General features: G+C 66.3%; 54 protein-coding genes and 1 tRNA gene (1 of these 55 only partly in view). 27 read left to right on the top strand and 28 right to left on the bottom strand.

Going from position 1 to position 55,944, the window contains the following annotated elements:
* A protein-coding gene (locus SM191_RS00275; protein ID WP_341504428.1) for a LacI family DNA-binding transcriptional regulator crosses the window boundary here: on the bottom strand, window positions 1–58 show its beginning. Its footprint begins 983 nt before the window's first position; only the first 58 of its 1,041 coding nucleotides appear in the window; its start codon is at window positions 56–58; the stop codon falls past the left edge of the window.
* Window positions 59–84: 26 nt separating this feature from the next.
* Here SM191_RS00275 and SM191_RS00270 point away from each other — a divergent pair, with 26 nt between their 5' ends.
* The 5 genes from SM191_RS00270 (at window position 85) to SM191_RS00250 (ending at window position 5,647) form a co-directional block, all read left to right on the top strand.
* A complete protein-coding gene (locus tag SM191_RS00270; RefSeq protein WP_341504426.1) occupies window positions 85–1,413 on the top strand; it encodes an MFS transporter in 1,329 nt (442 codons plus the stop codon).
* Entirely contained in the window at window positions 1,410–2,987 is a 1,578-nt protein-coding gene (locus SM191_RS00265; protein WP_341504425.1) for a glycoside hydrolase family 43 protein, read from the top strand. Before SM191_RS00270 ends, SM191_RS00265 begins: the two co-directional genes overlap by 4 nt.
* 241 nt (window positions 2,988–3,228) lie before the next feature.
* Window positions 3,229–4,968 (top strand): glycoside hydrolase family 2 protein, encoded by a 1,740-nt coding sequence (locus tag SM191_RS00260; RefSeq protein WP_341504424.1) that lies wholly within the window; start codon window positions 3,229–3,231, stop codon window positions 4,966–4,968.
* A 53-nt stretch (window positions 4,969–5,021) separates the two neighbouring features.
* Window positions 5,022–5,513, top strand: coding sequence for a nucleoside deaminase (locus tag SM191_RS00255; RefSeq protein WP_341504423.1), 492 nt, complete (start codon window positions 5,022–5,024; stop codon window positions 5,511–5,513).
* Between the two features lie 57 nt (window positions 5,514–5,570).
* Window positions 5,571–5,647, top strand: a tRNA-Pro gene (locus SM191_RS00250).
* Between the two features lie 191 nt (window positions 5,648–5,838).
* Here SM191_RS00250 and SM191_RS00245 read toward each other — a convergent pair.
* From SM191_RS00245 to SM191_RS00230, 4 genes are all read right to left on the bottom strand, one after another.
* Window positions 5,839–6,285 (bottom strand): hypothetical protein, encoded by a 447-nt coding sequence (locus SM191_RS00245; protein ID WP_341504422.1) that lies wholly within the window; start codon window positions 6,283–6,285, stop codon window positions 5,839–5,841.
* Between the two features lie 4 nt (window positions 6,286–6,289).
* A complete protein-coding gene (locus SM191_RS00240) occupies window positions 6,290–7,945 on the bottom strand; it encodes a S8 family serine peptidase (RefSeq protein ID WP_341504421.1) in 1,656 nt (551 codons plus the stop codon).
* The gene (locus tag SM191_RS00235) at window positions 7,945–8,475 is read right to left on the bottom strand and encodes a hypothetical protein (RefSeq protein ID WP_341504420.1); all 531 of its coding nucleotides are present in this window, start codon (window positions 8,473–8,475) and stop codon (window positions 7,945–7,947) included. Before SM191_RS00235 ends, SM191_RS00240 begins: the two co-directional genes overlap by 1 nt.
* A gap of 143 nt (window positions 8,476–8,618) precedes the next feature.
* Window positions 8,619–10,550: a MobA/MobL family protein gene (locus SM191_RS00230; RefSeq protein ID WP_341504419.1), complete on the bottom strand. Its 1,932-nt coding sequence runs from the start codon at window positions 10,548–10,550 to the stop codon at window positions 8,619–8,621.
* Between the two features lie 368 nt (window positions 10,551–10,918).
* Here SM191_RS00230 and SM191_RS00225 point away from each other — a divergent pair, with 368 nt between their 5' ends.
* The 3 genes from SM191_RS00225 to SM191_RS00215 all read left to right on the top strand — a co-directional run bounded on the left by SM191_RS00225 (window position 10,919) and on the right by SM191_RS00215 (window position 13,135).
* Entirely contained in the window at window positions 10,919–11,851 is a 933-nt protein-coding gene (locus SM191_RS00225) for a hypothetical protein (protein WP_341504418.1), read from the top strand.
* Between the two features lie 157 nt (window positions 11,852–12,008).
* Window positions 12,009–12,146 (top strand): alpha/beta fold hydrolase, encoded by a 138-nt coding sequence (locus tag SM191_RS00220; protein WP_341504417.1) that lies wholly within the window; start codon window positions 12,009–12,011, stop codon window positions 12,144–12,146.
* Complete coding sequence (locus SM191_RS00215; protein ID WP_341504416.1) at window positions 12,143–13,135, top strand: serine hydrolase domain-containing protein; 993 nt, start codon at window positions 12,143–12,145, stop codon at window positions 13,133–13,135. Before SM191_RS00220 ends, SM191_RS00215 begins: the two co-directional genes overlap by 4 nt.
* A 57-nt stretch (window positions 13,136–13,192) precedes the next feature.
* On the opposite strand, the gene SM191_RS00210 is transcribed toward SM191_RS00215, so the two are convergent.
* Both SM191_RS00210 and SM191_RS00205 read right to left on the bottom strand, forming a co-directional pair.
* Window positions 13,193–14,365, bottom strand: coding sequence for a winged helix-turn-helix domain-containing protein (locus SM191_RS00210; RefSeq protein ID WP_341504415.1), 1,173 nt, complete (start codon window positions 14,363–14,365; stop codon window positions 13,193–13,195).
* Window positions 14,366–14,457: 92 nt separating this feature from the next.
* Entirely contained in the window at window positions 14,458–15,846 is a 1,389-nt protein-coding gene (locus SM191_RS00205) for an aminotransferase-like domain-containing protein (protein WP_341504414.1), read from the bottom strand.
* 110 nt (window positions 15,847–15,956) lie between these two features.
* On the opposite strand from SM191_RS00205, the gene SM191_RS00200 reads away from it, so the two are divergent.
* Together SM191_RS00200 and SM191_RS00195 are read left to right on the top strand one after the other, a co-directional pair.
* The gene (locus SM191_RS00200; protein ID WP_341504413.1) at window positions 15,957–16,802 is read left to right on the top strand and encodes a PhzF family phenazine biosynthesis protein; all 846 of its coding nucleotides are present in this window, start codon (window positions 15,957–15,959) and stop codon (window positions 16,800–16,802) included.
* Window positions 16,802–17,398, top strand: a complete 597-nt coding sequence (locus tag SM191_RS00195) for a DJ-1/PfpI family protein (protein ID WP_341504412.1) — start codon at window positions 16,802–16,804, stop codon at window positions 17,396–17,398. Before SM191_RS00200 ends, SM191_RS00195 begins: the two co-directional genes overlap by 1 nt.
* Here SM191_RS00195 and SM191_RS00190 read toward each other — a convergent pair.
* Together SM191_RS00190 and SM191_RS00185 are read right to left on the bottom strand one after the other, a co-directional pair.
* Window positions 17,395–18,243: a DUF3883 domain-containing protein gene (locus SM191_RS00190; RefSeq protein ID WP_341504411.1), complete on the bottom strand. Its 849-nt coding sequence runs from the start codon at window positions 18,241–18,243 to the stop codon at window positions 17,395–17,397. The genes SM191_RS00195 and SM191_RS00190 overlap by 4 nt on opposite strands.
* Before the next feature lie 31 nt (window positions 18,244–18,274).
* Window positions 18,275–18,976 carry a helix-turn-helix transcriptional regulator gene (locus SM191_RS00185; protein ID WP_341504410.1) on the bottom strand — a complete coding sequence of 234 codons (702 nt, stop codon included), beginning with the start codon at window positions 18,974–18,976 and terminating at the stop codon, window positions 18,275–18,277.
* A 91-nt stretch (window positions 18,977–19,067) separates the two neighbouring features.
* Between SM191_RS00185 and SM191_RS00180 the strand changes: the two genes are divergently transcribed.
* Window positions 19,068–19,637 (top strand): glutathione S-transferase family protein, encoded by a 570-nt coding sequence (locus SM191_RS00180; RefSeq protein ID WP_341504409.1) that lies wholly within the window; start codon window positions 19,068–19,070, stop codon window positions 19,635–19,637.
* Window positions 19,638–19,815: 178 nt separating this feature from the next.
* On the opposite strand, the gene SM191_RS00175 is transcribed toward SM191_RS00180, so the two are convergent.
* Window positions 19,816–20,235 carry a hypothetical protein gene (locus SM191_RS00175; RefSeq protein WP_341504408.1) on the bottom strand — a complete coding sequence of 140 codons (420 nt, stop codon included), beginning with the start codon at window positions 20,233–20,235 and terminating at the stop codon, window positions 19,816–19,818.
* 115 nt (window positions 20,236–20,350) lie between these two features.
* On the opposite strand from SM191_RS00175, the gene SM191_RS00170 reads away from it, so the two are divergent.
* Window positions 20,351–20,566, top strand: a complete 216-nt coding sequence (locus SM191_RS00170; protein ID WP_341504407.1) for a hypothetical protein — start codon at window positions 20,351–20,353, stop codon at window positions 20,564–20,566.
* 87 nt (window positions 20,567–20,653) lie between these two features.
* Here SM191_RS00170 and SM191_RS00165 read toward each other — a convergent pair whose 3' ends face one another.
* Entirely contained in the window at window positions 20,654–21,547 is an 894-nt protein-coding gene (locus tag SM191_RS00165) for a LysR family transcriptional regulator (protein ID WP_341504406.1), read from the bottom strand.
* Window positions 21,548–21,640: 93 nt separating this feature from the next.
* Between SM191_RS00165 and SM191_RS00160 the strand changes: the two genes are divergently transcribed.
* Window positions 21,641–22,645 (top strand): quinone oxidoreductase family protein, encoded by a 1,005-nt coding sequence (locus SM191_RS00160; protein WP_341504405.1) that lies wholly within the window; start codon window positions 21,641–21,643, stop codon window positions 22,643–22,645.
* A 217-nt stretch (window positions 22,646–22,862) separates the two neighbouring features.
* On the opposite strand, the gene SM191_RS00155 is transcribed toward SM191_RS00160, so the two are convergent.
* The 3 genes from SM191_RS00155 to SM191_RS00145 all read right to left on the bottom strand — a co-directional run bounded on the left by SM191_RS00155 (window position 22,863) and on the right by SM191_RS00145 (window position 25,685).
* A complete protein-coding gene (locus SM191_RS00155) occupies window positions 22,863–23,879 on the bottom strand; it encodes an aldo/keto reductase (protein ID WP_341504404.1) in 1,017 nt (338 codons plus the stop codon).
* A 565-nt stretch (window positions 23,880–24,444) separates the two neighbouring features.
* A complete protein-coding gene (gene dmeF, locus SM191_RS00150; protein WP_341504403.1) occupies window positions 24,445–25,404 on the bottom strand; it encodes a CDF family Co(II)/Ni(II) efflux transporter DmeF in 960 nt (319 codons plus the stop codon).
* Between the two features lie 5 nt (window positions 25,405–25,409).
* A complete protein-coding gene (locus SM191_RS00145) occupies window positions 25,410–25,685 on the bottom strand; it encodes a metal/formaldehyde-sensitive transcriptional repressor (RefSeq protein WP_307000814.1) in 276 nt (91 codons plus the stop codon).
* A 101-nt stretch (window positions 25,686–25,786) separates the two neighbouring features.
* On the opposite strand from SM191_RS00145, the gene SM191_RS00140 reads away from it, so the two are divergent.
* Window positions 25,787–26,659 (top strand): PEP-CTERM sorting domain-containing protein, encoded by an 873-nt coding sequence (locus SM191_RS00140; RefSeq protein ID WP_341504402.1) that lies wholly within the window; start codon window positions 25,787–25,789, stop codon window positions 26,657–26,659.
* Here SM191_RS00140 and SM191_RS00135 read toward each other — a convergent pair.
* The 4 genes from SM191_RS00135 to hppD form a co-directional block, all read right to left on the bottom strand.
* Window positions 26,649–27,008, bottom strand: a complete 360-nt coding sequence (locus tag SM191_RS00135) for a Rieske (2Fe-2S) protein (RefSeq protein ID WP_341504401.1) — start codon at window positions 27,006–27,008, stop codon at window positions 26,649–26,651. The two genes, SM191_RS00140 and SM191_RS00135, sit on opposite strands and share 11 nt — an antisense overlap.
* On the bottom strand, window positions 27,005–27,637 hold the full coding sequence (gene maiA, locus SM191_RS00130; protein WP_341504400.1) for a maleylacetoacetate isomerase: 633 nt from the start codon (window positions 27,635–27,637) through the stop codon (window positions 27,005–27,007). Before maiA ends, SM191_RS00135 begins: the two co-directional genes overlap by 4 nt.
* Entirely contained in the window at window positions 27,634–28,911 is a 1,278-nt protein-coding gene (gene hmgA / locus SM191_RS00125) for a homogentisate 1,2-dioxygenase (RefSeq protein WP_341504399.1), read from the bottom strand. Before hmgA ends, maiA begins: the two co-directional genes overlap by 4 nt.
* A gap of 156 nt (window positions 28,912–29,067) precedes the next feature.
* The gene (gene hppD, locus SM191_RS00120) at window positions 29,068–30,132 is read right to left on the bottom strand and encodes a 4-hydroxyphenylpyruvate dioxygenase (protein ID WP_341504398.1); all 1,065 of its coding nucleotides are present in this window, start codon (window positions 30,130–30,132) and stop codon (window positions 29,068–29,070) included.
* A 63-nt stretch (window positions 30,133–30,195) separates the two neighbouring features.
* Here hppD and SM191_RS00115 point away from each other — a divergent pair, with 63 nt between their 5' ends.
* Window positions 30,196–30,648: a MarR family winged helix-turn-helix transcriptional regulator gene (locus SM191_RS00115; RefSeq protein WP_307000803.1), complete on the top strand. Its 453-nt coding sequence runs from the start codon at window positions 30,196–30,198 to the stop codon at window positions 30,646–30,648.
* 10 nt (window positions 30,649–30,658) lie between these two features.
* On the opposite strand, the gene SM191_RS00110 is transcribed toward SM191_RS00115, so the two are convergent.
* The 4 genes from SM191_RS00110 to SM191_RS00095 are packed head-to-tail and all read right to left on the bottom strand — an operon-like array spanning window position 30,659 to window position 35,043.
* Window positions 30,659–31,669: a glycosyltransferase family 4 protein gene (locus SM191_RS00110; protein WP_341504397.1), complete on the bottom strand. Its 1,011-nt coding sequence runs from the start codon at window positions 31,667–31,669 to the stop codon at window positions 30,659–30,661.
* A complete protein-coding gene (locus SM191_RS00105; RefSeq protein WP_341504396.1) occupies window positions 31,666–33,261 on the bottom strand; it encodes an alpha-amylase family glycosyl hydrolase in 1,596 nt (531 codons plus the stop codon). Before SM191_RS00105 ends, SM191_RS00110 begins: the two co-directional genes overlap by 4 nt.
* Entirely contained in the window at window positions 33,258–34,373 is a 1,116-nt protein-coding gene (locus SM191_RS00100; protein ID WP_341504395.1) for a glycoside hydrolase family 130 protein, read from the bottom strand. The genes SM191_RS00105 and SM191_RS00100 overlap by 4 nt, the downstream gene beginning before the upstream one ends.
* A gap of 37 nt (window positions 34,374–34,410) precedes the next feature.
* Window positions 34,411–35,043, bottom strand: coding sequence for a TetR/AcrR family transcriptional regulator (locus SM191_RS00095; protein WP_307000795.1), 633 nt, complete (start codon window positions 35,041–35,043; stop codon window positions 34,411–34,413).
* Between the two features lie 128 nt (window positions 35,044–35,171).
* On the opposite strand from SM191_RS00095, the gene SM191_RS00090 reads away from it, so the two are divergent.
* The 4 genes from SM191_RS00090 (at window position 35,172) to mtnP (ending at window position 42,031) form a co-directional block, all read left to right on the top strand.
* A complete protein-coding gene (locus tag SM191_RS00090) occupies window positions 35,172–36,347 on the top strand; it encodes an efflux RND transporter periplasmic adaptor subunit (protein ID WP_341504394.1) in 1,176 nt (391 codons plus the stop codon).
* Between the two features lie 18 nt (window positions 36,348–36,365).
* Complete coding sequence (locus tag SM191_RS00085) at window positions 36,366–39,578, top strand: multidrug efflux RND transporter permease subunit (protein WP_341504393.1); 3,213 nt, start codon at window positions 36,366–36,368, stop codon at window positions 39,576–39,578.
* Entirely contained in the window at window positions 39,571–41,040 is a 1,470-nt protein-coding gene (locus SM191_RS00080; protein ID WP_341504392.1) for an efflux transporter outer membrane subunit, read from the top strand. Before SM191_RS00085 ends, SM191_RS00080 begins: the two co-directional genes overlap by 8 nt.
* Before the next feature lie 112 nt (window positions 41,041–41,152).
* On the top strand, window positions 41,153–42,031 hold the full coding sequence (gene mtnP, locus SM191_RS00075) for an S-methyl-5'-thioadenosine phosphorylase (RefSeq protein WP_341504391.1): 879 nt from the start codon (window positions 41,153–41,155) through the stop codon (window positions 42,029–42,031).
* 3 nt (window positions 42,032–42,034) lie between these two features.
* Here the strand turns inward: mtnP and SM191_RS00070 are convergent, their stop codons facing one another.
* From SM191_RS00070 to SM191_RS00060, 3 genes are all read right to left on the bottom strand, one after another.
* Window positions 42,035–43,327 carry an MFS transporter gene (locus tag SM191_RS00070; protein WP_341504390.1) on the bottom strand — a complete coding sequence of 431 codons (1,293 nt, stop codon included), beginning with the start codon at window positions 43,325–43,327 and terminating at the stop codon, window positions 42,035–42,037.
* Window positions 43,328–43,363: 36 nt separating this feature from the next.
* On the bottom strand, window positions 43,364–44,854 hold the full coding sequence (locus tag SM191_RS00065) for an alginate export family protein (protein WP_307000781.1): 1,491 nt from the start codon (window positions 44,852–44,854) through the stop codon (window positions 43,364–43,366).
* Window positions 44,855–44,957: 103 nt separating this feature from the next.
* The gene (locus SM191_RS00060; RefSeq protein WP_341504389.1) at window positions 44,958–46,280 is read right to left on the bottom strand and encodes a dicarboxylate/amino acid:cation symporter; all 1,323 of its coding nucleotides are present in this window, start codon (window positions 46,278–46,280) and stop codon (window positions 44,958–44,960) included.
* Window positions 46,281–46,486: 206 nt separating this feature from the next.
* Here SM191_RS00060 and SM191_RS00055 point away from each other — a divergent pair, with 206 nt between their 5' ends.
* The 5 genes from SM191_RS00055 (at window position 46,487) to SM191_RS00035 (ending at window position 51,961) form a co-directional block, all read left to right on the top strand.
* Window positions 46,487–48,277 carry a sensor histidine kinase gene (locus SM191_RS00055; protein ID WP_341504388.1) on the top strand — a complete coding sequence of 597 codons (1,791 nt, stop codon included), beginning with the start codon at window positions 46,487–46,489 and terminating at the stop codon, window positions 48,275–48,277.
* A gap of 11 nt (window positions 48,278–48,288) precedes the next feature.
* On the top strand, window positions 48,289–49,620 hold the full coding sequence (locus tag SM191_RS00050; protein ID WP_341504387.1) for a sigma-54-dependent transcriptional regulator: 1,332 nt from the start codon (window positions 48,289–48,291) through the stop codon (window positions 49,618–49,620).
* A gap of 69 nt (window positions 49,621–49,689) precedes the next feature.
* Window positions 49,690–49,995 (top strand): DUF485 domain-containing protein, encoded by a 306-nt coding sequence (locus SM191_RS00045; protein WP_341504386.1) that lies wholly within the window; start codon window positions 49,690–49,692, stop codon window positions 49,993–49,995.
* Entirely contained in the window at window positions 49,992–51,695 is a 1,704-nt protein-coding gene (locus tag SM191_RS00040) for a cation acetate symporter (protein WP_341504385.1), read from the top strand. Before SM191_RS00045 ends, SM191_RS00040 begins: the two co-directional genes overlap by 4 nt.
* A gap of 98 nt (window positions 51,696–51,793) precedes the next feature.
* Window positions 51,794–51,961: a hypothetical protein gene (locus SM191_RS00035; RefSeq protein ID WP_307000769.1), complete on the top strand. Its 168-nt coding sequence runs from the start codon at window positions 51,794–51,796 to the stop codon at window positions 51,959–51,961.
* Here SM191_RS00035 and SM191_RS00030 read toward each other — a convergent pair whose 3' ends face one another.
* Entirely contained in the window at window positions 51,962–53,272 is a 1,311-nt protein-coding gene (locus tag SM191_RS00030; RefSeq protein ID WP_307000767.1) for an MFS transporter, read from the bottom strand.
* 114 nt (window positions 53,273–53,386) lie between these two features.
* On the opposite strand from SM191_RS00030, the gene pgsA reads away from it, so the two are divergent.
* From pgsA to SM191_RS00015, 3 genes are read left to right on the top strand one after another with little or no spacing between them, the layout of a single operon-like run.
* The gene (pgsA, locus tag SM191_RS00025; RefSeq protein ID WP_341504384.1) at window positions 53,387–53,941 is read left to right on the top strand and encodes a CDP-diacylglycerol--glycerol-3-phosphate 3-phosphatidyltransferase; all 555 of its coding nucleotides are present in this window, start codon (window positions 53,387–53,389) and stop codon (window positions 53,939–53,941) included.
* Entirely contained in the window at window positions 53,941–54,192 is a 252-nt protein-coding gene (moaD, locus tag SM191_RS00020; RefSeq protein ID WP_341504383.1) for a molybdopterin converting factor subunit 1, read from the top strand. Before pgsA ends, moaD begins: the two co-directional genes overlap by 1 nt.
* Window positions 54,189–54,629, top strand: a complete 441-nt coding sequence (locus SM191_RS00015) for a molybdenum cofactor biosynthesis protein MoaE (RefSeq protein ID WP_341504382.1) — start codon at window positions 54,189–54,191, stop codon at window positions 54,627–54,629. Before moaD ends, SM191_RS00015 begins: the two co-directional genes overlap by 4 nt.
* Before the next feature lie 74 nt (window positions 54,630–54,703).
* Here the strand turns inward: SM191_RS00015 and SM191_RS00010 are convergent, their stop codons facing one another.
* Together SM191_RS00010 and SM191_RS00005 are read right to left on the bottom strand one after the other, a co-directional pair.
* The gene (locus tag SM191_RS00010; RefSeq protein ID WP_341504381.1) at window positions 54,704–55,321 is read right to left on the bottom strand and encodes a fasciclin domain-containing protein; all 618 of its coding nucleotides are present in this window, start codon (window positions 55,319–55,321) and stop codon (window positions 54,704–54,706) included.
* A gap of 104 nt (window positions 55,322–55,425) precedes the next feature.
* Window positions 55,426–55,944, bottom strand: a 519-nt coding sequence (locus SM191_RS00005; RefSeq protein WP_341504380.1) for a fasciclin domain-containing protein, incomplete at its 5' end; no start/stop codon positions are given.

The following is a 55,944-nucleotide window of genomic DNA, read 5'->3' as shown; positions in this document are numbered from 1 at the left end:
TGGCCACGTCGATGATGGTCACGCCCCGCGGGCGCCGTTGGGTCTTGGTCAAGGTCATCCTGTCCCGTTATCGGGCTTCACGCTATGCCGATGTTCGCCGACAGCCGTGCCCCGGCAGAGGCCGACAGGTCAATGGGAACGACATATGCCGAACAGGCCGAAGGACCGCATGTGAAGCGCTTTCCCTATATTCGCTGGACGATCATCGGCCTGTTCGTCGCGGCGATGGTCATCAACTATCTGACGCGCAGCATTCTGGGCGTCGCCGCGCCCGCGATCATGGCTGAACAGCATATCTCGTCCGCCCAATATAGCTGGATCACCGGCGCCTTTCAGTTCGGCATCATGTTTCAGCCGGTGGCGGGCTATCTGCTCGACCTGTTCGGCCTGAAATTCGGGTTCAGCCTGTTCGTCGCGATCTGGTCGTTGATCACGCTGGGCCATGGTTTCGCCAATGGCTGGCTGGGCTTTGCCGGGCTTCGCGGCGCGCTGGGGCTGGTCGAGGGTTCGGCGCAGCCGGCGGGGATGAAGGTCGTCGCCGAATGGTTTCCGGCGCGCGAGCGCGGTGTGGCGGGCGGCATCTATCAGATCGGGGCGTCGTTCGGCGCGGTCTTTGCGCCGCCGCTGGTCGCCTGGGCGGTGTTCCATCATAGCTGGCGTGCGGCGTTCTTCGTGGCGGGCGGGCTGGGCCTGCTCTGGGTCCTGGCCTGGCTGTTCTGGTATGCGCCGCCCGCGCGCCACCGCTCGCTATCGACGGACGAGCGCAACCTGATCGTCGGTGGGCAGGAGGCGTCGCTCGCCAAGCATCGTCGTCGTCCGCCTTTGGGCGAACTGCTCCGCCGCCGGAACCTGTGGGCGATCGCGGCGGCGCGGTTCTTGGCCGATCCGGTCTGGGGGATGCTGTCGCTGTGGATGCCGCTCTACCTCGTCCAGGCGCGGCACTTCGATCTGACCCAGATCGCGCTGTTCGCCTGGCTGCCCTTTCTGGCCGCCGATCTGGGGTGCCTGTTCGGGCCCGCCGTGGTCGCCTTCCTGCAACGGCGCGGCGTCAACCTGATCGACGCGCGGCGCGGGGCCTTCACGCTCGGCGCGGTGCTGATGACCGGCATGATGTTCGTCGGCAGCGTGAACAGCCCGGTCGCCGCCGTCGCGCTCCTGTGCCTGGGCGGTTTCGCGCATCAGACCCTTTCGGTGACCGTCATCACCCTATGCTCCGACCTGTTCCCGCAGGATCAGGTGGCGACCGCGACCGGCGTGTCGGGGACGGCGGCCAATCTGGGCGTGCTGCTCTTCACCTTGACGCTCGGCTCGCTGGTCGATCAGGTCGGCTATCAGCCCTTCTTCATCTTGCTCGGCCTGCTCGATCTGGCAGGCGCGGCGCTCCTCTGGACCTTGGTGCGAAAACCCGCATGACCCCGATCAATCCGATTTTGCGCGGCTTCAACCCCGACCCCTCGATCGTGCGCGTGGGCGAAGACTATTATATCGCGACCTCCACCTTCGAATGGTATCCGGGCGTCCAGATCCACCATAGCCGCGATCTGGTGAACTGGACGTTGGTCGCGCGCCCGCTGAACCGTGCGAGCCAGCTCGACATGCGGGGCAATCCCGATGGATGCGGTGTCTGGGCGCCCGATCTGAGCTACAAGGACGGGCGTTTCCACCTGATCTTCACCGATGTGAAGCGTTATGGCCGCACCACGGTCGACGGGGCGAAGGGCGCCTCGTTGCGCGACTTCCACAATTACTGGGTCTCGTGCGACCGGATCGACGGCGAGTGGACCGACGCCGTGCATCTGAACAGCAGCGGCTTCGACCCGGCGCTGTTCCATGACGATGACGGGCGAAGCTGGCTGCTCAACATGCTGTGGGACCATCGCCCGGACCGCAAGCGTTTCGCGGGGATCGTCGTCCAGCAGATGGACCTGTCGAGCGGTCGGTTGCTGGGCGAGCGTCGGCTGATCTTCGCGGGCACGGAACTGGGCTTCACCGAGGGGCCGCATCTCTACAAGCGTGACGGCTGGTATCATCTGCTCGTGGCCGAGGGCGGGACCGAGCGGGGGCATGCCGTGGTGATGGCCCGCTCGCGCACCCTGTTCGGGCCCTATGAGGTCCACCCGGACGGCCCGGTCCTGACCGCGCGCCACGATCCCGCCGCACCGCTGCAACGCACGGGCCATGGCGATCTGGTCGAAACGCCGGAGGGCGAGACCTGGATGGCCTATCTGTGCGGTCGTCCGCTACCCGGCAGCGATCGCTGCGTGCTGGGGCGCGAGACGGCGATCCGGCGGATGCGCTGGGACGCGGATGGCTGGTTGCGCTGTGCCTTGCCCGATGCCGAGGTTGGAGCCGTCGCAGCCGTGAACGAATGCGACTGGTTCGACGGGCCGATACTGCCGCCCGCCTTTCAGTGGCTTCGTACGCCCGAACCCGATCGGCTGTTCAGCCTGACCGAGCGGCCCGGTCATTTGCGGCTTTATGGACGCGACACGATCGGCAGCCATTTCGAGCAGGCGCTGGTGGCGCGGCGCCCCACCGCGTTTCGTTATGACGTCACCACGCTGGTCGCGTTCGAGCCCGAGCATTTCCAGCAGGCGGCGGGGCTCGTCTGCTACTATAACAGCACCAAATATCATTATCTCCACATCACCGCCGGGGATGAGGGCGAAAAGCTGATCCAGCTCCTGTCCGTCCTGCCTACGGGCGAGGGGCAGAGCCTGATCACGCCGTCGCTGGTCGCGCCCGCCGGGCCGGTGGAACTTCGCGCCTCGGTCGACCATGAAACGCTCCGCTTCGCCTTCCGGGCGGAGGGCGCGGAGGAATGGCAGTGGCTGCCCGAGACATGCGATGCCAGCCTGTTGTCGGACGAAGCGACGCTGGCGGGCCTGCCCAATTTCACGGGAACGTTCGTCGGTATGGCGTGTCAGGATATGGCCGGGACGGGGCACCCAGCCGACTTCCGCTATTTCCGCTATCGGGAAGAGTGATGGAGGGGATTGTCGCCGGTCGCCTGACGGCATCGCCGCCATGGGTGGCGAACCGGCGATAGTCGCTTTAGGCTGATCGCAAATCCGGCCGAACAGGGGAGAGGGAAGCATGGGCAGGACAGGCTTTACACGCATCATGGCCGGCATGATGCTCACCCTGGCTACCCCATGCTTCGCTCAGGACGCACCTCCCTCGCCAGGTCCGCTACTCGTCGCCGCCGACTTGCGCGAAGGCACCGACTTGTCGGGGCCATGGCATTATTCGATCGACCCGTTCCGCTCGGGCATTTCGGGCTTTCACGGCGGCATGCCCGATACGGGGCAGCAGCGCTGGCGCGACGTCGATGTCCGCGCGGCCATGGCAAAGGACAGCCGGGTCCTTTACGAATTCGACCTCGCCCATTCGCCGCTCGCATCCTTGCCGTCTTCCTGGCTGACCCATGCGCCGGAACTGCGCCATTATGACGGGCTGATGTGGTATCAGCGGACCTTCGCGGCGCCCGAGACGCGAAAGGGCCGCTATTTCCTCCGCTTCGGCGCGGCCAATTACGCGACCATCGTCTATCTGAACGGCAAAGAGATCGGCCGACACGAGGGCGGCTTCACCCCCTTCGCCTTCGAGGTGACGCGAGCCCTGCGCGACGGTCAGAACCAGATCACCGTCGGCGTCGACTCGCAGGCCAACGAGGCCACCGTCCCGCCGCCCGTCACCGATTGGGAGAATTATGGCGGCATGACCCGCCCGGTCCGGCTGATCGCGACGGCCGATACCTATGTCGACGATGCCTGGGTGCGGTTGACCCGCGACGGGCGGATGGCGGTGGACGTGCATCTCGACGGTCCGCAGGCCGCCAATCGTCCGGTGCGTCTGAAGATCGCCGAACTCGGACTGGACCGGGCAGGGACGACCGATGCCCATGGCAACTGGCGCGCGACCATGGCTGCCCCGCGCGCCCTGATCCGCTGGTCGCCCGAGGGGCCCAAGCTCTATGATGTCACCGTCACGTCGGGCGAGGATCGGTGGCACGACCGGATCGGTTTCCGCACGATCGAGCGGCGCGGGGCGGATATCCTGCTCAACGGCAAGCCGATCTTCCTGCGCGGCATTTCGATGCATGAGGAGGAACTGGGCGTCGATCCCACCCGCGCGATCACCTCGGCGGCGTCCCGCGCGCTGCTCAGCGAGATCAAGGACGGGCTGCACGGCAATTTCGTCCGCCTGGCCCATTATCCGCATTCGGACGTCACCGTGCGGATGGCCGACGAACTGGGGCTGATCGTGTGGAGCGAGGTGCCGGTCTATTGGCGCGTCGCCTGGTCCAATCCCGATACGCTGGTCCGCGCGCGGACCATGCTCGCCGAGAACATCCTTCGCGACCGCAACCGTGCCTCGGTGGCGATCTGGAGCGTCGCCAACGAAACCCCGGTCACCGATGCGCGCAACAGCTTCCTGCGCACGCTGGTCGCCGATGTTCGCCGCCTGGACGATACGCGGCTGGTCAGCGCGGCCTTGCTGGTCGAGCGGGGGGAGGGGGCGGACCACCCGGTCATGACCTTAGCCGATCCGCTGGCCGAGGTGCTCGATGTCATGGCCATCAACACGTACAATGGCTGGTATTCGCAGGATCGCCTGTCCGACCTGGAGCGCAGCGAGTGGCATGTGCCCGCGGACAAGCCCCTGATCTTTTCCGAGTTCGGCGCGGATGCACGGGCTGGCTTCCACGATCCCGCCAACAAACAGAAATTCTCCGAGGAGTTCCAGGCCGATTACTACCGCGCGACGCTGGGCATGACCGATCGCGTGCCGACGCTGCGCGGCATGTCGCCCTGGATCCTGAAGGACTTCCGCTCGCCCCGCCGCCAGAACCCCGATTTCCAGCAGGGCTGGAACCGCAAGGGGCTGATCTCCGAGACCGGGCAGCGCAAGGAGGCTTTCGATGTGCTGGGCGACTATTATGCGCGCAAGGCATCCTCTCGATAGACGGTGTTCCAATCCGTTGAACCCATAACCTGGGTCACGGCGTTGAGCCCGCCATGACACAAGAAGACGAAAAATGGATGCGCATGGCGATCGACGTGGCGCGTTCGAAGGGCTCCGATCCCTCGACCTCGCCGCTCGGCTCGGTGATCGTTCTGGACGGCCGCGTCATCGCCGCCGAGCGTAATCAGACGCACGAACTGCCCGACGCCACCGCCCATGCCGAAATGATGGCGATCCGGCGTGGCTGCGAAGGGGAGGGGGCGCTGGAACTGCGCGGCGCGACGCTCTATTCGACGCTTCAGCCCTGCGGCATGTGCACCATGGCGTCGATCTGGTCGAAGGTCGGGCGAGTCGTGTATGGCGCTGGCCGCGATGACGTGCATCCGATGTATTTCGAGGCAAGGCATGTCGACACGCTCGGCTTCATTGCCGACGCCCATCGCGACGACATCGTGATCGAGGGCGGATGCCTGCGGGCGGAATGCGCCGAGCTCTACTACCCGCCCGATGCGGACCTGCCCGTCGAGGAACAGGCGAACCTGTAATCCCCCGAAATACCCCTTGCGCCTGCCGCCCCGCTTCCCCTAAGGGCAACCCCCTGTCGGGGAGTGGCGCAGTCTGGTAGCGCGCCTGCTTTGGGAGCAGGATGTCGCAGGTTCGAATCCTGTCTCCCCGACCAACTCACGCTAAGCTGTTGATTTCACGTCGCCAACCCGGCGATCGGGAACCGTTGTACCCACGGTTGTACCCCTCGCTGTACCCATCGGGGGCAATGACGTGGGATTGCCGAACCTGAAACTGCGTGGCGGCAGCTATCATTGGCGGCGCAAGATCATGGTGGCTGGTCTGCCGCTGCCGCTCTCGATCTCGTTACGGACGGGGAATTATTCCCGTGCCCGCGCTATATCTGCCCGACTGAGTGTCGCAGTCGAGGGTTTGCGCATGGCCTATGGTCAGTTCACCGGCATGAGCCGCGAGCAGATAAAGCAGGTGTTCAGCGACGCCTTGCGCTGGCAGCTCCAGCGCATCGAGCAGGATCAGGTCGGCAGCCCGGCGGACCCGGGCGACCACGCCACCGCGAACTCGCTTCATGCCGAGGCATGGGAGTTCCTCGCCCGCGGCGGTATCGCGGCGCGCTGGACGCTCGACGAGCATCAGCGCCTCGTTGCGAGCGGCTGGAGCCCGGCACAAGCCAAGACCGTGGCGAACATCATCTTCGACCTCCAGAATGGCGGTGCCATCTCCGGCGACCAGGTGTCGAATTATAGCCAAGCCTTTGGCTTCCCCGTCACGGCCGAAAGCGTCGCGCGCGTCCAACGCCTCATCTGCAAGGCAAGGGCGGCGGCATGCCGCGAGGCGACGGCCCGGCTTTCCTGGGGCGAGGACGAAAGCGAGGCGTGGATCGACGAGGCACTCCGCGACGACACCCCCTTTGCCTTTGAAAGGTCTGAACCGGCCGCAGCTTCAGACGCCGGAACGCGGCGACCGGATCGAGCGTACCCCAATTAACCAGTTCTTTCAGCCAGAAGGCGATCCATGGCAGCCCGCTGCGCGGCCAGTCGTCAATGGTGAGCGCATCGACCGGTCCGCCGGCATCGCCGCTGAGCGACGAAAAGCGCGTCAGCACGGCATCCGCCGCGACGAACGACGACGCGGGTGCCTGCGCCTTCATCGCCTTCTCGATGTCGAGCAGACCCACGCCGTAAACCTGATCCACCCCGGGCGCGCCGAGATCGGTCGCGGTGTCGAGCAGGATGCGGCTGATTTCCTTGCCGCCGAGTTTGGGCCAATATTGCTTGAGCAGCGCGGCAGCGCCGGCGACCGCCGGGGCGGCGAAGCTGTTGCCATTCACCGTCACGTCCTCTCCATCCTTGCCGACGGTCGGAATACCGAGCGCAACGGTCGTCAGCGTGCGATCCGCCAGCGCGCCGGGCACGCCATTGTCGGTCGGGGGGCGCAAATTCTGGTCGACGCGGATCGCGAACAGGAACCAGTCCTTGTTGCCCAGATCGGTGCCGACGAGGTTCTCGACGATCTGGCCGGCGTAGCTGTCCTGCCCCTTGTCGTTCGACACCGAGTTGACGAACAGGCGGTTGTTGAGCCGGACCTGGTCCATCGCCCCGCGCTGGTCGGCGGCCATCATGCCGGTCGCGAAGCCGTTCAGGCTGAAGCTGATCGCAAACGCGCCCTTTTCGACTGCATAGCGGATGGCCGGAGCGATCAACGCGGCATTGGCCGACTCCGCTTCGGGAATCACCCCCGAGGTCGGGCTGGCGTTGTCCAGGTTCGGGCCGTTGATCTTGATCGCCAGGATCGTCGCGTCGGGCGCGACGCCGTGCATGCCGTTGCCATCACGCGCACCAGCCGCGATCGCGGCGATCTGCGATCCGTGCCCGACCTTGTCGTCCAGGCTGAAGCGGATCGTCTCGGCGGCGCAGTTGCCGCAGCGGGCGACCTTCTGTTCGAGCGCGGTGCTGTCGGCGGAAAGACGGCCTTTGAACTCGACGCCATCGACATCGATGCCGGTATCCATGATGGCAATGGTCACGCCCTTGCCGGTGATCCCGAGCGCCAGATGCTTCAGCGCATAGGCTCCCACCAGCGAGAGGATATCGCTCGGCTGCCATCCATGATCGAACTTCATGGTCAGCACGACCGCCAACAGCTTCTGGTGTGCCTTGACTCTCGTGTCATAGCCTTCGAACACCGTTTCCAGCGCATCGGGTTCGAGCGCGACGCCGGGGGCCACGACCAGCCTGCTCGTCGCGCAGGTGATCGGCCACAAGCCATCCGGCCCCCACGCCGCATCGCCGGGTTTGCTCGGCTGCAGCTTCGCGCGGGCGAGGTCGGCGGTGCTGTTCTTCCTGGTCTTGGCCTTCGGGCGCATCAGCGAAAAGCCGAAGTCGGGCGATGCCATCGGCTCGTTGTAGAGCATCGCGTCCACCGCCGACGGACTGATCCACGGGAGCGCCTTCATCAGCGGTCTCCCCACAATTGCGCGAGGAAGAGATCGGCCCGGTCGAGCCCGTCGACCGCCTCCTGATCGTCCCGTGCGGGCGGATGCGACGCGACCTGCAACCGACGCTCGGTCAGCTGCATCGAGGTGTACGGGTCTTCGCTGTCGTGCGGGTCCGGGACCAGCCACGCCTTGCCGGACGGCGACAGCCACAGCCGGCGGCCGTGGCACCAGACATTCTCGTTCCGCCGCCACTGGCCGTAAGCGATGTAGAGCGTGCGGCGGCCTTCGCTCGACGCTTTGACGACCAGCGCGTCGCACCTCGCTTCGCGCATGCCCCGGCCGACGGTCCGTAGATCGCCGCGTGACGGTTCGATCGACGGGACCAGCAGCAGGTCGGCGGAGGCAGCGTAGAACCATTCGCTGAATGGCGAGCGCAGCAGCAACCGGGTCGCCGGGTCGGATTGCCAGCCAACCAGCGTGGCGAGCGCCTGCGTCGCGGACAGCGCGCGCATCTGCGCCATCGCCCGCTCTTTGGTCATGATATACATGGAAGTCCTTGGGTCATTCGCGGGACGTGGCGGGCTGCACGCCACCGTCTCGCCTACATTTTCGCCTTCACGGCACAGCCGCAGGCTTTCCCCAATCTTCCTTCCGCCGGCCCCGGCGGCCCTTCCCGGATGCCCGCGACGGGCTAGCGCTCGGGGCCCTTGGTCGGAAGGCTGACCGGTGGCGCAGAGCTTGCCGGCCCCTTCGATTTCGCCGCCACCTGACCGACCTCGGCCGATACGGCGGCACCCAGCTTCCGCATCGTGACTGGCGCCGGGTCCGGACGATGCGCGTCCGTCGCAGCCCGCGACAGCGCCTGCTGAACGTCGGGATGATCGCCCCAATGCCGCAGGAGGGTCTGGATCGACTTCAGATCCGAGGCGCCTCCGAGATCGGGACCATGCGCCTCGATCGCGGCAAGCAGGCGCTTGATCTCCTTCGCCTGAAGGGCAGCGATCGCGTTCAATCGCTTCACGATCAGATACCGGAACCGGATGTTCTCGAGCAACGTCCGATCATCCGCCGACAGCGCGGCTGCATCGGGCTTCCTGGTCGCGGCGAGGATCGGAATTCGCTCCTCGGCAATGCGGCTCAGCAGCGCGTCGATGCGCTCGCGCATGTCGGGCGGCCCCTCGTCGAGCTGCGGGGCAATTGCTGGCGCTGGGTTCGGAGCGGCGCTCCTGCCATCGTCATTGGCTGCTCGCTGGGACGCACCACTTGCATTGGAGGCCATATGGCCGACCGGGGCTGGCGGCGCCTCATCGCGTTTCACCGGTCGCGAGGCACCGGTCCATACCCCCACCGACCTCAGCGATGGGGCCGAAGCGAGTGCGCCGACCGTTCGCAACGCCTGCTGTTCGGAGATCAGTTCGGCAGGCGGCGCAAAATCGAGGCCGGCCACCAGCTTCAGCCGCGCCTTCGCCCGTGCGAGTTCCGCCAGCCGGGCGTCGATCGCGACCTGCCGCAGGTGCAGTTCTCCGATCGCCTTGGCCGCCGCCAGGATATCCGCTTCGCCTTCGGCAATGGCAGCCTCGACCTTTGCGAGATGCGCCTCGGCTTCCCGTCGGCGCTTTTCGATGGCCGCCCGATGCTCAACGCTTCCGCCTTTCTGGGCAAGGGACATTTCGCAGTGATCCAGCGTCGCCTGCGCGCGGGATCGCGCTCGTTTACGGAGCCGGTCGTTCTCCCACGCGAGATCCCGCGTTTCCTCCAGCGCCTGTAGGACAACGCGGCGGTCCCGGATCAGTGCGGCGCCTTCGGGCGAGCCGGTGACGCTCTTCGCCAGCGCATCGTCCTGCCGTTGCAACGGCTTGAAGAAACTCTCGGTCCGCCGCCGTTCGGTCAGCGCGGCATATTGCCAGCTTGCCGCGGCATTGTAGCGCCCGATCACCGTCGGCACGCCCGCCCGCTCCAGCGCGGCAGCGCGGGTGCCAAGGTGCATCTCCGCTTCCTTTTCGATCCCGAGTGCCTCGTGCGACCGCGGGTCGATCCGGCGCTGAATGCCCCTGAGCGCCATCCTCTCGTTACAGATGGCGGCGAAGCGTTCGCGCAGGTGCGGCACGAAGGCCTTGCCGGCGATCGCGGCGTTGTAATGCTTCGGGCGCTTGTCGGGCGCGAGATTGCGAGTGACTTCGGCGATCTTTTCCTGTCGGTGCGGATAGCGAATGCGCGTTTCGCCTTTCCGCAGGAATTCCTCGATGACCTCGAAATCCCATTTATCGTGGTCGGCTATCCAATGGGCCGGGCGATCATGCGCGATGACGTGCAGATGGAAGTTGCGCCGATCGTTACCCGCCCCCGGTGCGTGGACCACCGCGGTATACATCATGCCCGTGGGTCTCCCCGCCGAGTCACGAGCGAAGGACCCGAGGTGATCGCAGAATTCGCGCACGATCGCGGCGCGGTCAGAAGCACCGAGTTCATGCGGCAGCTCGGCAACGTAGCGATACTGCGTGCGGCCGGCGGAGCCGGGGGTGAAGAAGACGGGCGGTTCCTCGTCCAGCCAGCCTGGTATCCGCCGCAGCACGTCGAGGATCGCCGCCTCGATCTTCTGACTGATCGCCCGCTCGCCGACCATCCCACGCCTCCGGCACGCCGTGCGATGGCGTGATGGTATCAGTGTGTAATGGATCGGTGCCGTCCGATAGACCCCCCATCGACACGGCCACCACCGCCTTCCGGATCACCCGCCTGCGGGTGAGGAGGACCGCGCCCGCCAGGCGCCAACCGGACCCGGCAATCGGGTCCGCGCACCAGCGTCGCTCGGGTTTACCCAGCGACGCGGTATTGCGCCTAAAGATTACCCGACCCGTAACGTGTGGCCCGCGCCGTTTCGTAGCACCGTTACAAACGTGATATGCAATTTTGACAGATTGACCGTGGGGGCAGGGCTATCGGCTTACTGATAGCTCAGTAAGCGGTGGTCGTGGATAGGGTAGCACAAAAATGTTGAGACTTATCGGGGCAGTAACGTCGATTGCAACGATCATCGGTGGCCCAGCTGTAAGCGAGGTAGAGGCACAGGTCGTCGACAGCGACGCCGTGCTGATTCGCGCGCTGGACCGGGCGTTCAAACCTGGCTTCCTAAGCACGACCGGCGTCCGTAAAAATGCGGACGGGACATATTCTCGTCTCGTCACGACGGGAGACGCAATCGCGAAACCGACATTTGACAAGCCTGTCGAAACCGCAAGATCCGCGTGCTCGGAAGTTGGTGGCAATCTAACACTTGCCTTAAGCGCTGGCCGATACGACCGTGACACCCCTCGAACCGTCCTCCGGGCGGGGGAACAACGACTAGATGTCGACTATTCATCGCTCTACGAATTGTTCGCCGGCTTCAACAGTGGCTGGTTTGGTGCCGGCTCCTCCGGTTTCAGGCGTATGTTCCGAACAAGCTATTTTGCCGAACGTGCGGCCAAACAAGCTGACGCTGCACCACCGTTTGGCGTGTTCCAATGCACATCATCAAAGGGTATCGGCTTATGGGCAATAGCCATTATGCCCAGTGGCGAGCCCTTCGCCTATGACCTGCCGATTAAGGTGACGCCGATTACGCAAGACTGGATCAGGGAACATCACCTGCAGTCGGCAAAGCGCATCGAAGCGGAGCGGCAGGCGCAGATCGCTGCTGATCGTTTGCGCCAAAAAGAAGAGGATTGGGCGAAGGCAGAGGCGGTTCGCTTGCGTCCGTTTCGTAAGGGCCTGAAGGTTGGCAGCCGCACCAATTGTGGAATAGTCATTGCCGTGCGCGACCCGCTCGTTCAGGTGCAATTGTCCCCGTACATTAGCGGGCCATCGGGAATCCGGGAATTCTGGGTGCCACGCGAAGAACTAACGGATGCGACACCGCCACGAGGCTGCGGCTTTGGGGAATGACGCCCGAATCCCGACATTGCTGAGAACTCTGGTCGGCAAGAGCCTGCGGCATGCCATGCACAACTCACAACCAAATAGGTTGTCGACGGGCCGGAGCGACCTGACTGTCTTTCCTGCGAGCAGGGCCCTGGAAGATCGGCGTGCGCGGGTCCGCATCGTGCCGCAAGCGGCCGAGGATGCGGTGAAGCGCATCCCCGGCGCCCAGCTGATCCGCCTCGACGATCTCGGCCATTCGCCGCAGGTCGAGGCGCCCGCCGTCTTCCTGCCCACCCTCCGCTCCGCGATGACGCCATGAGGCAGATGACCGGCGCTTTGGCGCTGCTACTCGCCAGCGGCTGTGATGCCGCCCCGGGACCGCAGCAACCGGCAGCGTCGCGCCCGCTCGAGACGCGCGGCCTCGACGGTGCCATCCTCGCTGACACCGTGGCCCAGGCCCGGCGTCTGCCGCGGATCCGCTCGCTGCTAGTGATGCGCGACGGGCAGGTGCTGGCGGAGCAGCGCATCAACGGCGGCCCGCCGCTCGACCGGCCGGTCAACATCAAGTCCGCGTCCAAGTCTGTGCTGTCCGCGCTGGTCGGCATCGCGATCGCGAAGGGCGTGCTGACCGGCGTGGACCAGCGCGTTCCGTCGGTGCTCGGCAGCGATGTGCCGCCTGATCCTAACCCGAGTCTTACCCTGCTGACCGTCGAGGATTTGCTGACGATGCGCGCGGGGCTGGAAAGGACGTCGGGCGAGAATTACGGGCGCTGGGTGTCCAGCCGCAACTGGGTCCGGTTCGCGCTGGCCCGACCCTTTGTCGATCAGCCCGGCGGGGCGATGCTTTACTCGACCGGCAACACGCATCTGCTGTCGGCCATGCTGACCCGGGCATCGGGGCGCGACACCCACGCCCTGATGCGCGATTGGCTGGCCGAGCCGCTCGGGATCGCGATCCCGCCATGGTCACGCGATCCGCAGGGCATCTACTTCGGCGGCAACGACATGCTGATGTCACCACGCGGCCTCGCACGGTTCGGCGAGCTCTATCGGCTGGGCGGCATGATCGACGGGCGGCGGATCCTTCCCGCGCGTTGGATCGAGGAAAGCTGGCCCCCTCGCACCGTCTCCCCGTGGAGCGGCGGGCAATATGGCTATGGCTGGTTCGTCGGGACCAGCCGCGGCCACCCGCTTCGCCTGGGGCTATGGCGGGCAGATGCTGTTCATCGTGCCGGACCTCAAGCTGACGGTGGTCATGACCTCCGATGCCGGCGGCGCGCGCGACACTGGCCATATCGCGGCGCTTAGCGCGTTGTTCGATGACGGGATCATTCCTGCCGCCGAGAAAGGTGAAGCGGTGTGATGTCACTCGCTGCTCAACACCACACCGACCCGAACCCCCTCCAGTCCCAGCCAGGCCGCCATCCGATCCAGCTCGATCCGTAGCCGGTCAAGCGTATCGCCCGGCGCCGTCGGCTCCAGCGTGATGCGGTGTGCGAGCAATACCCCCGCCTGCCGATCTGCCTTGAGATCGACCCGCGCGACCAGCGCTTCGTCCATAAGGAAGGGCAACACGTAGTAACCGTGCTTGCGCCGTTCCTGCGAGACATAAATTTCGATGCGATAGCGGAAACCGAACAGCCGTTCGGTGCGGGCTCGCTCCCAGATCAGCGGATCGAACGGCGCCAGCAACGCCGTGCCGCGCACCCGACGTGGCACGCCCGCATCACGGTGCATCCACGCCTTCTGGCTCCAGCCCTCGACCCTGACCGGCACCAGCACGCCATCCTCCGCCAGATCGGCGATGGCATGATCCGCCTCGGCGGGCTTCAGCCGGAAATAGTCGCGCAGGTCGCTGGGAGTGGCGACGCCCAGCGACCGGGCGCTGCGTTCGATCAGGGCACGCTGCGCTTCCTCCGCCGATGGCGTGGGCAGTCCCATGACCGCCGGCGGGATGACCCGCTCGGTCAGGTCGTAGAGCCGCGCGAAACTGCCCCGCCGCGTGGCGGTCGTGATCCGCCCCGACCAGAACAGCCATTCGAGCGCGTGCTTGACGTCGCTCCATTCCCACCAGCCGCTGCGACTCGACCCGCTCTCGAAATCGGCGGCTGCCAGCGGGCCTTCGGCGGTGATGCGTTCGAGCACCGCATCCGCCTCGGCCCGGCGTTCGACCGCGAAGCGGCGCAGCGCCTGATAGCCGATCTCGCCGCGCTCCGCGCGCGCCATCCGCCAGCGCAGGAGTGGGTGTAGATCGAGCGGGAGCAACGACGCCTCGTGCGCCCAATATTCGAACATCCGACGCCGGCGTAGCGGGCCCCATGCATCGCTTTCCAGCAGGGCTTGGTCGTATCCGCCAAGCCTTGAGAACGCCGGCAGGTAATGCGCTCGCGTCAGGACGTTGACGCTATCAATCTGGAACAGGTTGAGCTGCGCGGCGACGCTGCGCAGATGGCGACCAGACGGCTGTTCGGGCCAACGTCGTCCGAAGCCCTGCGCCGCCAGCGCGATCCGGCGCGCCTCACCTTTAGAAATGTCCATGACGGGACAGAAGGCGTGGGATCGTTTCGGGTCAATACATGTCGATCCAAGCTCGAGAGCGCACGGATACACGCAGAAACTGCCGCCGAACTTTACCTCGTGGCCGCTGCCAGAAAGGCGTAAAGCCGATCGTCATCGCTCATCGCCACGTTGAAGCGCATATGATCGCGCCAGTCACCGCTGGTACTGAACACCGGCCCCGGCGCCAGCACGATACCCTCGGCGACAGCGCGACGGGCCAGGTCGACGGCATCCGCGCCATCCGGCAGACGCGCCCACAGGAAGATGCCCGCCGCCGGTTCGATCCACGGCTCGATGCCCACTGCGCGCAACCGCTTGGCGACCTTGGCTGTCGCGCGGGCCAGCCGCGTTCGGATGCCCTCGACGTGGCGGCGATAACTGCCATCGGTCAGCACGCTATGGAGCAGGCTCGCGGTAAGCGGGCTGCCCGCCATCGACGTCGCGATGCGCAGGTCGGACAGCGCCTCGATCCAGTCCGACCGCGCTGCGATATGACCGCAACGCACCGCCGCTGACAGCGACTTCGAGAAGCTGCCGATGCGGATCGTTCGGTCGAGGCCGTCGAACGCAGCCAGCCGCGGAGATGGTCCATGTTCGAAATCGGCGAAGATGTCGTCCTCGACGATGACCATATCATGCGTATCGGCGATCTTGAGCAGGCGGTGCGCGGTCGCCGCCGCGAGCGACGCCCCCGTCGGATTATGGACGCCCGAATTCGTCAGATAAAGTCGCGGGCGATGCGTCGCGGCAGCCTCGGCGAAGGCGGCGACGTCCGGCCCACTTGGCGTCATCGGCGCGCTGATCACCCTGGCGTGATGTGCGCGCAGCAGCGCCAGGAAGTTGAAATAGCACGGATCGTCGACCAGCACGGTATCGCCGGGCTGAAGCAGGAAGCGGCACACCAGATCGAGCGCGTGCGTGCCGCTGTCGGTCAACAGGATCTGCTCGGGACCGGCCTCGATCCCCTGATCCGCCATCCGCCGGGCCAGCAGCGTGCGAAGCGGAAGGCAACCGCGCGGCGAGCCATAGCCGGCCAGCGTGCCGGCATCGATCGTCCGCGCGGCGCCGCGCATCGCCTTGCGCAACGCATCTCCCGCGAGCCAGTCGTCGGGGAGCCAGCCACAGCCCGGCTTCAGGTCGTACCGATCGTCCCGCAACGACTGGCGCAGCATCCACAGCGGATCCACCTCGCGTTCGGGCACGGGCGCAAGCCGGTCGAGCGCCAGCGGGGCGAGCGGCGCGGCGACGTAGAAGCCCGACCCCGGCCGCGAACGGATCACGCCATCACCGGCCAGCCGCTCATAGGCCTCGACCACGGTCGAGCGCGCGACACCACTCGCCTCCGCCATGGCGCGGATCGACGGCAGTCGCGCACCGGGCGTGAGCGTCCGCGCCTCGATACGGTCGCGGATCGTGCGGGCCACCATCGCGGTGCGGGTTTCGTCAGGTCGGGCTGCCACCGTGTTGCATCTTTCACCAATACAGTTCGGTCATATCGTATCGATCCGTTCCTGTTCGCGCCAGCCTGCGCACGATTACGTGGTGGCATCATCAACAGGAGACATGCCCCGTGACCCGCCCCTTTAGCCTCGTCGACGTGTTCGGCACCGACCCGCTGACCGGCAATCCGCTCGCCGTGATCGCCGATGCGGAGGGGCTGTCGAGCGAGGACATGCAGCGCATGGCCAACTGGCTGGACTTCGCGGAAACGACGTTCCTGCTTCCGCCGAACGATATGGGCGCAGATTATCGGGTCCGCATCTTCACGCGCGAGCGCGAACTGCCCTTCGCCGGACACCCGACGCTGGGGAGCGCGCATGCCTGGCTCGAAGCAGGCGGGCAGCCGAAGCAGGACGGCATGGTCGTGCAGCAATGTGGCGTCGGCTTGGTGACGATCCGCCGTGACGGAGATCGGCTGTCCTTCGCCGCCCCGCCACTGTTGCGCGGCGGCACGCCGGACGAAGCGGACCTGATACGGGCTGCGGACCTGTTGCAGATCGATCGTCAAGCGATCGTCGATGCCAACTGGGCCGACAACGGGCCGAGCTGGCTGGCCGTCATGCTGGAGTCGGCCGACGCAGTGCTCGCGGTGGAGCCAGCCTGTCCGCCGGGATCGGAACGCTTGAACGTCGGCGTGGTCGGCCCGCATCGATCGGACAGCGACGTTGCATTCGAGATACGGGCGATCATCTCGCCGGGCCAGGGCAGCCTGCTGGAAGACCCCGTGACCGGCAGCCTCAACGCGTCGGTCGGCCAGTGGCTGTTCGCCAGCGGTCGGGCGAGCGATAGCTACGTCGCCGCGCAAGGCACCCGGCTCGGGCGCTCCGGACGCATCCATGTTTCGCGGGACGATAGCGGTCAGGTCTGGGTCGCGGGCGCGACGCGGACGCTGTTCAGCGGCCGGACCCACGGCTGATGCAGGTCGCGATCCTGACATTCGATGGCTTCAACGAACTCGACTCGTTCGTCGCTGCCGCCATCCTCAATCGCCTGCGCTCGCACGGCTGGGTCGCGCACATCACCGCGCCGACGGATACGGTGACATCGATGAACGGCGTCGTCATCCATCGGCAACGCGACCTCGCGTTCGTCGAAGAGGCCGATGCGGTCCTGATCGGCAGCGGCGTCCACACGCGCGAGATCGCCACGGATGCGTCGATGCTGGCGCGCTTGCGGCTCGACCCGACGCGACAATTGATCGCGGCACAGTGCTCCGGGACGCTGCTGCTGGCGAAACTCGGCCTGATCGGCGACCTGCCTGCCTGCACCGATCTGACCACCAAGCCTTGGGTGGTGGAAGCCGGCGTCACCGTAATCGATGCGCCCTTCGCTGCGCACGGCAACATCGCCACCGCCGGCGGCTGCCTCGCGGCGCCCTATCTCGCCGCCTGGATGATCGCGCGCAGCGGCTCGCCCGACCTGGTGCGCGAGGCGCTGCACTATGTCGCGCCGGTCGGAGAGAAGGTCCGGTTCGTGGACCATGCCTTGTCGGTGATTGACGCAGCGCGTTAGCTTGGGAAACTGGCCTGGAAGCTGGTCGGCATCAGCGAGACATGCGCGTCGAGCGGCGGACGCAACTCGAAGGCGCGGGGATCGCGGGCGAAGTTCCATAGCCGGACGAGGCACCATTCGCGGCGGCGTTCGTCTGCCACCGCCAGCTCGTTGCGACTGATATGGAAAGGCGTGCGCTCCCAGCCGTTGGTCGTCTTCACCTCGATAAGGCGCGGGCGGCCATCGGGTTCGAAGCTGGCGATGTCGTAGCCGGCGCCGTCTCCATCCTGCTCCGACACCCAGCGGACGCGATCGGCCAGATCGTTGCGCCCGGCGGCCGTCAGCGACGATCGCTCGTGCCGGACGATCCGCTCCTCACCCGCGCGGCCGAGCGCACGGTTGCGGGCGTCACGCTCCGCCACGTCGAAGCGCCGGGCGATATGCTGCATCTGTTCGAGCTCGTCCGGCGGCGGCGCGTTGCCGAGTGTCGGCGGCGGACCGATCCACAGGGTCGGCGCTTCCCGCACGCGCGACGGCGCCCCTTTCGCCAACGACAGTCGCGTATCGGGTGCCAGCCACGCTGGATGCGTAGCCAGCCAGCGCGCTACCGCATCGACCAGCGATCCCTGGAAGTTGAAGGCAGGCTTGTAGCCGGGGATCCAATCCTCGCCGAGCCCCTTCAGGACGGCGCTGATATTCTGATGTTTGTATTCGATCGCCCCGCGCGGGCGGCCGATCGCCGCCTGCAACCGGCGATTATGCTCGGCCTTGCTGTAGGGACGGCCCGCCTCGTCGTCTGCCAGCATCGCGAAGTAATCGGCGACGATCGCGTCATTTTGTTGATCGGTCCAGTCGCCGGATGCCATCGGCCGAAGCTAGGCGATGCGGACGAAGCTGTCACGACGCAGCGCGCGCTTCCTGCTCCTTCCGCTTCCACTCCGCGGTCCGCAGGACGACATATTCCCGAAGCAGCTGCACCCGGCGCGGGCGGAAATTGCTCCCGCCGCGCTCCAGCGCCTCGATCCGCGGCACCTCGAACGTCCGGTGCGCCTCGCGCAACAGGCACCAGCCCACCAGCATCAGCGTCTTAGGGCTGTAGGACATGCCGAGCGGCAGGATCTCGCGCTCGGTCCGCCGCCCGTTCCTGTCGCGGTAGGCGATGCGCACGCTGAACTCGTCCCAGCAGGCTTCGCGCAGGAGGTCGAGGTCGATCGTGATGGCGGCGCGCGGCTCCGGCGGGCGCCAGGATCGCATCGTGGCGTGGGCCGCCTGCTGCGCTTGCCGGTCGGGCAAGGTCGCGACGATCCGCGCGAGCGCATTGCGGCCCGCCGTCGTCAGCGTGTCATCGCCGAGATCGCCGAGGCTCGCCACCGCCAGCATCAGCGCTTCGATCTCGAGGCGAGAGAAACTCTGCGGCGGCAGCGCCGGGTCTTCGGTCAGCGTGTAGCCGTATCCCGCCGTTCCATCGATCAGCACACCGCCGGCGCGCAGCGTGGCGATGTCGCGGTAGAGCTGCCGCGTCGAGATCTCCGTTTCCGCGGCAAGGCGCGTCGCCGTGACCGGCTTGGGAAGCCGCCGCAACGCCTCGAGCAACCGCATCAGGCGATCTGATCGTGCCATTCCTACTGCCCGAAAGTGTCAGGAGCACCTCCGTAATGTGACGGCATCATTCAACGCAAGGAGCAAGCCGATGCGCACCCTCTATTACTCGCCCAATTCCCGGTCCGACACGGTCGTCGCGCTCGTTCGGATGCTTGGTGCCGACATCGAGATGCGGGAGGTGACCATCGCGCGCCAGGACGGATCGGGCGGCCGAGATCCCGTCAATCCGCACCCGGAGGGCAAGGTGCCCTATCTGACCGATGGCGACGATGCGGTGCGCGAGCGCGGCGCGATCATGCTCTACTTGACCGACGCCTATCCCGATGCCGGACTAGGGCCGCTGCCCGGCGAGGCGAAGCGCGGTGCCTATCTGTCGTGGCTGTCCTATTATCAGGGCGTCATCGAGCCGCTGCTAATCCTGAAATGGGCGAACGTCAGCCATCCCGCGATCAACGCAGGCTTGCGCGACTTCGACACGATGATCGAACGTCTGGCCGAGCCGCTCCGCCAAGGGCCGTGGCTGCTCGGCGAGCGCTTTTCTGCCGCCGACATGTTGTGCAGTTCGCCATTCTTCTGGTTCACCGACATGATGCCCGCCGACCCGGCGATCCGCGACTGGGTCGCGCGGTGCGCCGAACGGATGGGCGACGGGAAGTAGGATCACGTCGCCCCACAGTCATGTGACGGTGCTTGGCAAGATTTACGACCTGGACTCGCCGTCGATCGGCGGTTGAAAGATGCCGCCTATCGGTCATCAGGCGCTTGCCATTTTGAGCACCTTTTTGTACCCATCGCTGTGCAACTCGCAGACAGACGAGTTGTTCGTTGACATGGAATCAACGACTTAGCGGGTCGGGAAAAATTTGGAGGAATCCTGTCTCCCCGACCAGAATGGCTGTTTTCCGCCATTCCTGCGCTGAGAAAAGCGTCGCCAGCCATCTGAAACCGGAACAGACCGGAGACAGGTGGAAATCATGGGAAATCGAAACCACGGAATAGTCCCGGAGCGGGTTGGCAATGGCCTTCCCGAGTCGTCCAATGACGACGCACTGCCGGTTGGTGCCATGCGCCGAGCCGATTTCGATAATCTTGGCTATGAGGTGGTCTACTTCGCTGGAGCCGAGCACGGCCCGATAAAAATCGGTCGCTCCATCTCGCCCGTCCGCCGTATCCGCGAATTGCAGGTAGGCCATCCCGGATTGCAGCACGTCTGGGCCATCGTGCCGGGCAACAACCTCACTGAGGCCATTTACCACCATCCCTTCAGCAGCGAGCGCAGCCGGGGAAGACGGTGGGCTTGGGCGACGGTGTCGGCGAGGATCGCGCTGTCCAGGCCACACGTTTCGACCGGGCCGGACACGACCGCTTGCCGTGGCGTCGGCGCGGCATCGCACCGCCGACCTGTTACTGGTCCCGTCGATCGAGCCGTCGCGCGGGAATCTCCGGACGGTCGACCGGGGCATGCGCGAAGCGCGGTGCGATGCGCTCGTCGTCAAGGCGTCGAGCGAGGGCCGCCGCACGCTCTACATCGCGTATGGTCAGTGGCGCCGGAAGGAGAATGTCTGGTGCCACGGCCGACGCCTGTGACTGTCGCCGCACGGCAAGGCGTGGCTGGTGCCGGACCCGCACGACAGCGAAGAGGGATCGACCGGCTTCGAGCGTTATCGCTTTGCGTCATCCTTCGACATTGAACGCCGAAACCGCCATCTCGACAAAGGCGCGCAGGCCCGCCGTCATGCGACGATCGGGCAGGCGGACGAGCGTCAGCGGCCGAGGGTCGGGCGCGTAATCCGCCAGGACCGGGATCAGGCGCCCCGACGCCAAATCACCCTCCAGCGTCACGCGGGATTGCAGGATGATGCCATAGCCCGCCACCGCCGCCTGCCGCAGGGCGGCCGCATGGTTGATGCGCAGGCGGGGCGGGGGCAGCGGTACGACATGCTCACCATCCGGACCGACCAGCGTCCATCGATCCTCCGCACCAAATTGTGCGAAACCGATCAATCGATGCTCGTGCAAGTCGGCGGGCGTCTCCGGATGACCGTGCCGCTCCAGATAGCCCGGCGCGGCGGCGAGCATCCGGCGATACGGGGCAAGCGGATGGGCGACCAGCCAGTCGTCCTCCAGCGCGCCGATCCGAAAGGCCAGGTCGAAGCCTTCCTCGATCAGATCGACCTTGCGGTCACCCAGCACCAGTTCCGCCTGCATGTCCGGAAAGCGGTCGAGATAGGTGGCCAGCAAGGGCGCGACCCGTTCGGTGCCGAAGGCGAGCGGCGCGGCGATGCGAAGCCGACCGACCGGCGTCTGCGCCACCTCGGCGGCCACCGCCTCGGCGATGGCGACATCCGCCAGCACGCGACGGCAGGATTCGGTGAAGCGTCGACCGGCCTCGGTTGGCGACAACCGCCGGGTCGTGCGGTGCAGCAGGCGGGTGTCGAGCCGCGCTTCCAATGCATTGACGTGCTTGGCCACCATCGTCGCCGAGATGTCGTGCGCCTTGGCCGCGGCGGTGAAGCTGCCGAGATCGACGACCGATATGAAGATCGCCATGCTGGTCAATCGGTCCATTGCAAACCCCTGGTTCGAAGATGTCGCATCCTATGCGGCTGTTTCCGCCAGGGTCCAGCAGGCATCCTCCGGTCATTGGCAACCGGAACAAGGATGGTCGGCGATGGGCGTGTCGAGGATGGGGCGGTGAAGGCGTTATTCTTCGATCGGTTCGGGGGACCCGAGGTCCTGCGCTATGGCGCTCTTCCGGATCAGGCGCTGGACGCCGGTTCGGTCTTGGTCGAGACCAGCGCGGTCGGCCTGAACTTTGCCGACATCTATCGTCGCCAGGGCGTCTATGTGCTCGACGGCGAGGCGCCATGGATCGGCGGCTATGAGGGGGCGGGACGCATCCTCGCGGTCGGAACCGGCGTCGATCGCTGGCGGGTCGGGCAGCGGGTCGGCTTTCTCGACGTGCCGCGCGCCCATGCCGAACGGGTCTGCGCGCCCGCCGATCGTCTGGTCGCGCTGCCGGACGATGTCGACGACCGCACGGCCGCCGCGCTGTTGCTGCAAGGCGTGACGGCGCAATATCTGGTCGAGGATAGCGGCAGGCTGTCGGCGGGCGACCGGGTGCTGGTCCAGGCCGCGTCGGGCGGCGTGGGGCGGCTGTTGACCCAGATGGCGATGGCGCTGGGCGCCGAGGTCCATGCGCTGGCCTCGACCCCGGCCAAGCGCGAACAGGCGCGGTCGAATGGTGCGAGCGCGGTCTATGGCTATGACGATTGGGTGGCGAACGTGCGGCGGGCGACCGGAGACGGCGTCGATCTGGTCTATGACTCGATCGGCACCACCCTTTACGACAGCCTCTCCGCCCTGCGTCCCGGGGGCCGCGTGGTGATCTTCGGCAAAGCGGGCGGCCCACCGCCCGCGATCGATCCGCTGTCGCTGATGGAGGAGTCCAAGGGCGTCGTCGGCGGCGATCTTTGGACCTATCTGAACCGTACGGAAAGCCGACAGAGCCGCGCCGACCGGCTGTTCGCGGCCTTGCGCGTCGGCACGATTACCGCGCCCGTCATCACTGCCTTCCCGCTGAGCGAGGGAGCCGCCGCCCATCGCCTGCTGGAAGATCGCAATTTCGCGGGCAAGATCGTCCTGATCCCCGACGGTCCACGGTAACGGCGATCGCTGGTGGGGGCCTGCCATGCTCAGCTATGATGCACGGCATACCCTATGATAATGAGATCGCGGCGCGCCAGGCATAAGCATCTGGTTTTCCAGTTTCCGCTTATACTGCCCGGACAGGCCGTATCCCGCTCAAGTGATCCGCTGCCTCTGAGAGGGCGGGCCGGCGCGGCGGGACGGTCGCAAATCCGTCCCGCCGAACCGGCGACCGTCAGGCGCGATAGCCGCCCTGGCGCTCCAGCATCCAACCGGGATATTCCGCCGGCAGCTTGGTCACCGCATCGAGCGCGGCGAGGTCGTCCGCGTCGAGCGACACCTCGGTCGCGGCGATATTGTCGGTAAGCTGGTCGACCCGCTTGGCCCCGACGATCACGCTCGTCACCACCGGCTGGTGGAGCAGCCAGGCAAGCGCGACCTGCGCGACGGTGCAGCCCTTCGCATCCGCGATCCGGCGCATCTCGGGGATCACCACCGAGCCGCGCGCCCGATCGACCGGCGGGAAGTCGAAGCTGGCGCGCCGACCATCCGCCGCCTGGCCCTCGCCGTCGTACTTGCCCGACAGATAGCCGCCCGCCAGCGGGCTCCACACCATCAACCCGATCTTCTCGGACCGCAGCATCGGTACGATCTCGCGCTCCAGGTCGCGGCCGACCAGCGTGTAATAGGCCTGAAGCGACAGGATTGGCGCCAGCCGCCGTGCCTCGGCGATACCGACCGCCTTCACCACCTGCCACGCGGCCCAGTTGGACAGGCCGAGATAGCGGACATGACCGTGACGGACGAGCGTGTCGAGCGCCTCCAGCGTCTCCTCGATCGGCGTCGCGGGATCAAAGCCGTGGATCTGGTATAGATCGATATGGTCGAGGCCGAGCCGCTGGAGGCTCTGCTTGCACTGGCTGAGGATATGGCCGCGCGACGCGCCGCGCGCATTGGGACCGTCGCCGACCGGCCCCAGCACCTTGGTCGCGATCACGACATCGTCGCGTGCGACGCCGAGGTTCTTGAGCGACTGGCCGAGAATGCGCTCGCTCTCGCCGCCCGCATAGACATTGGCGGTGTCGATGAAGTTGATGCCGGCATCGAGCGCGGTTCGAACCAGCGCGTCGGCCTCATCCTGGCGAAGCTGGCCGATCTGGCCCCAAATGCCCTCGCTGCCGCCGAAGGTCATGGTGCCGAGGCAAAGTTCGGACACGAAGAGGCCGCTATGGCCAATTTGGCGCATACGCATGTGATGGTTCTCCTGTGGGAATGAATGAGCCGGAGATACGCCGCGAGCGTGCGACCGGCGACGCCGATCCGATCAATGTCCTGCCCGATCCTATCAAAGTAAAACGTGCGCCGGTGCATTCGACGCGTGGGCGCATTGGCCGTAGCGGGTGTGGATGCGTCACCAGTCCGCGATCTTGGCCGGGACAGGCTCTTGAGGCGACCGAACATGTTCTGGGAGCGGCCGGCCTTGCCTCGAACATGAGGGCTGCGCCCTTGTAGTCGCTCATTTGCCCTTCGGTAAGGAGCATGACGCGCGGGCGGCCATGATCATCGCAGACGGCGTGCCGCTTGGAGTTCAGACCGCCCTTGGTAGCCCGATGCATCGGGGAACGAGAGCATCGCTCGAGCCCCTTTTTGAGCAGGCTGGCCGCTGTCCGATGCGCCTTCAGGTGGGTGGTGTCGATCATCAGTTGGTCTGGTGGCTCGCGCTCGGCCGCCAGACACGCAAAGATGAAGCAATCCGACGTCTCTTGCGCAAGTCGATTAACAGGTCCTGTACTTAGCGTCCCGCGCTGAACGAGGTGTTAGCGGACTTCGATGGTGACATGGCCGAGCGCGCTCATCCCGTCCAGCCGCTGGTGGATGCTGGCGCTGCTGGGCGTGAAGTCGAGTCCCTCGACCGCCAGCACCACCGCATGGGCGGTCGGCCCGATCCGCCAGATGTGGAAGTCGTGGATACGCAGGTCTCCTGGCCCCTCGACCCGGTTGCGGACCTCGCTCGCCAGCACGGGGTCGGCGGCGTCGAGGAGAACGGCGGACGCCTGCCGCATCAACCCGACCGACCAGTTGGCGATGACGACCGCGCCCAGCAGGCCCACCGCCGGGTCCAGCCATAGCCAGCCCAGATACCGTCCCGCGACGAGCGCCAATATCGCCATGACCGAAGTCAGCGCGTCGGCGAGCACATGGATATAGGCTGCACGCATATTGGTGTCGCCGCCATGCCGGTCATGCGCATGGTCGTGCCCGTGATGATGATGACCGTGCGAGTGGCCATGATCGTGGCCATGTCCGTGCCCGCCGCCCAGCATCCAGGCGCTGATCAGGTTGATGAGGAGGCCCAGCACCGCGACGAAGATCGCATCGCCGAACGCGACGGGGTGCGGATCGCTCAACCGCATGATCGATTCATAGGCGATGCCCAGCGACACCAGCCCCAGCACCATCGCCGATCCGAACCCCGCCAACTCGCCGACCTTGCCGGTGCCCCAGCTATAGCGGGGATTGGCGACATGCCGCTTGGCATAGGAATAGGCGAGGGCCGCGATCCCCAGCGCGCCGACATGGGTCGCCATGTGAAAGCCGTCGGCCAGCAGCGCCATCGATCCGGTCCAATAGCCCGCGACGATCTCCCCCACCATCATCCCCGCCGACAGCCAGACGACCAGCCGGGTGCGGCGCGCATTTTCGTCATGGGCATGGCCCAGATAATCATGGCTGTGGGTGGTCACGACATCGTCCTTTGCGATACGGTACGGGCTCATCGGGCTCAGCGGAAATGGCGGCGAAGCAGCTTGGCGAGTTCGGCAGCGGCGGCGTTGCGCTCCGCATCGCTCTGCCCCGGCGCGGCGACATGGGCATGGAGATGATCCTCGACCAGTTCGTCCATCAGGCCCGCCACCGCCCCGCGAACCGCCGCGACCAAGTGAAGCGTCTCGGCGCAATCGGCCTCCGCGACGACCGATCGCTCGATCGCGGCGACCTGTCCCGCGATGCGCCGGACGCGCGCGACGATCTTTTCCTTGCTGGTGGTGACATGCGCCATAACGCATAGGGGTATAGGGTATATTGCCGAGGCCATCAAGTCGCGGGTTGCGCGCGCCGGTCGGCTTCGGCCACATGACGCAAAGACGGGATCGAATGGGGATGGATAAGATGCGACGGACGCAGGGCTGGATAGCGGCGATAGCGGCGATGACGATGGCGGCGCCCGCCGCAGCCGAATCGATCCTGTTCGTCGGCAACAGCTTCACCTTCGGCGCGAATTCGCCGGTCATGCGCTATCGCCCCGATCTGGTCCGCGACCTGAACCGCGAGGGGATCGGCGGCGTGCCTGCGCTGTTCAAGACCTTCGCCGAGCAGGCGGGACAGGACTGGACCGTCAGTCTGGAGACGGCGGGCGGGCGCGACCTCGCTTTTCATTACGAGCACAAGCGGCGTGAGATCGATGCGCGTTGGGATGTGGTGATCCTTCAGGGCTATAGCACGCTCGACGCGCAACGCCCCGGCGATCCGACCCGCCATGCCGAGGCGGCGGGGTCGATCGCGGCGATGATGCGGCGGGCCAACCCCAGGGTCCGCGTCGAGCTGATCTCGACCTGGAGCCGTGCCGACCTGACCTATCGCGTGCCCAGCCCGTGGCGGGGCCGGGCAGTCACCGCGATGGCCGAGGATCTGGCGGTCGCCAATGCCGGGGTGTTGCGACGCTTTCCCGAGATTTCCGGCACCATTCCGGTCGGGCAGGCGTGGAACCGCGCCTGGGCGGAGCGGGTCGCCGATCCCAACCCCTATGACGGCATCGCCTTCGGTCAGGTCGATCTGTGGACCTGGGACCAGTATCACGCCAGCGCGGCGGGTTATTACCTGGAGGCGCTGGTGATCTTCGGAAAGGTCACCGGCTTCGACGTCCGGCGGCTGGGCGAGCAGGAGCGGGCGGCGCGCGACCTGGGGCTCGAACCCCGGCTGGTCGCGCGGCTACAGGCGATCGCCCATGCCGAAGTGACGGCCGTCACGCCGTGAAGATCGCCCCGTCGCGAACCATGACCGGCCATGGCGTCAGCCGCTGTCCCATACATGGCCCGCCCAGGCAGGCGCCGTCCTCGACCGCGAAGAGCGCGCCGTGCCAGGAACAGGCGATCCGCCGTCCGTCCGGGGTCAGATAGGCGTCCAGTTGCTGCGCCAGTGGCAGGCCCATATGCGGACAGCGGTCGACATAGCCGTGCACCGCATTCCCTTGTCGCACGATGAAGCCATGGAACCGGCCCGCGCGCATCTGAAGCACGAAGTTGCGAGCGGCCCCGTCGGCGATCGTGGCGAGCGGGCCGAGCGCGATCCCCGGTGGCGTCGCGGACAGGCGTTCGTCGCTCATGCCGCGTCGCCCTGCACTTCGGGTGCGGCCTCGGGCACGCGCTGTCGCAACCGTGCGGCGGCGGCGGTCAACCGGGGAAAGGGGATCAGGTCCACCCCGAACCGTTCGGCATTATAAACCTGGGGCAAGAGATGGCAGTCGGCGAGCGTCGGCGTGTCGCCATAGGCATAGCCCGCGCCATGCCGAGCGATCAGCAGTTCCAGCGCCTGAAAGCCTTCGCCGACCCAATGCGCGATCCAGCGGCGCACGGCCTCCTCATCCGCACCCATTTCCTGCCGCAGCATGGTCAGGACGCGCAGATTGTTGATCGGATGGATGTCGCAGGCGATGATCGCCGCCATCGCCCGGACCACGGCCCGCCCCGCGCTGTCGCTGGGCAGCAGGGGCGGGTCGGGATAGCGTTCCTCCAGCCATTCGAGGATCGCCGGGCTTTGAATCAGCGCGCCGTCCGGGCCTTTGAGCACCGGCACCAGCCCCTGCGGCTGAAGCGCGCGATAGGCTTCCTCCAATTGGGCCCCGATGCGCAGGTCATGCGCTATGCCGGTATAGGACAGACCCTTCAACGCCAGCGCCAGGCGAACGCGATACGCCGCGCTCGACCGCCAGTAACCGTGCAGCGTCAGGCTCATGGCAGCCGGGCCTTGGGAAAATCCTTCCACACCGCGTCATAATCGAGCTGCGCATGGGTCAGCGCATGGTCGGTGGGGCGATAGGGCCAGCAGCTTTCGACCATGAAGGCCATGGTCCCCTCGATCCGGTGCGGCTTCAGATCGGCGGCGCTCGCTCCCTGCCAACTCGCCAGGTCGGGGCCATGGCCCGCCATCAGATTGTGCAGCGACAGGCCGCCGGGGCGGAAGCCCTCCGCCTTGGCATCATAGGCCCCGGTGATGAGGCCCATCGCCTCCGACATGACGTTGCGGTGGAACCAGGGCGGGCGGAACGTGTCCTCCGCCACCATCCAGCGCGGCGGGAACAGGACCAGGTCGGCATTGGCGCGACCGGGCACGTCGCTGGGCGAGGTCAGCAGGGTGAAGATCGACGGATCGGGATGGTCGAAACTGACCGTGTTGATCGTGTTGAAACGCGACAGGTCGTAGCGCCAGGGGGCGAGATTGCCGTGCCACGCCACCACGTCGAGCGGGCTGTGGTCCAGCGTCATCGTCCAGAGCGAGCCGAGGAATTTCTGAACGACCGGCGTGGGTTCGTCGCGATCCTCGAACCAGGCGACCGGCGTCTCGAAATCGCGTGAATTGCCCAGGCCGTTCGCGCCGATCGGCCCAAGGTCGGGCAGGCGGAACAGGCTGCCGTGATTCTCGGCGACATAACCCGCCGCTTCGCCATCGGGCAGTTTGATACGGAACCGCACGCCGCGCGGCACCAGCGCGATCTGGCCGGGTGCGATGTCGATCCGGCCGAGCTCGGTCAGGATCGTCAGCCGCCCCGCCTGCGGCAGGAAGACCAACTCGCCGTCCGCATCGACGAACACCCTCTTCATGTCGCGGTTGCAGGCATAGACATGGACCGCGACGCCCTCCAGATCGGCGGGGTCGCGGTTGGCGAGCATCGTCGTCATCCCGTCGACCCAGTCCGTCCCCGCCCGCGGCATCGGCACCGGGTCCCAGCGCAGCCGGTTGGGGGGCAGGGGGATGTCGCTGGTGCCGGGGGCGAAGCGCGGCGCGCCGTCGTAGCGCTCATAGGGCGGATGCTCGGCGGTCGGGCGCAGGCGGTAGAGCCAGGAACGGCGGTTCTCGTGGCGCGGCGCGGTGAAGGCTGTGCCGGAGAGTTGTTCGGCATAAAGGCCGAAGGCGGGGCGCTGCGGCGAATTGCGGCCGATGGGGAGCGCGCCGGGGACCGCCTCGGTCGCGACATGGTTGCCGAAGCCGGGGATGTAGGATGTTGTCATCTCTTTCCTCTCCACAACATGCCAGCGCGTCAGACGTGGTCAAGCCTGTCCTGAGCGACTGCCTTGGCAGTCAGTCGAAGGGCCGCGCCTTATGCGCTGGCTGGGCCACGCTGGCCGGGCTTGCTCGCGTACCTTCGTGCGCGCATCGGTGGATGCTCAGGCATCCACCGTGATGACGCCGCGCCGGATCTGGTCCAGTTCGATGCTCTCGAACAACGCCTGGAAATTGCCGTTGCCGAAGCCTTCATTGCCCTTGCGCTGGATGATCTCGAAGAAGATCGGGCCGACCATAGTCTCGGTGAAGATCTGGAGCAGGATGCCCTCGCCATTCTCGACCGAGCCGTCGATCAGGATGCGATTGCGCTTCAGCCGGTCCAGGTCCTCGCCATGGTTCGGCACCCGCTTGTCGACCAGTTCGTAATAGGTCTCGATCGTGTCCTGCAATCGCACGCCGTTGGCGCGCAGCTTTTCGACCGTCTCGTAGATATTGTCGGTGGTCAGGGCCAGATGCTGGATGCCTTCGCCATTATATTCGCGGATGAATTCCTCGATCTGGCTCTTCTCGTCCTGGCTTTCGTTCAGGGGAATGCGGATCGCCTTGTCGGGGGCGATCATCGCCTGGCTGAACAGGCCTGTCGCCTTGCCCTTGATGTCGAAATATTTCTGTTCCTCGAAACCGAACAGCTTCGAGTAGAAGCCCGACCATGTCCGCATCTTGCCGCGCCGGACATTATGGGTCAGGTGGTCGAGCAGATCGAGCCCGACATTCTTCTCCGCCTCCGCCTGCTGCCAGCCGGCGATCTCGTTCCAGTCGGCGAACAGGTCGTTGCCTGCCTTCACCAGATAGAGATAGCTGCCACCGATGCCCTCGATGGCCTTGGCATCGGGGGTCAGGCAGCCTTGGGCCGCGTCGACCGGGATCGCGCCGCCGCGCACCGCATGATCGAACGCCTCCGCCGGATCGGCGACATAAAAGCCCATGCCGCTGGCCGAGGGACCATGCTCGGCGCGGAAGTCCGCCGCCTGGCCCTTGTCCTCGACATTGAGGAGCAGGGTGATGCGGCCCTGCTTGTACCGGGTGATCGCCTTGGTCGGATGGCGATGGGTGGGCACGAAGCCCATCATCTCGAATTGACGCGCCAGTGCCTCGGGTTCGGGGGTCGTGAATTCGCAGAAAGCGAAGCCGTCCAGCCCCAGCGGATTGTTCGGGGTGGTTGCCATGACGTCCAACTCCTGATCCAGTATCGTTGGTTACTAAATCGCAGAATGGGGAATTGGTGTCAAATGTTACGATCTCGCGAATTGCGGCTCGATGGCTTTCTTCCCTATCGTCTGTCGATCACCTCGAACCTGGTCAGCGATCATATCGCCAGCGCCTATCAGCAGCTTTTCGGCCTGACCATTCCGGAGTGGCGGCTGATCGCCATCGTGGCGGAAGAGGGCGCGGTCGCCCAGTCGGCGGTGTGCGAGCGCAGCCGGATGGACAAGGTCACCGTCTCTCGCGCCGCGATCGCGATGGTCGGGCGCGGCCTGCTGGAGCGAACGGCGCATGACGGCGACCGCCGCTCGCACCTGCTGGTGCTGACCGAGGCGGGGCGGACGCTCTACGCCGATGTCGCGCCCAAGGCGCTGGAGCTGGAAGCGCAACTCTTCGCCGGGTTCACGCCCGAGGAACTGGAAAGCTTCGTCACCATGCTCCACCGGATCGATGCGGTGGCGCTGTCGCTGCGCGGCTGACGCCCCCCGGTCACCGCCCCAATATGGTGCGGTAGAGAGCCAGATAGCGGTCCGCCATCCGGTCGACCGAAAAGCGATCCGCCGCGACCGCGCGACAGGCCGCCCGGTCGATCTCGCCAATGCGGTCGAGCGCGGCGATCGCTTGGTCGACATTGTCGACCAGAAGGCCGTTCACGCCGTCCTCGATCAACTCGGGCATTGACCCGCGCCGGATCGCGATGACCGGGGTGCCGCAGGCCATGGCCTCCACCACCGACAGCCCGAACGGCTCGTCGAAATGGATGAGGTGGAGCAGCGCCCTGGCCTGGCCGAGCGTGGCGGTTCGCTCCGCGCCGCCGACGGGGCCGCGATAGACGATGCGCTCGCCATCGACATGGGGGGCGACCTCCCGCTCCCAATAGCCTTGATCTTGGACGATCCCCGCCATGACCAGCCGGTGTCCGGTCGCCTGGGCGACCGCGATCGCCTCCGCCGCGCCCTTGTCGGGATGGATGCGACCGAAGAAGAGGAGATCGTCGCTACCCACGGGATCGAAAGGAAATTCATCGATCGGAATGCCGTGATGGATGGTCTCGGCATAGCGCAGCCGGGGGTGCCGGTCCGCATCCGAGATCGCGACATAATGGACGCGATCCTGATAGGGCTCGTACATCGGCACGATCCGCTCGGACGAAAAGCCATGGATCGTCGTGACCATCGGTGTATCGACCAGCCCGGCAAAGGCGTGCGCCGGAAAATCCGCCTGGTTGTGGATCAGGTCGAACTCGCCCGCGCGCTCGAACACGGCGGCGAGATGGCGCATTTCCCACACCTTGGCATCGACGCTTGGGTCCTCCGAATAAGGGGCGGGGACGGGACCGGCCAGGGTCGCCTTCGTCAGGCTGTCCTGCGTCGCGAACAGCGTCACATCGACGCCGCGCTCGACCAGCGCCTCGGTCAGCAGGCTCGTCACCAACTCCCACGGACCATAAGCGCGCGGCGGCGTGCGCCACGCAATGGGGGCGATCATCGCGATTTTCATGGCAGGGCGTCGACTTTCAGGATCAAGCCCTCATCGGGGCGAAGCAGGGACGGCGTTCCGCCCGGCAACGGGCCGGGCAGGGTGGACAGCAAGGGGCGACCGCGCGGCAAATCGATCGGCGCGGGGGTATGACCCAGATTGAGCGCGACGACGAACCGCTCGCCATCCTGTTCGCGCTCATAGGCGAGCACGGGTCCTTCCGCCTCGATCAGCCGGATCGGGCCGGTGGCGAGCGCGGGCGTCACCCGGCGGATGGCGAGGAGCGCGCGGTGGAGCGCCAGCATCGATCCCGGCTCGGCCAGTTCGCTCGCGACGTTTCGCCGCTGCCAGTCCCGCCCCAGTGGCAGCCAGGGCTCACCAGTGGTGAAGCCGCCATGGTCGCTGTCGTCCCAGGGCATCGGCGTGCGCACCGGATCGCGGCCCAGCCCCAACCCCGGCTCGCGCAATTCGCGGGGATCGCGGACGCGATCGGCGGGGATGGCGCCATTCTCCATTCCCAACTCATCCCCATAATAGAGCGTCGGCGTTCCCCGCAGCGTCAGCAGTAGCATGGCCGCGACCCGCGACTGCGCCGCGCCGCGCTTGGTGGCGCTGCGGGGACGATCGTGATTGCCCAGCACCCAGTTCGGCCAGCCGCCGGGGGGCAGGGCGGCCTCATATTCGGCGATCATCCGGGCGAGATGGCGGGCGTCCCAGGGCGCGTCGATCAACTGGAAGTTGAAGGGCAGATGGACCCCTTCGCCCCGCTGCCCGTAATAGCGCATCAGCCGCTCGACCGGCAGGTAGATCTCGCCGATCAGCACGCGCTCATCCCCCTCGCGACCAAAGGCGTCGGCGATCGCGCGCATGTCGGCGGCGATGTCGTGCACTTCGGGCTGGTCGGTCGAGTGAAGCTGGAACACCCGGTTCATCTCGCCGGTCGCCGGGTCCCAATCGGGATTGATCGGATTGTCGGGGAAGCCTGCATGTTTGACGATGTGCCACAGCACGTCGATCCGGAACCCGTCCACACCGCGTGCGAACCAGAAACGCAGCACGTCGAGCATCGCTGCCCGCACCTCCGGGTTGCGCCAGTTGAGATCGGGCTGTTCCTTCAGAAAGGCATGATAATAATATTGGCCGGTCGCTTCGTCCCAGGTCCAGGCGGGGCCGCCGAAATCGCTGATCCAGTTGTTGGGCGGCCCGCCGTCCGGCGCCGCGTCGCGCCAGATATACCAGTCACGCTTGGGGTTATCCCGCGACGACCGGCTCTCGACGAACCAAGGATGCCGGTCGGAACTATGATTGGGCACGAAGTCGAGCAGGAGCTTGAGTCCCCGCGCATGGGCGGACGCGAGCAGCGAGTCGAAATCGGCCAGCGTTCCGAAACGGGGATCGATCCCGCAATAATCCGCCACGTCATATCCGAAATCGGCCATAGGTGACGGAAATATGGGAGAAAGCCATATCGCATCGACCCCGAGTTCGACGAGATAGTCCAGCCGCGTCTCGACGCCCCGCAGGTCGCCGATCCCGTCGCCATCGCTGTCCTGAAAGGACCAGGGATAAATCTGATAGAGAACGGCGGACTGCCACCAGGGCCTTGCGCTCATGCGAACAGGCTCTTGGGCAGGCGGGTCATGCGACAGGCCAGATCGGCCTCGCCGCTGGCGACCAGATAATGGTCGCCCATGTCGACGATACCCGTCGAGAAGACGACCGGGGTCGGCAGATACATTTGATGCGCGATGGAGGCGGTCAGCGTGGGGTCTGCCTCCAGGATCGGGCGGTCGTCCTCGATCCGCAGGATGCGGGTGGGGTCGTCGGCGTCGAACAGCGCCCAGAAACTGCGATAGATACCCACCGCATCGCGGCGTTCCACCCCATGATATAGGGTCAGCCAGCCCTGCTCGGTCAGGATCGGCGGCGTGCCGCCGCCGACCTTCATCGCCGAGGTCGAGCTTTTGCGGGCGCGAATACCGGGAGCCTCCATCGGTTTCCAGTGGAGCGCATCGGGCGAGGTCGCGAAGTTGATCGACGGGCCGCCGACAAAGGGGCTGTCCCCCGGATAGGCGAAATAGACCTCGCCCAGCGGCCGGGTCAGCGCCATGAAGCGCCCTTCGACCAGCCCCTCGAAGAACAGCATGTCCTTGTTCTGATGGTCGAGGATGATCCCCGCCAGCCGATAGTCCAGCCCATTGTCGGAAAGGTGGAGAGTGGTCGAATGCCGCTCCGCTGAAACCGAGCAAGTCGTCATGTACCAGCGATCGCCGACCCGGCTGATCCGTGCATCCTCGACGCCGTAATCCTGCCAGGACGCCTCGGGTTCGATCGCCTTGTCGTAATGGACCGCGACGATCCGCGCGCCATCGGGCGTCAACTCGACCGGCAACAGCCATGACAGCGAGGTGAGGGCGAGGATACGATGCGCCCCACCCCTGATGGCGAATTGCCGGGGATCGGCCATGTCGACCGCGTCGAGCGGATAGCGGTCGAGAACATAGCCCGCTCGGGTCCAGCGGATGGCGCGGACATGATCGCCCTCGACCGGCTCGCTCAACGCTTCCGCCACCCGGACCATCAGCAGCAGGTTGCCATTGGCCATCCGGGTCATCCCCGGGTTGAACGCCCCCAAGACATAGGTCGACTCGGATATGCCCCGCCGAAGCGGGGATCGCGACAGATCGACATCATCGGGGCGAAAGATCAGCAGGTCATCGGCCATGGGCCCGCCAACGTCCACGCGGCCGCTCGCGTTCCGCTCAGCCCGCGGTCGCGACCTTGAGAAACACCGACCAGCGATGCTCGAAGAACGCGGCGGGGTCCAACCCGCCGAACGGATCGGGTATGGCGAACTGCATCCGGCGGCTGGGCCCGTCGAGCATGTCGGTCAGCAGGTTGAACAGGCTGAGCGGCGTTTCATCCCTGCGCAATTCGCCCGCATCCTGTGCGTCTTGCATACAGGCGATCAGCGGCTCCGAAATGATCCGGTCCCAGGCCGCGAAACGTTCGCGCAACTCATCCGAAAAAACCGCCTCGGACGTCAGAAATGCCATGAAGCGGATCGACTCGGGCTCGACGCAGAAGAAAAAGAATCGCCGGGCGGCGGTGTGGAGCCGCTCCAGCGGATCGGGGTCCGATGCGACGTCGAGGACCGCGCGGCTCAGCCGGTCCAGATCGCGGCTCACCACGGCGTCCAGCAATGCCATCTTGCCCGCATAGCGGCGATAGATGGTGTGCTTGCTAACCCCAACGGACAACGCGATTTCCTCCATCGAGGTGCCCTCGATGCCCCGGCAGCAGAACGCCTCTCTGGCGCCGGTCAGAATGATATCGTCGATATGCTGAGCCTGCTCTCGCGTCGGGCGCCCAGCGGTCCGTTTTATGATGGCCATGATCCCCTTTCTGCGACCTCCGACCGTGTAGGTCAAATTTAATTGTACCTCATCGTTGCTTTTCTAAGGGTGCGAGGTACAGGGACCTGAATGACTCAAATGTCATGTGGTTCAGGGAGTTTCTCGGCGTGTCCAAATTTTCCGGCTTCGGGTCGTCGCTGGCGATGGCTTTTGCGTTGGCGGCATGCGGGCAAGGGGGGCAGCAACAGCAGGCCGCGCCCCCGCCGCCGGTGGTGACCGCCATCACCGTCCAGTCGGCCGCCGTGCCCAACATCATCGAACTGCCCGGACGGATCGAGGCCGTTCGCACCGCCGAGGTCCGCGCCCGCACCGACGGTATCGTCGAGGCGCGTCTCTATCGCGAAGGCACCGACGTGGCGGAGGGGCAGCCGCTGTTCCGCATCGACCAGCGCGACTATCGCGCCCAGGTGACGCAGGCCCAGGCGACGCTCGCCAGGGCGCAGGCGGCGCGCGCCAACGCCGCCTCGGTCGTCCGCCGTTACCAGCCGCTGGTCGCCGAGCGGGCGGTCAGCGCGCAGGAATTCGATGCGGCCCAATCCGACCTCCGCCAGGCCGATGCCAGCGTCGCCGATGCCCGCGCCGCCCTGTCCCGCGCGCAATTGCAGCTGAGCTATACGATCGTCCGCGCGCCCATTGCGGGGCGGGTGGGCCGCGCGCAGGTGACGGAGGGCGCGCTGGTCAGCGCCACACAGGCTACGCCCCTGACCCAGGTGGACCAGATGTCGCCCATCTATGCCGTCTTCACCCAGTCGAACGCGGCGCTGACCGACCTGATCCGGCAGGCGCGTTCGGGCGGACTGAACCTGCCCGACCTGTCGCACATCACGGTGCGCCTCACCCTGGAGGACGGAACCGAATATGGCCCGAGCGGGCAGATCGATTTTGCCGGGCAGACGGTCGACCCGACGACGGGCAGCCAGCAGTTGCGCGCACGCTTCCCCAACCAGAACCGCATGCTGCTGCCCGGTCAGTTCGTCCGCGCCCATGTCAATGCGGGCACGATCCGCAACGGCATTTCGGTGCCGCAACGCGCGGTGCAACTCAGCAACCAGGCGGCCTCCGTCATGGTGGTCGACGGATCCGGCACGGTCCAGGCGCGTGCCGTAACGCTGGGCGGGCAGGTCGGCAGCAATTGGGTTATCCTGTCCGGCCTGAAGCCGGGCGAGAAGGTGGTCACCGAGGGGTGGCACAAGGTGCAGCCGGGCCAGAAAGTTCGCGTCCAGGCGCCGGGGCAGCAAGCCGGACAACAGGCGCAGGGCGGCCAGCCGGCCGCCGCCCGCTGATCGCCGGAGTAAATCTTCATGAACCGCTTCTTCGTCTATCACCCGGTCTTCGCCTGGGTGATCGCGCTCTTCATCGCGCTGTTCGGCGTGATCGCGCTCCGGCTGCTGCCGATCGAGAGCTATCCCTCGGTCGCGCCGCCCGCGCTGAACCTGGCGATCAGCTATAACGGCGCCGATGCCGAAGTGATGGACCGGTCGGTGACCGCCGTCATCGAAAAGGAACTGAACGGCGTCGACAATTTCCTCTACATGGCGTCGACCAGCCGCTCGAACGGGACGGCGGAGATCACCGTCACCTTCAAGCCCGGCACCGATCTCGACGTCGCGCGCACCCAGGTCCAGGACCGGCTGAGCCGCGCCGAACCGCGCCTGCCGCAGGAGGTCCGCGCGCTGGGCATTCAGGTGACCGAGAGTTCGGCGGGCTTCCTGGAAGTCATCACGCTCAGTTCCAAATCGGGCCGGACCAGCCCGGTCGAGATGGGCAATTTCGCCGAGAACAACATCCGCAACGAACTTCGCCGGATCGACGGCGTGGGCGATGTGCAACTGTTCGGCTCCCCCTATGCGATGCGCATCTGGCTCGATCCGCAGAAGCTGGCGGGCTATGGCCTGTCCGCTTCGGAGGCGCTGGCGGCGGTGCAGGAGCAGAACAGCCAGACGGCGGGCGGTTCGATCGGTGCGCAGCCGCTGAACCGCACGGCGGAATTCACCGCCCAGATCATCACCCAGAACCGCTTCGCCACACCCGAGCAGTTCCGCCAGATCATCATCCGCGCGAATCCGGACGGATCGGCGATCCGGCTGGGCGATGTGGCGCGGGTCGAACTGGGCAAGGACAATTACGGCTTCCGCCTGACCCTGAACGGTAAGGAGACGGTCGGCCTGGCGGTTCAGCTGGCGAGCGGGGCGAACGCGCTGGCGACGGCGGACGCGGTGTCGGCCAAGATGAAGCAGCTTCAGGCGAGCTTCCCCGCCGATGTCACCTGGAGCGTCCCCTTCACCACGACGCCGTTCATCACCGCCTCGGTCGACAGCGTCATCCATACGCTGGTCGAGGCGATGATCCTCGTCTTCCTGGTGATGTTCCTGTTCCTCCAGAATTGGCGCGCGACGCTGATCCCCGCGATCGTCGTGCCGATCGCGCTGGGCGGGGCCTGTATCGGCCTGCTGGCGTTCGGCTTCTCGATCAACACCCTGTCGCTGTTCGGCATGGTGGTGGCGATCGGCATTCTGGTCGATGACGCGATCGTGGTGGTCGAGAATGTCGAGCGCATCATGTCGGAAGAGAGGCTTAGCCCCCGCCGCGCGACGGTGAAGGCGATGGGCCAGATCACCGGCGCGATCATCGGCATCACGCTGGTGCTGGTCGCGGTGTTCATCCCGATGGCCTTCTTCCCCGGTTCCACGGGGGGAATCTATCGCCAGTTCTCGGTGACGCTGGCCGTGTCGATCTTCTTCTCGGCGCTCCTCGCGCTGACGCTGACACCAGCCTTGTGCGCCACGCTGCTCAAGCAGGAGGATGCGCATCTGGACAATCGGCCCGAGCCCAGACCGGGCGTCCGTGGCTTGCCGCGCCGCTTCTTCAACTGGTTCAACGACAAATTCGGGCGGGGCACGGAAAAATATAGCGGCGGCGTCGCCCGGATGATGTCGCGCCCCAAGCGTTGGCTGGCTGTATTCGCGGTTGTCGTGGTCCTGACCGGCCTGATGTTCACCCGCGTGCCCGGCGGCTTCCTGCCGACCGAGGACCAGGGCTATATCTTCGTGTCCTATGACGCGGCACCGGGCGCGACGCTGGAGCGGACCGGCGAGGCGATCACCAAGGTCGAGACGTTCCTCCATGCCCAGCCGCAAGTGTCCGATATCGTGTCGGTCGCCGGCTTCAACTTCTTCGGTCAGGGCCAGTCGGCGGGTATCTCGTTCGTCAACCTGAAGCCCTGGGCGGATCGCAAGGGAACCGAGAACAACTCGACCACGCTGGTCGGAAAGACGATGGGCTTCGTCCAGTCGATTCCCGAAGCGACGATCTTCGCGCTCGACCCGCCGCCGATCCAGGCGCTGGGCAATGCGACCGGCTTTTCGATGAAGATCGAGGACCGCGCGGGTCTGGGCGAGGCCGCGCTGCAACAGGCGCAGGGCGCGATCCTGGCCAAGGCGTCGCAGAACCCCGCGCTGATGGGCGTTCGCCCGGAAGGCCTGGGCCCGGCGCCGCAGCTTTATGTCGATATCGATCGCATCCAGGCCCGCGCGCTGGGCCTTCAGATCGCCGACGTGAACCAGACGCTGTCGATCGCCTTCGGCTCGGCCTATGCCAACGATTTCGTCCGCGAAGGCAATGTGTTGCGCGTCTATCTTCAGGCCGATGCGCCGCAGCGCATGTCGCCCGAGGACGTATTGGCGCTGCGTGTCCGCAATGCGCAGGGCAATATGGTGCCCTTCTCGTCCTTCACGAAGGTCCGCTGGCAAAACGGGCCGCAGCAGTTGGAGCGGTATAACGGTTATCCGTCGCTGACCATCTCGGGCATGGCGGCTCAGGGTCAGTCGACCGGCACCGCGCTGAACGAGATGGAGAAGATCGCGCGCGAGGTGATGCCCGCGGGCATGAGCTTCGAATGGACCGGCACCGCCTATGAGGAGCGTCAGGCGGGCGGCCAGATCGGCCTGCTGCTGGGTCTGTCGCTGGTCGTGGTCTTCCTGTTGCTCGCCGCGCTCTATGAAAGCTGGGCGATCCCGCTGGCGGTGTTGCTGGTGGTGCCGTTCGGCGTGCTCGGCGCGGTGCTGATGACGATCCTGCGCGGTTTTTCGGCGGACGTGTACTTCAATGTCGGCCTCATCACGATCATCGGTCTGGCGGCGAAGAACGCCATCCTGATCGTCGAGTTCGCCATCGAGGACCAGCAGGCGGGCCGCTCGCCCTTCGAAGCGACGGTCGAGGCGGCGCGGCAGCGTCTGCGCCCCATCCTGATGACCAGCCTGGCCTTCATCCTGGGCATGGTGCCCCTGTTCATCGCCAGCGGGGCGGGCGCGGCCAGCCGCCGTGCGGTCGGGACCGGCGTGATGGGCGGCATGATCGCGGCGACCGCGTTCGGCATCTTCTTCACGCCGGTCTTCTACATCGCCGCGAAGAAATGGCTGGCCCGCGAACATGACCATGAGGCCGAGGATGCCGCAGAGGAAGCGCACGAGCGTGAGACACGAACCGGCGATGAGGAGGGCCCGGCCCATGCGTAAGGGCGTTTCCCACATCGCCGCCGCGCTGGCGCTGACCAGCGCCCTGACGGCTTGCAACCTGGCGCCGCAATATCGCCAGCCGGTCGCCCCCGTGTCCGCCTCCTATCCCGAGGCGATGACGGGCAGCCGGACGGCGGCCGAGATCGGCTGGCGCGAGTTCTTCGCCGACGAGCAGCTCAAGGCCTATATCGCCGCCGCGCTCGCCAATAATCGCGATCTGGCGCAGGCGGTGGCGCGTGTCGCCCAGGCAAGGGCGCAATATCGCATCCAGGATGCGCAGCGCCTGCCCGCACTGGATGCGTCGGCATCGGCATCGCGGACCCGCGTGCCGCTCAATTCGCTCGGCTTCGGCGACGCCTTGCCCGGTGGAGGGGACGCGCAGAACCCGACCTCGATCACCTATAACCAGTTCGCGGTCGGTGCCCGCGTTTCCAGCTTCGAGCTGGATTTCTGGGGCCGCGTCCGCAACCTGGCCGAGGCGCAGCGGCGGCAATATCTGGCGACCATCGAGGCGGAGCGGACGTTCCGCCTGTCACTGGTGGGGCAGGTCGCCGCGACCTATCTCCAGATCCGCGCGGCGGAGGAGCAGATCGCGCTCGCCGAGCGGACCGTCACCAGCCGCCGCGAGGGGCTCGCCATCGCCAAGCGTCGCATGGATGCGGGCGTCACCTCCAGCGTCGATTACGACCAGGCGGCGGCGCTGCTGACCCAGGCCGAGACGCAGTTGGCCGAGCTTCGCCGGACGGTGGCCCAGTCGCAGAATCTGCTGACCGTGCTGGTCGGTGGACCGATCGCCGGTCCGCTTCCGGCCGGACGGCGGCTGGGCGACCAGAAGCAGTTCGCCGATATCGAGCCGGGTCTGCCCTCGGCCTTGCTGGTCAACCGCCCGGACGTGCTCCAGGCCGAGCAGCAATTGCTGGCGGCCAACGCCAATATCGGTGCGGCGCGCGCGGCCTTCCTGCCCAGCATCTCGCTGACCGGGCTGGCGGGCTTCGTCTCGCCCGCGCTCAGCAGCCTGATCGACGGCAATTCGCGGCAATATCAGGTGCAGGGCGCGGCCTTGCTGCCGATTTTCGACTGGGGCCGCCGCAATGCGCAACTGAAGCTCAGCCGCGCCCAGGCCGACGAACTGACCGCCGCCTATCAGCGAACGGTGCAGGGCGCGTTCCGCGAAGTGGCGGACGCGCTGGTCGCCCGTCGCCGCTATGCCGAGCAGATCGAGGCGCAGACCCGCGCGGTCGATGCGCAGCGCCGCCTCGCCCGAACGGCACGGCTTCGCTACACCAACGGCATCGCCATCTATCTCGAAGTGCTGGATGCGGAACGCAACCTGTTCTCCGCCGAACAGCAGTTGCTGACGCTGCGCAGCGCCGCGCTCCAGAATGACGTGACCCTCTATGTCGCGCTGGGCGGTGGCCTGCGCGAGGGTGGGGCGTCGTCGACGGTTCCCGCGAACGGCTAATCCCCCCAGCCGTCGCGGTCGAGCGAGGGGCGTGCGGGATATCCTCCCGTGCGCCCCTTTGCTTTGTGGTGGGTGGGGCGTAGCGGAGGTGTCTGGAAAACGGGGATTTGGAATGACGCACTGGACGATCGGGATCATCGGCGGATCGGGCCTCTATGCCATCGATGCGATGGAGGATGTCGAGACGCTGGTCCTCGACACGCCCTGGGGGGCACCGTCGGATACGCTTGTGCGAGGGCGGATCGGTGCGGTGCGCTTCGTATTCCTGCCGCGTCATGGCCGGGGGCATCGTCTGTCGCCGACCGAGGTTAATGCACGCGCCAATATCCATGCGCTCAAGCTGGCGGGCTGCACCGATGTGCTGGCGATCTCGGCGATCGGGTCGCTGCGCGAAGAATTGCCGCCGGGCCATTTCGTCGCGGTCGACCAGTTCATCGATCGGACCGTGCACCGGGATACCAGCTTCTTCGGATCGGGACTGGTCGCGCACGTGTCGATGGCCGATCCGGTCTGTCCGCGCCTCTCCACGCTCGCCGCCCATGCGGCGGAGCGGGCCGGGGCGTCGGTCGTTCATGGCGGAACCTATCTCGCGATGGAGGGGCCGCAATTCTCGACGCGGGCGGAAAGCCATCTCTACCGGCAATGGGGCGCCGACGTGATCGGCATGACCGCCATGCCCGAGGCCAAGCTCGCGCGCGAGGCCGAGCTTCCCTATGCGTTGATCGGCATGGTCACCGACTATGACTGCTGGCGCGAGGGGGAAGCGCATGTCGAGGTCGACGCGGTGCTGGCACAGCTTGTCGCCAACGCTGCCAAAGCCCGCGCGCTGGTGGTCGAACTGGCGGCGCTGCTGCCGGAGGTGCGGACCGCGTCACCGATCGATACCGTGCTCGATCAGGCGCTGATTACCCATATCTCGCATGTGGATCGGGCCAAGGCGGAAAGCCTCGGCCCGATCGTGTCGCGCGTGCTGGCGGCGCGGGGTGGATGAGGATCAGTCCTCGATGATCTGGCTGTTCTTGCCCGTATCGCGCATCCGCAGATAGACGATCAGCGAGATGCCGATCATCGCGGTGACATACCAGTAGAAGCCCTGCTCGAAGCCCGACCGCTTGAACAGCAGCGCCACCGACTCCGCCGTGCCGCCGAAGATGGTGTTGGCCAGCGCATAGGGCAGGGCGACGCCCAGAGCCCGGATATGGGCGGGGAACAGCTCGGCCTTCACCACCGCGTTGATCGAGGTGTAGCCGGTCACGATGATCAGCGCCCCCATCACCAGCGCACCCGCCACCATCGGATCGCGCGTCGTCTCCAGCGTCGAGAAAATCGGATAGGTGAACAGCACGCCCGCAATGCCGAACGCGACCATCAACGGCTTGCGCCCAATCCGGTCGGACAGGCCGCCCGCTACGGGCTGGAGCAGCATGAAGATGAACAGGGTGACGGCATTGATCTGACTGGCGACCTCACGGCTGAAGCCGCTGGTGTTGACCAGGAACTTTTGCATGTAGATCGAATAGGCATAGAAGGCGAGGGTGCCGCCCGCGGTCAGCAGCATGACCGTCAGCGTTTCCTTCGGGTGCTTGGTGAACAGCTGGATCAGGCCGGACTTGGGCGCGCCCTCCTTCTTGGCATTCTCGAAGCTCTTGGTTTCCGCCAGGCCGCGCCGGATGTAGAAGACCACGACTGCCAGCACCGCGCCCAGCGCGAAGGGAATGCGCCAGCCCCATTCGTCCAGCGCCGCCTCAGTCATCGTCGCCTGAAGGATCAGCAGGACGCAGATGGCCAGCAACTGGCCCGAGATCAGCGTGACATATTGGAACGACGAGAAGAAACCGCGCCGATCCTTGCCCGCCATCTCGGACAGATAGGTCGCACTCGCGCCATATTCGCCGCCGACCGACAGGCCCTGCATCAGGCGCGCCAGCACCAGCAGCGCGGGCGCGGCAAGGCCGATCGTGGCATAGCCCGGCGTCACCGCGATGATCAGCGAGCCCAGGCACATCAGCGTGACCGACAGGGTCAGGCCCGATTTGCGTCCCTTGCGATCGGCATAGATGCCCATCACCCAGGCACCGATCGGACGCATGACGAAGCCCACCGCGAAGACCGCCGCCGCGCTCAGAAGCTGTGCGGTGCGGTTCTCCGACGGGAAGAAATGCGGCGCGAAGTATAGGGTGAAAGCCGAATAGACATACCAGTCGAACCACTCGACCAGATTGCCGGTCGACCCCCCGATGATGGATTTCAGGCGATGCCGACTGGAGTCGGCGGTGGCATAGGACATACTATCTTCTCCCGATTGTTTCTTATTCTCGCGACGTCAGAAGCGGAAGCTGAGCCATCCGGCCCAGAAGTCCGAGCTTTTCAGGTTGGCCCGCTGCAACACGGTGTCCGCCTTGAAGTGTTCGTAACGTCCGACGAACGACAGACGTGGCGTGATGGTCCAGGTCGCCTGCAACCGGGCGACCTCGGCGACCTTCTTGCCGCGCACATTCTGCGTGCCCGCCAGCGCCGCACCGCTCGCGCGATAGACCGCGTCGAACTCGTCCGGTCGCCAGGCAAAACCATATTCGGTCGCCAGGCGCACGCCCTTGATCGGCGTGAAGGTGAAGTTCGGCGCGGCGTACAGCAGGTTGGTCGGCGTCAGGAACAGGCCGTAGCTGTAATAGATATTGTTACCGAACAGGCCGTTGGTCGTGTTCAGCTGGCCTGTGCGCTCATAGGAGCCGCCGCCCGAGCCATAGTCGAAATGAAACCCGACGCGCGGCGCATCGGCCTTCTTGCCCAAGCGATAGGTCTGGGCGACGAAGGCCTGCCATGCCGAGATCGGACGGTTGGCGAACGTGCCCAACTGATGGTTGAGCGTCCAGTCGATATTGACCGGTCCCGCATCGCCATAAGCGTGGAGGCCGAGGAAATAGCGTTCCTCCAGCGCGGTCGTCGGACCCCAGACCGCGCGGCGGTTGCGCAGCCGCCAGATGAAGGGATCGAGATAGAGCTTGGACCCGCCGAACAGCTTGGGCGACAGGCGGAACCCGAAGGTCGCGCCGCTGAAGCGGACGTCGGGGTTGGTCTTGTCGTCGCCGATCCCCTTGAAGCCATAGGTCACGTAGTTGAGATCGAACACATCGACCCGCGCATCCTTGCCGCGCGCATAGGCACGCACGCCGTCGAGCACGAAATAGAGCGTGTTGTTGTCGCGGCCGACGGTCAGCAGCTGCGGCCCGTCGAAGAATTCCTGCCGCCCGGCACGCACCCCGACATCCAGACCCAGCGCCTTGCCCTTCACTTCGGCGAAGAGCTGTTGCACCGCTAGCTGGTTGCGCAGATTGCCGGCGGGCGTGCCCAGGTTGATGCCCTGTAGTTCCGCGCGGCCCAGTTCGCCGAAGACGCGGAAATGATCGCCCAGATGCACATCCGCTCCGCCGACGATGCGGGCGATATCCTGGCGCTGCTGCTCCACCTCTCGCAGATTGGGGTTGGTCGTGATGTTCACGCGAGTGCGCAACTCGCCCGAGAAGGTTACATAGGATTTGCCATCCTCGGTCAGCTTCACGCACTTCAGTGCGTCGATGACATCGTCGCGCTTGGCCGGGTCGCAAAATTTCCGCCAGTCCTCCGCCCAGCGCGACTGGTTATAGCCGCCGACGGTGTTGCCGTCGCCCGCCGCGCTGGTGGGATAGGCGGTGCTGGCCGGACTGGCTGGTTCGGCGGCGGCCTGCGGCGTGACGGTCTGGGCACCGGCGGGCGCGGCGAGCAGTCCCATCACGGTGACGGCAGCCGTACCGGCCAGCCCAACGAACTTCTTCATGACAATCCCCTCACTCGGATCGATCTGCCGTAGCGCCGATCCTTCTTGGCATCCATAACGGGACTGGCCCGGTCGACAGCGTTCGACCGGGCCAGGATGCGTGTCAGGCCATGGCGACCTGTGCCGCCGGAAGGGCGGGCTTGTTGTTCAGCGCGGCGTCAAGCGCGTCCTTGTCGAGTGCGCCTTCCCAACGAGCGACGACGACGGTTGCCACCGCGTTTCCGATGAAGTTGGTCAGGCTGCGGCATTCCGACATGAACCGGTCGATGCCCAGGATCAGCGCCATGCCCGCCAGCGGCACGGTGGGCACGATCGACAGGGTGGCGGCCAGCGTGATGAAGCCCGCACCGGTGACGCCCGCCGCGCCCTTCGAGCTGAGCATCGCGACAAGCAGCAGCGCCAGCTGCTGACCCAGCGACAGGTCCACGCCGCACGCCTGGGCGATGAACAGCGCCGCCAGCGTCATGTAGATGTTGGTGCCGTCCAGGTTGAACGAATAGCCGGTCGGCACGACCAGGCCGACGACCGACTTTTCGCAACCGGCCTTTTCCATCTTCTGGAGCAGGCTGGGCAGCGCGGCTTCGGACGAGGAGGTGCCGAGGACGAGCAGCAGCTCGGCCTTGAGGTAGCGGATCAGCTTCAGGACCGAGAAGCCGTTGAGGCGCGCGATGGTGCCCAGCACGACGACGACGAACAGGATCGAGGTAAGGTAGAAGGTGGCGACCAGCGCACCCAGGCTGACCAGGCTGCCGACGCCATATTTGCCGATGGTAAAGGCGATCGCACCGAAGGCGCCGATGGGCGCGGCGCGCATCAGGATGCCGACCAGACGGAACACGACGACGCTCAGCCGCTCCAGGCTGTTCAGCAGCGGCTTGGCGGGATCGCCGACCAGCGCCATCGCAATGCCGAACAGGATCGCGACCATCAGCACCTGCAGGATATTGCCCTGGGTGAAGGCGCTGACCAGCGTGTCGGGAATGATGCCCAGCAGGAAGCCGGTGATGGTGGTGTCATGCGCCTTGGCGGCATATTCCGTCACCGACCCGGCGTTCAGCGTGGCGGGATCGACATTCATGCCCGCGCCCGGTTGAACGACATTGGCGACGATCAGGCCGACGACCAGCGCGAAGGTCGATACGGTGACGAAGTAGAAAAAGGCCTTGCCCGCGACGCGACCGACCGAGCCGAGTTCGCGCATACCGGCGATGCCGGTGACTACCGTCAGGAAGATGACGGGGGCGATGATCATCTTCACCAATTTGATGAAGCCGTCGCCAAGCGGCTTCAGCGCTTCGCCGAAGCTCGGCCAGAAATGGCCGATGATCGCGCCCAGCGCGATCGCGAATATGACCTGGACGTAAAGATGCGACCAGATCCGCGCCCGCTTGGGCGCCTCTGCTACGGCATAATCTTGGGCGATCATCGCTTTCGTCATCCTCTGCAAAAAGGGTCCGGGCGCGGTGGGCCGCGCTCCGTCTTGCGGACACTGTGCCGGATTGAGGAGCGATTCCAAAATTTTACGGAATTCATTCCAAGCCACTGATATGGTTAGAAAAACTGGTGTGGGAAGGCCGATATCGCGCGAAATTCCGCATGGCCTTGGTCGCTTGGTTGCGATATTCCGCACATATGGCTGACACGTCCTCCCTGACGCTGCGCTACGTCCGGCGATTTGCGTGGCCGGTGATCGCGGTCCTCCTGCTCGCACTGGCGGCATCGCTGGGACTGCGCGTCTATGCGCATCGTCAGGCGATGGCGTCGTTGCGCGCCGATGCGAACCGTATCGCCCGTCAGCAGGAGCGATTGCTCAACAGCGAGTTGCAGCGCTTTCGCCTGCTGCCCATCGTGCTGGCCGAATATCCGGATGTGGGCGCGGCGCTGCGCAATGGGTCGAGCCAGGCCGTCGCGCGACTGAACGAGAAACTGCGCGGGCTGGCCGAGCGGACCGGGGCGCCCGTCATCTATGCCATCGACCGACAGGGGCGGACGATCGCCGCCTCCAATGCGGGCGAACCGGAGAGCTTCGTCGGTCGCGACTATAGCTTCCGCCCCTATTTCCGGCAGGCGTTGCGCACCGGAACGTCGGAATATTTTGCGCTCGGCAATACCAGCCATCGCCCCGGCCTGTTCCTGGCGCGCCGTATCGGTCCCGCAAATGCCCCCGACGGCGTGGTGGTGGTGAAGGTCGAGTTCGCCCGCATCGTCCAGGCCTGGGCCAGCGATCCGGGGCAGACTTTGTTGCTGGACGATCACGGCGTCGTCGTGGTGACGACCGATGGCCAAGCGCAATTCACCCTTACGCGCCCGCTGACCGCGATCGCCCGCGCCGAGATCGCCGAAAGCCAGCAGTTCGGCGAGCGGCAATTGCGCCCCGGTCCCCTGCGGACCATTGGCGACCGGGCGATTGCTCGCGACGGGACCCGCTATGTCGTCGGTCAAAAGCCCGCGCCGCTGCCCGGCTGGCAGTTGATCCATATTCTGCCCTCCGCGCCCGCGATGCAGGAGGCGGATAGCTGGGTCCGGTCGGCCACGGTGCTGATCGTCGTCGGGCTGATCGGACTGACCCTGCTGACGATCTGGCGGCGGACGCGGGCGGAGCGCGCGGCGCTCGCGCGCGAGGCGCTGGAGGCGGAAGTCGCGCGGCGCACCGCCGAGTTGCGCGCCATCAACGATCGCCTGACCGTGGAGATCGCCGAACGTATCCGCGCCGACCAGCGGTTCCGCGCGGCGCGCGAGGAACTGGCGCAGGCCAACCGGCTGGGGTCGCTGGGCTCGATCACGGCGGGCGTCGCGCATGAGATCAACCAGCCGGTGGCGGCGATCCGCACGCTGGCGGACAATGCGCGGACCTTCCTGTCGCGCAGCCAGCCGGACAAGGCGGAAGGCAATCTGGCCACCATCGTTTCGCTGACCGAGCGGATCGGATCGATCGTCCAGGAGATGCGGCGCTTCGCCCGGCGGGGTACGCAAGGACTGGGGCAGGTGTCGCTGGACGAGGTGCTGGACGGCACGATGCTGCTGATCGGCGACCGGTTCCGCAGCGCGGGCGTCGCGCTGGAGCGGCCCCTGGGCGGCGCGCTGCCCATCGTGGTCGCGGGACGGGTGCGGTTGGAACAGGTGCTGGTCAACCTGCTCCAGAACGCGCTGGATGCGGTGGCGGGCCGACCCGATCCGCGCGTCCGCCTGACGGTGGAGGAGCAGGCGGACGGCATCGACCTGACGGTCGAGGATAACGGGCCGGGGCTGGACCCGGCGATCGCGTCGGACATCTTCACCCCCTTCGTCACCGGCAAGCCCGATGGGCTAGGCCTGGGGCTCGGGATCGCGCGGGACATCATGACGGAGTTTGGCGGCATGTTGGAGACCATCCCATCGACCCTTGGCGGGGCGGGCTTCCGGATCAGGATGCGCCGGGTATGAACGATGCGGACATGAGCGTGGGAGGCGCGAGCGGAGGGTTGCGCGTCCTGCTGGTCGATGACGACACGGTGCTTCGCCAGGCTCTGGCCCAGTCGTTCGAGCTGGCCGGGATCGATGTGGAGGCGCATGGCGATCCGCTGGCGGCGCTGGCGACCGTCTCGTCCGATTTTCCGGGCATGGTCGTCTCCGACATTCGGATGCCGGGGATCGACGGGATCGAACTCGCCCGGCGGATCGCCGCGATCGATGCGGAGATACCGGTCATCTTGATGACCGGGCATGGCGACGTGCCGATGGCAGTCGCCGCGTTGAAGCAGGGTGTGTTCGATTTCGTCGCCAAGCCCTTTGCCGCCGATCACCTGATCGCCAGTGCCGAGCGCGGGCTGGAGATGCGGCGGCTGGTCCTCGACAATCGCCGCCTGCGGCTAGCGGCGGAGGAGGCGCAAGGAGCCTATCCGCTGATCGGCGAGACGCCCGCGATGATGCGGTTGCGCGACACGGTGCGGCAGGTGGCGCAGGCCGATGTCGATGTGCTGGTCGAGGGGGAGACGGGGACCGGCAAGGAACTGGTCGCTCTGCTGCTCCACCGCTGGAGTGCGCGGCGGACCCGGCCCTTCGTGGCGGTCGACTGCGCCGCCCTGCCCGAGGCGATCGCCGAGGACGAGCTGTTCGGCCAGGCGCATGGCCGGACGCCGGGGCGGATCGCGGCGGCGCATCGCGGCACGCTGTTCCTGGACGAGGTCGACAGCATGGCCCCCGCGCTGCAAGGCCGGATGCTGCGCGTGGTCGAGGAGCGCGAGGTGCGCGCCATCGGGGCGGAGGACCCGCAACTGCTCGACCTGCGCATCGTCGCGGCGGCCAAGTCCGATCTGGCGCGCGCGGTCGAGGAGGGGCGGTTCCGGGCCGATCTGCTCTATCGCCTGGATGCGGTGCGGCTGCGCGTGCCGCCTTTGCGCGAACGGCGCGCCGATGTGCCGTTGCTCTTCGCCCATTTCCTGCGCGAGGCCGCGGAGCGGTTCGGGCGTGCGGTGCCGATGATCGACGGCGGTATCCAGGCGCGGCTGCTGTCGCACGACTGGCCGGGCAATGTGCGCGAGGTGCGCAACTATGCCAACCGGGTCGCGCTGGGCCTGAGCGGGGAGGGCGGGGAGGCGGGCGATCCGATGCCTTTGCCCGAGCGGGTGGAGCAGTTCGAGGGCGCGACGATCCGCAGCGTGCTGGAGGAGGTGGCGGGCGATGTCCGCGCCGCGCTGGGCGTGCTGGGGATTCCGCGCAAGACATTCTACGACAAGGTCGCCCGGCACGGTATCGACCTGAACGCCTATCGCCCCAATCGCGCTTGACGCCACGCCGGGGGCGGGGGACCATGGCCGCCACGACGCCGACCATCGGCGCGGGGTTAGGAGAATGCCATGGAGGATGCCGCCGCCCGGCTGGCCCGCGATCCGCGCTACATCGCGCTCGTTCGCCGGCGAGGACGCTTTACCACCGTGCTGACGATCATCATGCTGATCGTCTATTTCGGGTTCATCCTGACCATCGCCTTCGACAAGGCCTTGCTCGCCCGCTCGATCAGCGGCGGGGCGACGAGCTGGGGCATCCCCATCGGGCTGGGCGTCATCGCGCTCGCGATCCTGCTGACCGGCCTGTATGTCTGGCGCGCCAATCGCGACTTCGATCCCGTGATCGACCAGTTGCGCGCGGAGGAACGGGCATGAGGCGCGTCGTTCCGGCGCTGGGCGTGCCGCTCGCCCTGCTGCCCGCGTCGGCGGCGAGTGCCCATGCCATCGGCCCGGCGGTGCAGCAGGCGACCAACTGGACCGCGATCGGCATGTTCGCCGCCTTCGTCGCGCTGACGCTGGCGATCACCCGCTGGGCGGCGCGGCGGACGCGGACCGCCTCCGACTTCTATACGGCGGGTGGCGGGATCACCGGCTTCCAGAACGGGCTGGCGATCGCGGGCGATTTCATGTCGGCGGCGTCCTTCCTGGGGATTTCGGCGCAGATCTATGCCGATGGCTATGACGGGCTGATCTATTCGATCGGGTTCCTCGTCGGCTGGCCGATCCTGCTCTTTCTGATGGCGGAGCGGCTGCGTAACCTGGGGCGGTTCACCTTTGCCGATGTCGCCTCCTTCCGCTTCGCGCAGACGCCGGTGCGGATGGTTGCCGCATGCTCGACGCTGCTCGTCGTCCTCTTCTATCTGATCGCGCAGATGGTCGGGGCGGGGCAGTTGATCCGGCTGCTCTTCGGGCTGCCCTATGGCTATGCGGTCGTCATCGTCGGGGTGCTGATGACGCTCTACGTCCTGTTCGGGGGCATGACCGCGACGACCTGGGTCCAGATCGTCAAGGCGATGATGCTGCTCGGCGCGGCGAGCTTCATGGCGATCGCGGTGCTGGCGCGGTTCGGGTTCAGCCCGGAGGCGCTGTTCGCCCGTGCGGTCGATGTGAAGACCGCGCTCGCCGCCCTCGCCGGGGCGGGGCCGGACGAAGCGGTGGCCAAGGGCCGGGCGATCATGGGACCGGGCGGCTTCATCAAGGATCCGATCTCCGCCATCTCGATCGGCGCGGCGCTGATGTTCGGGACCGCGGGATTGCCGCATATCCTGATGCGCTTCTTCACCGTTCCCGATGCCAAGGCAGCGCGCAGTTCGGTGCTGTGGGCGACGGGATGGATCGGCTATTTCTATATCCTGACCTTCGTCATCGGGTTCGGCGCGATCGTGCTGGTGGCGACCGATCCGGGCTTTCTCGATGCCGAAGGCGCACTGCGTGGCGGCAGCAACATGGCCGCTATCCATCTGGCGCAGGCGGTCGGCGGCAATCTGTTCCTGGGCTTTATCTCGGCGGTGGCGTTCGCGACCATCCTGGCGGTGGTGGCGGGGCTGACGCTGTCGGGCGCGTCGGCGGTCAGCCATGACCTTTATGCGACGGTGATCAAGAAGGGGCAGGCGGACTCCGCCTCCGAACTCCGCGTCTCGCGGATCACCGTCCTGGTGCTGGCGGTGGTGGCGATCCTGCTGGGTATCGTATTCGAGAAGCAGAATGTCGCCTTCATGGTCAGCCTGGCCTTCGCGCTGGCGGCTTCGGCCAATTTCCCGGTGCTGCTGCTGTCGCTGCTCTGGTCGGGTTGCACGACACGCGGGGTGGTGGCGGGGGGACTGGTCGGTCTGCTCACCGCGCTGGTCCTGACGATCCTGTCGCCCGCCATCTGGGTGAAGATACTGGGCTATGACGCGCCGATCTTCCCCTATGGTTCGCCGACCATCTTCTCGATGCCGCTCGCCTTCCTGACGATCTGGATCGTGTCGATCACCGACCGCACCGGTCGTGCGGCGGTCGACAGGGCGGGCTATCCGGCACAGCGAGTCCGGTCGGAAACCGGGATCGGCGCCTCGTCCGCCCATCAGCATTGACAGACTGTGCCCGCTGTCTCGGAACGGGGCAGCGGGTAGGATTTTCCGCGCCATTCTGCGGATGCCGAAATGGTGAATGCGGCGTTAACATTTTCACCATGAGACGCCGCCTCATCCTTACCAACGAAGCCGCCCGCCATCCCTTTCGGCGTTCGCTGCCGCCGCCCGTGACCCAAAGGCAGCGGCGCGAGGACGATCAGGATTTCCGCCTGTTCGTCCTCAGCTTCACGGCCTTTTTTATCTGTATCTACAGCTTCCTGCTCTGATCAGGCGGGGTCGACGCATCCGTCATGGCAAGCCCGGTGGAGCCTGAGCGCCAGCCAGGCCGAAACCAGGCACATACCCGCCACCAGGAACAGCATGTTTTCCGGCGTCACGCCCGCCGCGCTGATGCCGAGCACCGCCGCCGAGCCGATCGTCATGGCGAAGCAGTTGACGATGTTGTTCGCCGCCACCGTCCGCGCCGTCTGGTCCTTCTCGACGGTGGTCGTCAGGAACGCATAGAGCGGCACCACGAACATGCCCCCGGTCGTCGCGATGGCGAGCAACGTCGCCAGGATTCCGATCGCGCGCGGCTCGGCCAGAAAGGCCTGCCAGCTATACAGGCCGCCATCGGGGGCAGGCGTCCAGTTGCGGCACAGGATCGAGAAGAGAACCACGAACGCGCCCATCGCGATGACCGAAACGGGGGAGTAGCGCGCCGAAATCTCGCCCTTCAGCATGGTGTTGATGACCACCGATCCGATGGCGACCCCGATCGAGAAGATGGCGATGGCGAGGCTCGCCACCTCCTTGTCGGCGGTCAGGACATTCTTGACCAGCGGCGGGAAGACGATGATCAGCACCGAGCCGATCGTCCAGAAGAAGCTGATGGCCACGATCGCCAGGAACAGCCGCCGGATATGCAGCGTGGCGGCGATCAATCGCCACGACGCGGTGAAGGGGTTGAAGTTGAGCTTCAGCGGCGGCCCTTCGCGCGGGGCTGGGGGCACCTGGCGCGCGGTGAACCAGCCGAGCACCGCGACGACCAGCACGCCCGCCGCCGCCGCCTCGATCGGAACCCAGCCGGCGACGACCGTGCCGAGCAGGATGGCGAGATAGGTCCCCGCCTCGACCAGCCCGGTGCCGCCCAGAATATCGTCGGGCTCCAGATGCTGGGGCAGGATCGCGTATTTGATCGGCCCGAAAAAGGTCGAATGCGTCCCCAGCGCCAGCACGGTGCCCAGCATCAGGCCCAGCCCGATATTGATATAACCGGCCTTGGCGATCATCAGTCCCAAGGCGCCGACGATCATGATGCCGATCTCGGCGGTCTTCACGATGCGGATGATCCGCGCCTTGTCATGGCTGTCCGCCAATTGCCCCGACAGCGCGGAGAGCAGGACGAAGGGCACGATCGACAGGCCGGTGGCGAGCGCGTTGAAGTTCGCCTCCGCATGGGCGTCGTTGAAGATCGCATAGGTCGCGAACAGCACCATCGACGTCTTGAACAGATTGTCGTTGAACGCGCCGAGAAACTGGGTGGTGAACAGCGGCAGGAACCGACGCCGCTTGAGAAGCCCGAGGGCGTTGAGCATAACGAAAAATGGCCCGATCGTGGCAACAGGATGACGACAACATAGCCATGCCCGTCCGCATCGCCAACCGCTTAAAGCGGTTTGTCATGGACGGGCGAGCGGTTAGAAGGCGTCATGCTCACGCTGCCCAACCTTTTGACGCTCTCGCGAATTGTGGCCGTACCCCTGCTCGCGGGGCTGTTGTGGCAGCCCCATTGGGAATGGGGGTACGGCGTCGCCTTCGCGCTCTACTGCCTGATGGGCATCACCGATTATTTCGACGGCTATCTGGCCCGCGCGCAAGGAGCGGTGTCGAAGCTGGGCATGTTCCTCGATCCCATCGCCGACAAGATCATGGTCGCCTCGGTCATCCTCGTCCTCGTCGCGGTGCAGGTAGTCGGCGGGCTGAGCGTCGTCGCCGGGCTCATCATCCTGCTGCGTGAGATCGCGGTGTCGGGCCTTCGCGAGTTCTTGGCGCAATTGCAGGTGTCGGTGCCGGTCTCGCGGCTCGCCAAGTGGAAGACGACGTTGCAGCTCATCGCGCTGGGCGGGCTTATCCTGGGGGGCGCGCTGCCCGGCTGGGCCTGGGTCCATAGCGTCTCGCTCGCCGCGCTCTGGGCGGCGGCGGTGCTGACGCTGATCACCGGCTGGGATTATCTGCGCGTCGGCCTCAAGCATATGGATAGTTGATGACCATTCTCTATTTCGCCTGGGTGCGCGAGCGGATCGGGCTGGCCGAAGAGGCGCTGGCCCTGCCCGACAGCGTGGTGAGTGTCGCCGATCTGATCCGCTGGCTGGCGGCGCGCGGCGGCGGCTATGCCGAGGCGCTGGCCGAGCCCGAGCGGCTGCGCGCGGCGGTCGACCAGAATTTCGTCGGCCTCGACGCCTCGGTCGTCGGCGCGCGCGAGGTGGCGATCTTTCCGCCGGTGACGGGCGGATGATCCGGGTCCATGTCTCGCCCGTCCCGATCGATCTGGCCGCGGAGATGACGCGGGTCGAACAGGGGAATGTCGGCGCGGTGGCGAGCTTTTGCGGGCTGGTCCGTGCCGATGACGGCGTCGATGTGCTGGAACTCGAACATTATCCCGGCGCGACCGAGGCGGCGCTGGACCGGATCGCGCGGACCGCAACCGAGCGCTGGTCGTTGCAGGCGGCGATGATCGTCCACCGGGTCGGTCCGATGCGACCGGGCGAGCGGATCGTGCTGGTCGTCACCGCCGCGCCGCATCGCCGCGACGCGCTGGACGCGTGCGCCTATCTGATCGACCGTCTGAAGACCGACGCGCCCTTCTGGAAGCGTGAGACGCGGGGCGACCGGGCGAGCTGGGTCGAAGCGCGCGAGAGCGACACGGCGGCGGCGTCGCGCTGGCAGGCCTGAGGCAGGCCTGACTTCGGCGGGTGTGAAAAGGCGGAGCCGAAGCCCCGCCTTTCACGTGTCACTGCTTGGTACGATCAGCCGATCTTGGGCACGTTGATGCCGTTGGTCAGATGGACGACGCCGTTGGTCGCGTCGACATCCGCTTTGTCGACATAGGCCTTTTGCCCGTTGACATCGGTCAGCATGATGTTGCCGTTCGGCCCGACCTGCGCGGTCAGCGGCTGTCCGGCGAGCGTGGTCAGCGTCGCGGTGCCGTTCCCGGCGGTGATCTGCGCCTTCAACTGCTCGGCGGTCAGCTTGCCCGCGACGACATGATATTTCAGGATCGTGGCGAGCGTCGCCTTGTTGGCGGGCTGGCTGAGCGTGTCGAGCGCACCAGGGGGCATCCGGCTGAACGCTTCGTCGCTGGGCGCGAAGACGGTGAAGGGGCCGGGGCCGGACAGATCGGCGGTGAGGCCCGCGGTCGCCACCAGCTTGGCCAGCGTGCTGCGGTCGGGGGTGGCGGCCAGGACCTGGACGATGGTGCCGGTGGCGGCGGGCGTCGCCTGCGCCGGAGCGGCGGGGGCTGCCGGGGTCGTTTGGGCAGGCGCGGTTTGGGCGGGGGCCGTCGTGGTCTGGGCCGTCGCCACACCGACACTGGTCAGAGCGGTGGCGGTGGCGAGGATCGCGAAGGTCTTCATCATGAAAGTCATACTCCCGTTCTTCTGGCGGCGGAGCGGGATCGCATCGCGCCGCATGGTGAAGGGCAGACCGGCGATGCGTCAGCGAAACGACCGGTCTGCGGGGAGTAACGCACTTAATCCAGTTTTGGCACCAAAACGCCGTTGACGATGTGGATGACGCCGTTCGCCTGGGCCAGATCGCCCGCCTCGATATAGCTTCTGTTGCCGCCAGCATCGGTCAGGGTGATGACCGACTGGGTCATGGTGACGGTCAGGGGTTCGCCTTGCACGGTCATGATCGTCGCGGTGCCGCCGCCCGCCACGATCCGCCGCTGCAACTCGGCGACGCCGACCGTCCCGGGCAGCATATGGAAGCGAAGCAGCCGGACGAGCGAATCGCGATTGGCGGGTTGCAGCAGCTGCTCCTGCACGCCGGGGGCGAGGCGCCCGAACGCCTCGTTGGACGGCGCGAACAGTGTATAGGGCCCCGGTCCCGCCAACGTGGTCGCCAGACCCGACGCACGGACGGCGGCGACCAGCGAGGATAGCGAGGGCGTGGCGGCGGCATTGTCCAGAATGGTCCGGGTCGGCGCCATCGCCTGATCCGGCATCATCGGCGCTTCGGCGGGGGCGGGCGCGGCGGTGGAGGGGGT

This window comes from Sphingomonas sp. 2378, from assembly GCF_038084995.1.
Classification (GTDB): Bacteria; Pseudomonadota; Alphaproteobacteria; order Sphingomonadales; family Sphingomonadaceae; genus Sphingomonas.
The sequence above is the reverse complement of the archived record's forward strand: the minus strand, read 5'-3'. Positions and strand labels throughout refer to the sequence as shown.

Coding starts and splice junctions, on each gene's coding strand:
- SM191_RS00270 (WP_341504426.1), top strand. CDS start 85: ATGCCGATGTTCGCCGACAGCCGTGCCCCGGCAGAGGCCGACAGGTCA.
- SM191_RS00265 (WP_341504425.1), top strand. CDS start 1,410: ATGACCCCGATCAATCCGATTTTGCGCGGCTTCAACCCCGACCCCTCG.
- SM191_RS00255 (WP_341504423.1), top strand. CDS start 5,022: ATGACACAAGAAGACGAAAAATGGATGCGCATGGCGATCGACGTGGCG.
- SM191_RS00240 (WP_341504421.1), bottom strand. CDS start 7,945: ATGAAGGCGCTCCCGTGGATCAGTCCGTCGGCGGTGGACGCGATGCTC.
- SM191_RS00235 (WP_341504420.1), bottom strand. CDS start 8,475: ATGTATATCATGACCAAAGAGCGGGCGATGGCGCAGATGCGCGCGCTG.
- SM191_RS00230 (WP_341504419.1), bottom strand. CDS start 10,550: ATGGTCGGCGAGCGGGCGATCAGTCAGAAGATCGAGGCGGCGATCCTC.
- SM191_RS00225 (WP_341504418.1), top strand. CDS start 10,919: ATGTTGAGACTTATCGGGGCAGTAACGTCGATTGCAACGATCATCGGT.
- SM191_RS00215 (WP_341504416.1), top strand. CDS start 12,143: ATGAGGCAGATGACCGGCGCTTTGGCGCTGCTACTCGCCAGCGGCTGT.
- SM191_RS00210 (WP_341504415.1), bottom strand. CDS start 14,365: ATGGACATTTCTAAAGGTGAGGCGCGCCGGATCGCGCTGGCGGCGCAG.
- SM191_RS00195 (WP_341504412.1), top strand. CDS start 16,802: ATGCAGGTCGCGATCCTGACATTCGATGGCTTCAACGAACTCGACTCG.
- SM191_RS00190 (WP_341504411.1), bottom strand. CDS start 18,243: ATGGCATCCGGCGACTGGACCGATCAACAAAATGACGCGATCGTCGCC.
- SM191_RS00185 (WP_341504410.1), bottom strand. CDS start 18,976: ATGCGGTTGCTCGAGGCGTTGCGGCGGCTTCCCAAGCCGGTCACGGCG.
- SM191_RS00180 (WP_341504409.1), top strand. CDS start 19,068: ATGCGCACCCTCTATTACTCGCCCAATTCCCGGTCCGACACGGTCGTC.
- SM191_RS00165 (WP_341504406.1), bottom strand. CDS start 21,547: ATGGACCGATTGACCAGCATGGCGATCTTCATATCGGTCGTCGATCTC.
- SM191_RS00160 (WP_341504405.1), top strand. CDS start 21,641: ATGGTCGGCGATGGGCGTGTCGAGGATGGGGCGGTGAAGGCGTTATTC.
- SM191_RS00155 (WP_341504404.1), bottom strand. CDS start 23,879: ATGCGTATGCGCCAAATTGGCCATAGCGGCCTCTTCGTGTCCGAACTT.
- dmeF (WP_341504403.1), bottom strand. CDS start 25,404: ATGAGCCCGTACCGTATCGCAAAGGACGATGTCGTGACCACCCACAGC.
- SM191_RS00145 (WP_307000814.1), bottom strand. CDS start 25,685: ATGGCGCATGTCACCACCAGCAAGGAAAAGATCGTCGCGCGCGTCCGG.
- SM191_RS00140 (WP_341504402.1), top strand. CDS start 25,787: ATGGATAAGATGCGACGGACGCAGGGCTGGATAGCGGCGATAGCGGCG.
- SM191_RS00135 (WP_341504401.1), bottom strand. CDS start 27,008: ATGAGCGACGAACGCCTGTCCGCGACGCCACCGGGGATCGCGCTCGGC.
- maiA (WP_341504400.1), bottom strand. CDS start 27,637: ATGAGCCTGACGCTGCACGGTTACTGGCGGTCGAGCGCGGCGTATCGC.
- hmgA (WP_341504399.1), bottom strand. CDS start 28,911: ATGACAACATCCTACATCCCCGGCTTCGGCAACCATGTCGCGACCGAG.
- hppD (WP_341504398.1), bottom strand. CDS start 30,132: ATGGCAACCACCCCGAACAATCCGCTGGGGCTGGACGGCTTCGCTTTC.
- SM191_RS00115 (WP_307000803.1), top strand. CDS start 30,196: ATGTTACGATCTCGCGAATTGCGGCTCGATGGCTTTCTTCCCTATCGT.
- SM191_RS00110 (WP_341504397.1), bottom strand. CDS start 31,669: ATGAAAATCGCGATGATCGCCCCCATTGCGTGGCGCACGCCGCCGCGC.
- SM191_RS00105 (WP_341504396.1), bottom strand. CDS start 33,261: ATGAGCGCAAGGCCCTGGTGGCAGTCCGCCGTTCTCTATCAGATTTAT.
- SM191_RS00100 (WP_341504395.1), bottom strand. CDS start 34,373: ATGGCCGATGACCTGCTGATCTTTCGCCCCGATGATGTCGATCTGTCG.
- SM191_RS00095 (WP_307000795.1), bottom strand. CDS start 35,043: ATGGCCATCATAAAACGGACCGCTGGGCGCCCGACGCGAGAGCAGGCT.
- SM191_RS00085 (WP_341504393.1), top strand. CDS start 36,366: ATGAACCGCTTCTTCGTCTATCACCCGGTCTTCGCCTGGGTGATCGCG.
- SM191_RS00080 (WP_341504392.1), top strand. CDS start 39,571: ATGCGTAAGGGCGTTTCCCACATCGCCGCCGCGCTGGCGCTGACCAGC.
- mtnP (WP_341504391.1), top strand. CDS start 41,153: ATGACGCACTGGACGATCGGGATCATCGGCGGATCGGGCCTCTATGCC.
- SM191_RS00070 (WP_341504390.1), bottom strand. CDS start 43,327: ATGTCCTATGCCACCGCCGACTCCAGTCGGCATCGCCTGAAATCCATC.
- SM191_RS00065 (WP_307000781.1), bottom strand. CDS start 44,854: ATGAAGAAGTTCGTTGGGCTGGCCGGTACGGCTGCCGTCACCGTGATG.
- SM191_RS00060 (WP_341504389.1), bottom strand. CDS start 46,280: ATGATCGCCCAAGATTATGCCGTAGCAGAGGCGCCCAAGCGGGCGCGG.
- SM191_RS00055 (WP_341504388.1), top strand. CDS start 46,487: ATGGCTGACACGTCCTCCCTGACGCTGCGCTACGTCCGGCGATTTGCG.
- SM191_RS00050 (WP_341504387.1), top strand. CDS start 48,289: ATGAGCGTGGGAGGCGCGAGCGGAGGGTTGCGCGTCCTGCTGGTCGAT.
- SM191_RS00045 (WP_341504386.1), top strand. CDS start 49,690: ATGGAGGATGCCGCCGCCCGGCTGGCCCGCGATCCGCGCTACATCGCG.
- SM191_RS00040 (WP_341504385.1), top strand. CDS start 49,992: ATGAGGCGCGTCGTTCCGGCGCTGGGCGTGCCGCTCGCCCTGCTGCCC.
- SM191_RS00035 (WP_307000769.1), top strand. CDS start 51,794: ATGAGACGCCGCCTCATCCTTACCAACGAAGCCGCCCGCCATCCCTTT.
- SM191_RS00030 (WP_307000767.1), bottom strand. CDS start 53,272: ATGCTCAACGCCCTCGGGCTTCTCAAGCGGCGTCGGTTCCTGCCGCTG.
- pgsA (WP_341504384.1), top strand. CDS start 53,387: ATGCTCACGCTGCCCAACCTTTTGACGCTCTCGCGAATTGTGGCCGTA.
- moaD (WP_341504383.1), top strand. CDS start 53,941: ATGACCATTCTCTATTTCGCCTGGGTGCGCGAGCGGATCGGGCTGGCC.
- SM191_RS00015 (WP_341504382.1), top strand. CDS start 54,189: ATGATCCGGGTCCATGTCTCGCCCGTCCCGATCGATCTGGCCGCGGAG.
- SM191_RS00010 (WP_341504381.1), bottom strand. CDS start 55,321: ATGACTTTCATGATGAAGACCTTCGCGATCCTCGCCACCGCCACCGCT.